This is a genomic window from Nocardia aegles, from assembly GCF_052545135.1.
This window is the reverse complement of sequence record NZ_JBQWRI010000017.1, coordinates 1-55,446: the sequence shown is the minus strand read 5'-3', so window position 1 is coordinate 55,446 and position 55,446 is coordinate 1. Positions and strand designations below refer to the sequence as shown.

The following is a 55,446-nucleotide window of genomic DNA, read 5'->3' as shown; positions in this document are numbered from 1 at the left end:
AGCTGCCGATAGGACGGCTCGGCGTACTGGTTGGTGATCTGCTGGCTGCCGTCGTTGAGGGCGGTGTGCCGTCGGACTTCTTGTTCTCGGCCGATCTGAGCCGGACTAAGAGTACGCCGTCGCTGCTGTTCGGCGCGGGCCTGGTCGAGTTGTCGGATGATGTCGGCGGTCTGCGTCGGGACCTCGTCGTGAGACTCGGCGCGCGTGCCTGTGTGTCGATGGTTGGGGACGGGGACGGGGTCGGGGTCGGGGTCGGTGCATAGTAGGTGGTCCCAATTATTCGCGGTCCCAGCGAGCAGGACGGCCTCTCGGTTGGCCTCACGAGCGGCGGCGCGTGCGGTGCTGTGGTCGCGGCTGCGTGCGGCTTGTTCGCCGACGAGGGTGTCGATGCGGGTTTGGAGTGTACGTCGTTGGCTGCGGCGGTAGCCGGGTGTGGCTTCGAGGGCGGCGCGTGCGTCGGCGAGTTCGGTCGCGACGGCGTGGAAGGCTTTCGCGGCGGTGTGGAGTTGTCGGTCGGCGGTGCGGGCGCTGTGGATGGCGTGTCGGGCTGCGGCGTGGCGGCGGATGCGTTCGTCGGTGTCGTGGTCGTGGTGGGGCTTGTGCTGGGCTGGGTTGTAGAGGAAGTCGTCGGTGTCGGCGAGTGCGAGACTCTGGTGGAGCTGGTCGATGCGCTCATGAAGTTGGGCGTCGGTGAGTCCGAACAGCGGATTGTCGGCGGCTGGGTCAGCAGTGCCGGCGCCTTCGGGGCGTGGTTGCTGGGCGTAGTGGAGTAGTGGGTGGTCGTGGATCCAGGCTTCGATCGCGGCGCGATGGGCTGGGTTGGGGGTGGCGCGCCAGTCGCGGCGCAGCATTGCGAGGGCGGCCGGCGCCGGGTAGGTGGCGCTGATGTGGTTGCAGCGGGCGGTGATGGGGTCGGTGGGGTCGTGGTCGGGAATGCCGGGCACGTGGTTGTCGCGGCATTCCCCGCAGAGCCCATCGTCGGCGCGGCGCGGTGGTACAGGGGTGGCGTCGGTGCGGGTGCGTTCCAGACCGCAGGCCACGCAGCCGAGCCCGCGGGTGTTCGCGACGGCGGCGAGGTCGTAATCCAGCGTGTCGTACTTCGAGCGGTCGTCGGGTAGCGCCTCACGGTAGTAGTGATGCACGACGCCGTCGGGAATGATGTGGTCGTAGGGCTGGTCGTCGACCTCGGCACGGGTATCGACATAGTCCTGCTCGGCGCGGCGGGCAACGATCTGTGCGTCGGGGAGCGGTGCGCGGCGCTCAGCAGGGTTGATGTGTTCGTGGCGATCGCGGGCTACTTCGTGGCGTCGCTCGCGCTGATAGGCCGGTGTGGTGCGGGTGGTGCCGGGGTGGTGAACGTGTGGGTCGGTGTCTGGTGTGCAGGCTTCGATGAGTGCGCGATGCTGGGGGTAGCGTTCGCCGGCCCAGCGCAGCCGTGCGCGGGCGACGGGGAAACTGTTGCGGTAGAGCGTCTCTACGATATCGGCGAGGATGGCGCGCTGTTCGTCGGTGGCGATATCGGTGAGGTCAGCGAGCATTTCGGCCGCGGCGGTGATCTGGCCGGTGTGCACCAATTGCGCTACCGCGCGCACGCGTTCGGGAAGCTCGGTCCCAGGTGTGTTGCCGGGTGTCGGCTCGGGGATGGGAGGTGGTGCAGTTTCGGACGTGGAGCGTGTGCTGTCGTTTCGTGCGTGTCCGAGGTCAGGATGGGGTTGAGGGAAGGGCCGATTTGTGGGTTCGCGCATGGGCGTGGGGTGGGGTTCGTGGCTGCTGGCGGTGTCGTTGGTTGGGGCCGGGGTGTGGTGGAGGAGGGCGTCGATGCGCCAGGCCAGGGCGTTGGCGAGCTGGTCCGGGCGCAATCCGATGGCGTTGTCGGGTTGGGCGCTGAGCAGTAGTTCGTAGGCGGTGGAGAGGATTTGGTGTGGTGTCCAGCCGGTGGCGGTGGCGCGGTCGATCGCGGCGACCACGCGCGGCCACGCGGGGTCGGTGATGACGCGCTCGCCGGTGTCATCGCCGAGGACGGCGTGCAGATCGGTAGTCCAGTCCGGGCGCATGTTGCGGTGGCCGGTGGTGGTGTCGAGGGCGGAGGGTTCCAGTTCCAGGCGTGACCACAATGCGGCGGCGGGCATCTCGTCGGGGAGCGGCCGTTGTGCGGCGGCGTCGGTGAGAAGGGTTCCGATGTCGAGTCCGGCGCGGGCGGCGACGTCGATTTTGTCGGCGAGGACCGGCCAATACGGGTCCGCCACGACCCGGGCGTCGAGGCGTTCGAGGGTCTGAGCCCATCGATTGGCCGGTCGGTGGATGTCACCGATCGCGTCGGTGACCCGCGCGTTGAGCAGTTGCTGGTGTTCGCATTCGAGTGTGGTGTAGCGGCGTGGTCCGGTGGGGCGGATGTCTCGGTCGTCGACGTGCAGTGCCGCGCGCCAGACTGCGAGCTCGCCGAGCAGGTCGGGGTTGGCGCCGATGAGGGGCCGCGCCCAGTGTGGTGCGGTGCTCGGGGTCCAGGCCTGGGCGTCGGTGCGGATCTGTGCGGCGAGGTCGCCCACGATGCGGGCGCGGGCGGTGAGTTGGGTGGAGTCCAGGTCGTCGCGCAGGCCGCGGGGGATACCGTGCGCCCACGGCAGAGGTCCGGTGCCGGCGGAGTGGGCGCCAGTCGGATCCAGGCGCCAGTCCAAGACGGCGGCAACGTCGTCGGCGGTGTCGAGCTCCCGCGCGCCTGCGGCGGTGTGTAGGGCGGCGACCGGGTCGCGCCCGGACAGGGCGATGGTGGCCAGGTGTTGGCGTAGCACGGGGTAGGCGGGGCTGTCGGTGAGGTGCGTGCGCACCGCTTCAGCCGCTTGATCGATGCGTCCGAGCCCGTCCGGGCCGAGAGCTGCTTCGGCGGCAACACCGATGGCGTCGAGGTAGATGTCGACTGCGCGCCCGATGCGGGTGTGGGGATCGAGTGCGTCGCGCAGTTGTGTGTGCGCGGACTTCTGCGCGCCGTCCCGGCCGAGAATGCGCACCAACCCTTCCACCGCGGTCCGCGGAAACACCGCCGGTTCGCTCCAAAACGAGCCTTCGGAACCGTCCAACGCGGTGGGAATGTAGGCGTGGTTGGCGTGCACACCACGGGTCATCGCGACATACAACTGTTGCCGTGACTCACCTCCCGTGAGCGCGACATGACATGCACCGGCGGTGATTCCTTGCGCGGAATCGATCGTCGCCGCATACCCCAACCGCACATAGGTGGACACATACTCGGCGGGCAACCGCACACTTGCCGCCGCTTTCTCGCCGCCGGAGCGCAGGCGTTTTGCGGTGATACTGCCGTCGTCGTGGACGGCGGTGACCGTCCAGGTGTCGCCGTTGCGGACCCAATCGTGGGCACCGACGCGCAGGCGCCGGTTGTTGCGGCGGGTGCGAATCGTGTCACCCACCGATGCGGCGAGCCCGTCGGCAAGTGCGCATTCCGCCTCCATGGTGCTGCCCGCGCGGGCGAGCCGGTCGGCGCGGGCGCGGGCGTTCAACGCGGTGACGACCTCATGGTTGGCGGCCAGCATGATCGCCACGCGCCCGGCAAGGTGGTCGTTCCTCCACGCGGTGAAGGCGTCGTCTTGAGTCGAGCCGTGATGGCCGCCGTGTATCCGTTCGTTGTCCAGATACCAGCCCAGCGCCGCCGGATCGCCCTCACGCAACTGCAAACTCGCAGTCGCTTCCGCCGAGGAGGCGAACCGCACCACGTGGGTCAGGGTCAAGGTTTGGTCGGGGGCGGCGGCATGTATGTCGGCGTCGGCGCCACCGGCTTCGATCGCGGGCAGTTGGTGATCGTCACCGATGCACCGCACCGTCGCGCCTCGTGCGGTCACGAACTGGAGTAGTCGAAGGCGTTTGTTGTTGCCGATTTTAATGTGCTCGTCGACGATCACCAGCGTGCCGGCGTCGATCTGCAACACCCATTCCGGCAACGCGGGCGGCGCATCCCGATCCAAATCGGGGCTATCCGGGTGCGGAGTGTGGCGGGACAGAACGTCGAGCAGTTTGTCGACTGTCTCCACGCGCGCGCCGATGGAGGTGCCGAGTTCCGCGGCCGCCGCGGCAGTGGGCGCCAAACCGAGGACCTGTCCGCCGCTGGTGTGCCAGGCGTCGGTGAGCACCCGCATGGCGGTGGTTTTCCCGGTTCCGGCGGGGGCGTTGGCAGTGTGGACTTGCAGACTGGAGGTGGCGAACCCTTCGACCACGCTGATCTGCCCGGCATTCAACGGCCGATCCGGGTGCGCGGCGTTGTAGGCGCGCACAGCATCCGCGACGATTTCCGGCGAGAGCTGTCGGGCGCCTGACTGCACCGACAGCTCGACCAACGCGTGTTCGACCGACAGAACGCGTTTCGAGCTGTGCAGCTGTGAATTCGCCGCGATGTACACGCTGGTTCCGTCACCGCGGCGCCACAGTTGCGGCGCCTCACCCAGTTCGGGCGCATCCGCCACGTCGGGATCGCCACGCGCGATCGAGTGCGTCGGCGAAAGTGCCTCAGCGACCACCGCATCGGTGACGTCCTCCCACTCCTGCTCGCGGATGTGTCCGCGAATCTGCCGTTCGACTTCGGCACGCACATTGTTGGGCCGCCACGTCGAGCGGTGCTCGCCGACCACGTCAATAACCCGTTCGGCGGTGCGGGCGATCCACTCGCTCGACACCGCAACCCGCGGTGTCTGCTGCGGATTCAGCACCGCTGCAACCATCTGGACCACTGATTCGCGGCCGAGCAGGGTTAACGATTGGGTCCGCCAGTTGGCGCGTTGTTCGGCCAGCGACCGCAGCTGGTGTTTGGCCGGGCGGGTTTCCAAGGTGGCGCGTTGCGCCAACCCGTACATCTCCACCGGGATCGGTTCGCGCCCGAACCGTTGCTGGAAGTCCGCCGCAAGCTCACCCACCCGCGCCTTGATCGCTGTTTCCCGCCGCGACCACGCTTCGATCAAGCGTGCCGGGACGCCGACGATCTCGCGGATCGGGCGTTTGGCGGGATCGCCCGCCGGGCGTTCGGCGAATTCCACGCCCACCAGATCTTCCATGTGGTGCTCGAGCCGGGTGTTGTAGATCTCCGACACCGTGACCACGGCCTGGTAGATCGCGGCCCCGTCCAGGGTGCGCCACTTCCCATCCAGGGTGCGCACCCGGTTGGCGATCAGCACGTGCGTGTGCAGGTCAGGATCCCCGGCACGGGAGTCGCGGTGGGTGAAACACGCCGCGACGATGCCGTCGACGTCGACCTGGCGCACACCGTTGCGGCCCACCCGGGTGAAGATTGCGTGCTGTTCGAGCCACCTCAAAGCGTCGCGCACCGCACGTTGATGTGCGAGTTCGATCTTGTCCGCGGCCGCCCGCGGCGCGACCGCCCACAACGCCGACACCGATTTGACGGGTGAGAACGTGATGTCGAAACCCGCGACCGCGGTCGTGTTCGGCCGCGATTTCTTGGCCACCCACCCCGACAACTCCCGCGCATCACAGGGCGCGCGCCCATAGTCTTCGCTGAACATATCGAACGCGATATGGGTGCGAATTCGCGCTCGTTCTGCATCCGGAATGGCGTCGTGAGAGTCTGCTCCGTGCACGATGTTGTATTGATCGAACTCTTTCGCGCATCGTTTTCGGAACTCGGAAATCTCAGCGTAAACCCGATACGGATTGCCTAAACGCGACGCCTTATCGGCCGCGCGTGCCGCATCTTTGTGCTTGGCGCCGAGGCTGATCTGCTCGTCGTAGACCTCGGCTTCGACCTGCTCCGCGTTCGGGTGGCGCCCCAGCCCGAACAGGGATTTCATCTGCTCTTCGTTGACTTCCGCGCCGTCGACGACGCCGAGCGCAGCCAAACCGGCGCCGTGCCAGACACCGGGTGCTTCCCCGTGTGCGGAGTAGTAGTCGGCCAAGCTGTCACGGCCCCGTGAGCTGGCATCGTGGGCGGCGACGTTACGCAGATAATACTGATAGCCATTGCCTGCCACGACTTTATGAATGGTCGCGGTCATACATCTATCAAGCGCCGGCAACACAATTATCGCCAGGGTTGAATTTGACCTATTTTTAGTCGAATCCAGCGTTCGCCCTGGTCGTTATCAAATTGTTATCCTAGATGCAAGAGGTGTGCTTGAGAAAATGGATGTGGATGAAGGAGGTGAAGGGTGTGGATGGTGGGAGGTGGATGGTCGAGTTGGGGTTGGGGATGGCAGGGGACGGATGAGAAGTGGGGTGGGGGCGGAGTGGAGGTGAATGGGGCTGGAGGAGGTAGGGACTGGAGCGGTTGATCCGGCCCCTGCTGGGGTCGGAGTTGTCGGCTGCCTGCGGGCGGGTCACGCTGGTCGGGGCGGTCGGGTCCGAAGTGCCGCGAGGGGGTCGAGGTCGTGTTCGAGGGTGAGAGCGGCGAGGGTGTGGCCGTGGCACGATGTGGGTGCGTACCAGCCGAGGACCCGGTGGGCGAGTTCGCGGCGGCGGAGGCGGGCGAGGAGGTCGGCGAGGTGCCGGGCGTGAGCGGCGAGTACGTCGTCGCGGTTGCCGTCGCGTCCGATGACGTAGGGGTTGCCCCAGCCGCTGGTGCGGTCGATGGGTACGAACAGGCAGTGGCGGCGTACCCACTCGATCAGGTGCCCGTGTCCGCTGGCAGCGCGCATCGACACCACGACCGGCCGCCAGGATCTGGTGCAGCTCGGTGAGGGCGAGGTGCGCGGGCTCGGTGGGCGGTGGGTGGTCGGTCGTGGCTGAGCGGTTCCTTTCGGTTGTGGGTCGGCTCGGGGCGCTGCTGGGTGAAGGGTCCGAGCACCGCCGACGGGGCAGCAGCGGCGGTGTGGAGGTGGGCTCAGCCCGGCGGGGCGGGAATCGGCGTCCAGCCGAGGGACTGGCACGTGTAGTAGCGGTCGTCGAGTCCGACGAGGTCGCCGACCGACAGGGACCGGAGTCGCTTGGCGTACCAGGCGTCGGTGTGGGCGTAGTCGTCGTGTTCGGGGTGGTCGTTGAATGCGGCGAAGACACGCTCGAGCAGAACCTCGTCGGTGTCGAGGGCCGGGTCGACGCGCAGCACGAAGGCGTAGGCCAGCGCGACGGGTGCGCCGGGCCGGTATCCGGTGAGTAGGGCGGCGGGGTCGGTGTTGAGGTAGACCCGCACCCGGACCAGGGTCGGGCGGGGTGCGAACACGGCGTCGCGTAGGGCACGCAGGGCGCGGCGGGTTCGGTTCGGGCGTCGATGCACGCTCGTGCTCCTGTCGGCTCGGGCGGTTGGTGACCGGTCCGCCGCAGGCGTGTGGACACTGCGGCGGACCGGCGAACAAGGGGATCAGGCCGCCCGGGGGTGGGTCAGGCCACCGCCGCGGTGCGGGTGGGGACGAGTCCGAGGTCGATGCGGCAGTCGGTGCAGTAGTTGTCGGCGTGCAGGATGCCGTTGAGTGCGCAGGCGTCGCAGCGTCCGATGCGCTGCCCGGCCCCGAGCGCGGGCCCGCCCCGGCGCGGCCGTCGCGCGGCGGCGGGGCGGGGTGCGCGTTCGGGCTGGTCGAGGTTGCTCGCCATCCACCGGGTGATCAACCGCCAGGTCGGTCCGGTGTTCGCGGCGGCGGCCCGCACCCGATTCAGCAACGCCCGCACCTGGACAGGATGAGCGGCGGCGATCCAGGCGCACCGTGATGCGACGAAGGTTTGCATCCCGAATCCGGCGGGCAGCGCGGGGATGCCGGGGTGGCCGTCGGCGCGGCAGACGTCGCAGAGCCCGTCGTCGCTGACCACCATCCCGTGGCGGGTGTGGAGGGGGCGGCGGTCGCGGGCGGGTCGGTCGATCCAGCAGCCGACGCATGGCCACCCGAGATACGGGGTCATCGCCGCGAGGTCGTAATCCAATCCTGAGCCTTGCCAGGTGGATTCCCGGAGGTCGAGTTCGCTGTAGGGCAGGTATTCGTCGCGGTCGCTGGGGACCGGGATCCCGGTGCGGCGGGCGGCGAAGCGGGACTGGTCGGCCGGAGTGATCCGCGGCGGCAGCTGCGGGCGGGTGCGGCGGGCACGCGCGCTGCGCGCCCGCGCCGAGGGCTCGGACTCGGTGTTGTGCTCGCGCAGGAACTCCCGTGCCGCGTCCTCGAGACCGGTGTGACGGCGCTCGTGGGCGATGTGGCGTTCGGGCAGCTCGGGGGCGAGGAGATGGCGGTCGGCTTCGGTGTAGCACTCCGCGATGTGCAGGAAGTAGGAGCGGTCCCACAACTCGGCTTGCACGTGCGCCCACAGCTGCGCGGCCTTCTTCCTGGGTTCGGGCACCGGCGGGGTGCGGTCGTCGTCGACGGCGGTGTCGATCGCGTACAACCGGTGCGCAGCGTAGCCCGCGTATTCCCGGTGGCGGCGTTCGGCCACCGCCAGGTCACGCTCGCGATGACGCAGGCTCACCACGCCGAGGGTGGGGGCGGGGATACGGGCGCGGCGGGCGGCGATCTTGTCGGGCTGGTAGCGGGCGGCGTCGGTCGCCGCGGTGGGGGTGGCGGTGTCGCGGTCGCGGTAGCGGCGGTCGCGGATGGAGCGACGCACCCATTCGGCCGCCTCGATAGAGGTCTCGGAGGGCTGGGGGAGCTCGGGCCGGTACAGTCCGGGATCACCGTCCGCGGTGTGGTCGATGATCAGCGACCGCAGTTCGGGGCGGGACTTGGCCATCCATCCGAGCTGACGCGCCGCGGTCTTCCATGGGGAGCGGGTCAGCATCTCGGCGGCGCGATCGAGGAAGGCGCGCTCGGCCGGGGAGGCGAGAGCAAGCACGGCGGTGAAGCGTTCGCGCGCGGCGTTGGGATCGGTGTCGAGGAGGTATTCGATCTCTGCGAGCGCGGCAGTGAACGGGGACACGGTCTCAACGGGTTCGGTGACAGAGTCGGTGGTTTCGGGTGCGTTGAGCGTTGCGGTCATCACGGTTCCTGTTCTGTCGTCTGGAAACAGCTCGGCCCCGTGCCGGACGCACGCACGCGTACGTATCCCCGGCACGGGGCTGGGCGGCTGGTCGTCTGACCCGCCTGAGTGCGGCCGACCAGGGTGGGAGCCCGACACGGTGGAGGGAACGCGCCGATGCGGGCGGCGCCGAATTCGCTGCGCACAACCACCCGGCCGACGGGTGCCGGACATGCGGGGCGCCGGGCGAATTCGGTGACGGTCGGGCGTGGGCCCGCAGCCGTGGCGGGATCACGCCCTGGTAGCACTCAGAAAGGCGGGGCAGACGGCCAGACGCCCAGCTCTCACCGACCGCAACCCCCGTCCGCTCACGCACTCAGCACTCTGCGCGAGGCCACACCGCCTCGGCCGAGCGGGTGGGATGCGGTGTCACCGTGCGGGTGTGACACATCCTTGGGGGATTACCCGACTTCAGGTCGAGGTTGTCGAGGCCGGAGGTCGGCTCTCAGTCGCCCTGGTCGCGGGTGTCGGTCGGGTTCTCGGGATTGTTCACGCGGTGGTGGACCTGTCCGATATCCACTCACACCCCGCCGCTTGCGATGAGGCCACTGGCGCGGGCGCGCGGAGGTTGGAGTCGCGCGGGACGGGTGTCTAGAACGAGGGCTCCTCGCCGGCGAACCCTCCGCCGAATCCGCTGCCGGTGGTGGCCCAGGGATCGTCGTCGCTGGTCTGGTTGCCGGTGGCGGCGCCGACGAGCTCACCGGAGCGGTCACTGCTGTCGTTGTTCGTGGTGGTGTGGTTGGCGTTTCGTTTGGTGACCTTGGCGGTGGCGTAGCGCAGCGAGGCACCGAGTTCGTCGACCTCGAGCTCTACGACGGTGCGTTTCTCGCCCTCGCGGGTCTGGTAGCTGCGCTGCTTGAGACGCCCGGACACGAGGACACGCGCTCCGCGGGTGAGCGATTCGGCGGCGTTCTCGGCGGCCTCGCGCCAGAGGCTGCACCGCAGGAACAGTGCTTCGCTGTCCTTCCATTGGTTGGTGGTGCGGTCGAGATGTCGCGGGGTGGAGGCGACGGTGAAGTTCGCGACCGCGATACCTGCGGGTGTGTAGCGGATTTCGACGTCGGCGGTCAGGTTCCCTATCACGGTGATGACGGTGTCTCCGGCCATAACAGTTCTCCTCGAAGTTCGATGATCAACAGGGACAGACGAACGCGTGGACCGATGACTGCGCGTGAACCAGTCGTCCCCGGCCTTGTGCGGGGTCAGCGGGCGGGTGCGCCACCGAGCCGGTGGTGGGTGTCGGTGCGTGGCTGGGCGCCGCGCTGGTGGCGGGGTTGGGGTTCGGCGGTTTCCTCGAGCGCGGTGAGGACGTCGGTGACGGAGTCGATGGGGCGGGCGTGGCCGTCGCCGATGAGTTGATGGCAGCCCCGCGAGGTCGCGGTAGGGCCGGGGACGGCGAGCACGGGGCGGTGCAGGCGGCGTGCCCAGCGTGCGGTGGACAGGGTGCCCGAGCGCAGTCCGGCCTCGGGGATCACCAGTTGCCGCGACATCGCCGCGATGAGGCGATTGCGAGCCAGCAGCCGCGCACGGTCGATCCCCTCACCTGGGGGGTATTCCGACATGATCGCCCCGGTCTCGGCGACCTCGGTGAAGAGGTGTGCGTGTGGGGTGGGATACACCCGGTCGATCCCGGCCGCGGACACGATCGTGGTCGGTGCGGCGTGGTCGAGTGCGGCCTGGTGGGCGAGGACGTCAACACCGTAGGCGCCGCCGCTGACCATGTGCACACCACGTTCGGCCAACGCGCCCGCGATCTGGGTGGTGATGCGGGTACCGCGCGGTGAGATCGCCCGCGTGCCGATGACACCGACCCGGGTCCCGCCCGGGACGGGGTCGAGGGTGCCGCGCACCCAGACCGCCACCGGCGCGTCCAGGTTCCGGCCGTCGGGGGAGTCGAGATCGTCGAATCTCAGCCCGGTCCACGAGGGGTCGTCGCGGGTGAGTAGCCACGCCCCGACCTGTGCGGCGCGGTCGAGGTCGCGGGCGGCGAGTTCGGCGACCGAGGTCCGTGATCCGGGTCCGGCCGCAAGTGGCGCGATCTGCTCGACGGCTTCCTCGATCGTCGGGGCTGACCGGGTGGCCGCGTGCGCGCGGGCAGCGGTGGCAGCGGTGTGACTGAGTGCGGCGCGGGCCAGGATCGCCCACGCCCGCAGCCGCGTATCGGAGACCGTGGCGACGGTGTTCATGACAGTGCTCCTCGATAGTGGTGGGTGACCGGGTGCCGGGTCGGCTGGTCGGAGACATGCCCGTGCACCGGACCCGGTGTGGCGGGTTGTTCATTCGGGTGGGATCGGGGAGCGCGCCGGATGCCGAGGATCCGGTGTGGCTGGGGTCCGATCCGGTCCTCATCGAGTGCGGGCCGGTTCGGTCGGGTTCAGGCCGCGAAGTCGGCGGCGTTATCGCTCGCCACGCGGTGCGCGGTGTTGTGCAGGGATCTCCCGGTTCATCCGATGGCCGGACCGAGGTCGATGCCGAGGTCGGCGGCGATCCGCAGGCCGCTACGGGCGAGTCGGCGCAGGGTTTCGGGGCGCATTCCGGTGCGCAGCGCTGTGTCCAGCAGGTTCGCCATGGCGTGTGCGGGGTCGGCGTCGAGGGCGGCGTCCAGGGCGATGCCTGCCAGCGGTCCGTCACCGCGCAGGTAGGCACTGTAGGCGAGAAGAACTGCGGCCTCAGCACGGTCGCTGCCCGGTAATGCCCGCGTGAGTGCGGCCCACAGGTTTTCCGCGGCGGCGGCGTATTCACCGACGGCGAGAGCGAACAGGGCATCGCGGATGGTCCGGTCACGCAGCGCGGCAGCCAGTTGCGCGCATACCCCGGCGGTGAGCGCGGCACCGGAGTCGGTGTCGGCGATCCTCCACAACACGAGTTCGAGTGCCCGCCGGTGATATCCGTCGCGATCACCGCACCGGGCCGCGGTCTCGTAGCGTTGTCGTGCGAGCGCGTGGGCGCGGTCGAGAAGTGCCGTCACCTGCGCGGTCACCTCGTGATCGGGGGCGACCAGATCGGTCAGCTCCGAGCGCGCGCCGCGGATCGGGCGCCCGTCGAGCACATGCGCCACCGTCACCATCGACGCCGCCGGATCCGGCAGCACCCCACGACGATCCGCGCCCAGCAGGCTGCACCAGCGCTGCTGCGCTGCGATCGCGGGCACGGCCCACGCGCGGGTGAGGAACACCTCCCGCTGTGCGAGCCCGTGGGCGAACGCCGCGATGAGCGCCTCCCACGGCCCGGGGCTCACTGCGGCGGGTCCGCGGGTGGGTCGCGGTTGGCGGACCCGGTCATCGACGATCACCGCGAGCACTTGCGAGGCCCTGGCCGTGGCGCAGATCCGTGTCACGCGCTGCGCGTACATCGCGCCCAGACCACGCTGACGCGTGCTGTCGGGGTCCAGATCGAAGCGCAGCACCGCCTCGATGACCGGACCGCGCGCCGGTGGCGGCACATCCCGCAGCACAGCGACCACGAGGGACCGCTGCGGTGTGAACCCGAGCATCGCGGGCACCGCGACAATCAATTGCCCGGGATCATCGACACGCACCACCGCCGGGTGGTTCTGCCCGGTCAGGCCAGGGGCCGAGGGTGTCTCGCGGCCGGCGGGATCGGGGGAGGGCTCGGTGGTGTCGGGCATAGGTTTTCATCTCCTTCGGGGACGCGGATGGCGGGTGCGGTTCGCCGGGGTCTGTCGTGGCGGGTCGGGTCTCGGCTCGAATAGGCCGCCTGGTTGTGCTGCCGCCGCGGCAGACAGCAGTGGCCTGCGGCGGGGGATCGGGCGCGCACGCACCCGGAGGGTGTTTCGCTCGCCCCAGGATGCGGACGGGTGCGAGGTGCGGCGGAACTCGGGATGATTGATCACTCGTACTGCTGGAAGACGGTGGACACCTTGGCGCACCAGGCCGCAGCCCGCCGCCGCACCGTCGCGGGCAGTGCCCGGGTCGGACACCCCGCGCCCGGTCGCGGGCGCGCGGGTCTGCTGATCGGGTGTGGGGTGATCACCTCATCGTCGAGGTCGACGCGGTAGCTGTCACCGGCGGGGTCGGTGACGTCGAACATGGTGGCTGTCGAGTCGGGCGCGCGGAACAGATCGAACGCCGCGAACGCGGCCGAGACGGGATCCTCGGCGGTCACGTCGATCTCCCAGCGGAGGTGATATTCGGGCACAGTGAAGGGGCTCCTGATCCGAGAGCGGGGTCTAGTGGCGTAGCCGTCGGGGGCGAGCGCGGCTGTAGCGGAATCCGTTGCTGACGGTGCGCTCGGCTTCGGCGGCGGTGAATCCCTCGACACCGATGTGGCCCGCGGCAGCGTCGGTGAGGATGGCGCGGGCGTGGTGTTCGCTGAGTTCGTCGGCGGCCACCAACCGTCCCAGCACCAGCGCCGCACGGAACAGGGTGTGGTTGCGCAGATGGACTCGTGCGCTGGCAACGCGGTGGGCTTCCCCGGCCAGGATGGCCGCGAGGTAGGCGTCGGGATGCGTCGCACCCGCGCAGAACCGAATCGCGGGCGCGGGTGGTGGCGGGGTGAGCAGAACGACGAGCTCGGTCGGTAGGTCGGCGACGGGGTGATCAGCGGCGACGATGTAGGCGCCGTGGCGGGTCCGTGATCCGGGCGCGATGACGTAGCCGCCGTGCCCGCGGGTGTCGATCCCGTCTCCGAGACGGCCGATGCTGCACGGTAACCGCGGCGTCTGCGGGGCCCGGTAGTAGAGATGCCAGCCGTGCGGGGTCGCCACCGTCCACGTCACCGGCGCCGGTGCGGTCAGGCGTGCGGCGAGCCGGGTCAGGGCCTCGGCGAATCCGGTGGCGGGCGGGCTCATATGGCGGGGGTCGAGGTCGATCACGCACAACCCCGCCGGGCCGGTCGCGATCGCCACGTTGCGGGCCGGGTCCTGATCCCACCACCGCTGAATTCGGACGGGGTCGGTGCTGGCATGGTCGGGCCAGCGTTTGAACACCGGCGGCTTCTTCGTGCCGGGCCGGATCGGGAACACCGGCCACCCGCGTGCCGCGATGTCGAGAGCGAATGCCCGCAGGTCCACGACATCGGTCTGCGCCGACGTGGCGGTCACCACCGCGGTCCCACGTGGCGGGCGGTGCGGGCGATCCACACCGCGGTGGCGTGGAGCTCGCGCACGCGTGCACAGACCGCCTCGAGGGTGGCAGGCGGGTCGGGGTCGGCGGGCAGGCGCGGGTAGTCGAGATGGTCGGCGCGCAGCAGTAGATGCCAGGACAAGCTCATCTGGTCGAACACGCGCACGGTGGCGCGGAAGCCGCCGTCGGCCTCGACGGTGACGGTGATGTCGGCGGGCTGGGCGTCGACCAGGCACAGGCTGCGGGCGCGATAGCCGTTGTCGTCGGTGCGGGCCAGGGCTTCGATGGCGGGTTCGTCGGGGGTGCGCACAACTGACTCCTTCGGAGAAGGACGGAGAAGGCCGGGACCGCGGGGATGCCGAGACGGTCAGGCCGCGTCGGGCAGGTCCTGCTCGTCGGCCTCGGTCTCCTCGTCCGCGTCGAGATCGACGACGCCATCGGCCCCGGTGTCGCCGGGTTCGCCGGTGGCGGTGGGGTTGTCGATGTCGATGTCGACGGCCTTGATCTCGCCGAGGGCGGCGAGTTCGACCGGGACCAGCGGGTAGCCGAGTTCGCGCAGGAAGCTCAGGTAGCGGCGTACGGCGGATTCGGTGTAGCGCCACAGGTCCTTGTCGGCGCGGTGCTCGTAGCCACCCAGCACCAGCGCGAGCGCGATGACCTGGGCGCGGGCGGGTTTGGTGGTGTCGAGGGTGGCGAGAATGTCGAGGCGGGACCGGTAGCCCTCGATGCCCAGCAGCTTGAGCGCGGAGTCGAATGCGTGGTACTCGCCGGTCAGTCCGGGATCGGCCAGCAGGGACCGGGTCATGAACAACGCGGCTTGGGTGGGCGGGGTCTTGCGGGCCAGCAGCCGGGTGACGAACTCGATACGGGTCGCCTTGGCGGCCAGACCGAGCTTGTTGAGCTCGCGGACCCGCCGCCGCGCTGCCCGCTCGATCTCGGCCGCCTGCGCCGCGGCTTCGGCTGCTGCTTCGGCGGCGGCGCGCCGATCCGCGGCGACCTGCTCCTGATCGACCTGACCGAAACGGGTACCGCGCTCGCCGAGGTGCTCGCCCTCATCGGCGTCACCGACCTCACCGGCAGCGGTGTCGGCGTCGTCTGCGTTGTCGGGCTCGGTGTCGACGCGTTCGCGCAATCCTGTCGCATCCAACAGGTCGCGGGGTAGGAAGTACTCGCACAGCAGCTGGTCGCGCTGCTCGACTTCGCGCGCGTGGCGCAACCCCTCGGCGGGGTCGGCGTCGGGCTGATCGCGGGTATCCCAGTCCACGGTGTCGGGGTCGACGATATGGCCGGACTCGATTTCGACCCACACCTGTTCCTCGGCGATCTCGAACCACGCCAGCCACGCTGCGGGGTGGGCTCGGATGTGCTCGAATTCGACGGCGTTGCCGTCCGCGTCGACGAGTTCGCCCGCGCACAACAGTCCCATCTCGGCGTCATCGAGGTCGGGGTAGTCGGTGAGGATCCCGAGCCCGGCCTGGGCATACGGGAGGGCGTCGGCGAGGTAGGCGCGGCGTTCGGCGCGATCGGCGGCGATCCGGTTGGCCTCGTAGTCGAACACCCCGCTGCGGACGTTGAGCAGCCGCCGTACGGCGTCGAGGTCGCCGACGTTCTCGTATTCGGCGATGACCGCGGCGTGGGTCAGGTCGTACTGGTCGTCGTCGATCAGAGTGCGCGCGGTGGGCGAGGTACCGACCTTGCCGACGAGTTTGACCTCGTCGCGTTTGGTCTGCAACGCCTTCGCGACGCGGGTGACCGAGGCGCCGAGGTCGAGCATCGCCGCGATCCCGGCGGCGCGGTCGCTGTTGGTGAGCGGGATGCGGCGGTCGTTGAGGGTGATCTGTTCGGTGATGCGCTCGATCTCGGCCTCGTTGGTGTCCACGCTCGGGTCGAAATCGCGGATGTAGACCGGCACCTCGGGCAGTTCGTAGGCCAGCGCGGTCAGGGTTCGGACCTGCCCGTCGCGCACCACCAGACGGCCGTCGGGCATCCGGATCACCAGGATCGGGTCCCGGACACCGTGTTCGCGGATCGACTCGGTGACTTCCGGGTGGTCCTCGAGCTGGAAGGTCTCGCGCACGTTCTTGTCGATCTCGAGCAGGGCGGGATTCACGGTCGGGCCGGTGCACAACCGGTCGAGGGACCCGGGTGCCTCGTCGGTGTCGGCTTCGCCGGGGTCCGAGCCGCGGTGTTCGGTGTCGGTGGGGGCGGGACCGGGTGCCGGGTCGACGGCGGGGGCATGCTCGGCGATGTCGGTGTCGGTGGTGGGCGTGTCGGTGTCGGTGGGCATCGAGATGGGCTCCTATCGTGAAAGAGGCAGGGACCGGCCAGCTTTGGACTGGCTGGTCCCTGCCTCGTGGGACGGGACTTCGATGGATGGGGCGAAAGCGGGGGCTACGCGCCCGCGGGCCTGGTGAGGTTCGGGGGGTCGCCGTCGATGACGATGTCGAGGTCGTCGCGGGCGATGGCGATCTCGGCATCGATGCCGCCGTGTTTGTGGTGCACGTCGCGGTAGCAGGCGCGGCACACGACCCCGGAGATCGAATCGGCGCTGCCCTTGCCGCTGGCGTGACAGCACGGTGTCAGCACCGCCGTGTGGTGAGTGGCGAATCTGATGATGACACAGCCTTCGGCGTCGAGGCCGAGGATGTCCTCGACAGCGTCGAAACCCGCGGGCAGTCGCAGTTCTCGCTTCTTCTTCGTCATGGGCAGATGTCCTTCCAGGGTTCGGAGGGGTTCTGTCGGCGCGAAGCAACACGAGATCGCGGTCGCCGCGCGATGTCGGTGACCGCGTGGCCGGTGGCGAGATCGGGGGACACCGGAACGGCCAGCGGTCCCGCGCCTGCCGATGTTGCTTCCGACCGCGTGCGGGCGGTCGGGACAGGGGTGCTACTTCTTGGGGCGGGGGGCGACGTTGATCGGGCGCAGGTACCGGGCGCCGTGCGGGGATTCGGGGTCGGTGTAGCCCCAGTGCTTGGCTTTCCAGTCCGGGTACTGCTCGCGCCAGCGGTCCACGGTGTCGGGGCCCAGCGCGGTCACCGCGCCGGCGGCGCCGAAGTGCTCGGCGGTGTCGAATTCGGTACGGGTCAGAACAACGGTTTCGGCCATGGGCGTAACTCCTTCGGAAAAGCAGGGGCAGGGATATCGAGCGGGAGAGTGGTCCTCGGGTGCGGTCAGACGAGGGTCATCGCGGTGAGGGCGAGGTCGTCGAGGTCGTCGGCGCGGTCGGGGTCACCGATGGTCTGGGAGTAGCTGGTGACCGCGTTGGCGATCCCGGCGGCGGTGAGCTGTCCCCCGGCGATGAAGTGCGACAGAATCCCCGAGCGCTCGTCCTCGGTGAACCCGAGCTTCTTCGACACGACCTCGAGGGTGCGGTCGGGCTGGGTCACCGGGGTCCCGGCGTGGCGCTCGAGTTCTTCGACCCGGGCGGTCAGGAACTGCGGCGACATCCACTCCGAGACCTTGTCGCGGGTCTCGGCGGTGATAACCGCGAGCCGTTTACGCTGGGTGTCGGTCGACCAGGAGCGGGTGCCGCCGATTTCGAGGCGGTCCCCGACGTGGCGTTTGGTGAACGCGAACAACGGCAGCGTGAGCCCGTTGCCGCAGATCTGCACCACCAGTTCCGGTTTCAACGTGACCGCGTGGTGGCCGATCTCGGAGTTGGAGAACCGCAACCCGGCGAACACCACCGGCTCCGAACCGGGCCGGTAGCCGCGGCCTTCCCGCGCGGCCAGGCGGCGGCCGGTCTCGATCTGCCCGGCCACACGACGGCGCTCGGCCTCGAGGTCGGGGTTGGCGAACGGGGTCCGATAGTTCTCCAGGAACGTCGGCGCGAGGGTGCGGATCTTCGGCGAATACACCTTGCAGTGCATCGAGGACTCCGACAGATCACACGAGCGCACCGTGACGTCGGTGTCGGCCAGGCGGATACCGTCGAGGACGGCGGTGAGCACGTCGAGGTTGTCGATGATGCCGTAGCGGTCCGACAGCACCGCCCGCAACACCCCCGGCTCACCGGGCGTGGAGGAGGTGAACAGGCGCAGCAGGAACGAGCGCTCGTCCGGCCCGCCGGGCAGGCGCGGATCGGTCGTGCCGTGCAGCAGGCCGTTGACGTTGGCGTCGTAGAGATCGGTGCGCTGGATCTCCCGCAGCGACTTGAGGTACCCGGCGGGGATCTTCAGCTTCGACCCCAGATGCGAATCCGCGGCACCGGTCGGCCGATACAGGCCATCGACAGGGGTGACGCCGCGGTCGTCGAGGACCGGCTCCACCCCCGACAGCTGCAACAGCCCGTCGCAGGCGCGCAGCGCCGACGCGGGGGCCAGGACGTCGAGTTTGGCGGCCTGCTGATCGTTGAGCAGACCCACGAGGTCTCCCAACTCGGCGTGACGCACACACGAGGCGATCGACATGACGGTGTATTCCTCTCTGGGACAGGCGGATACGACGCGACACCCACCGGGTGCGGCGGATGTCATGTGCAGGAAGGGGCGCAAGGGCAGTTGCAGGGATCACAGACAGCACGGGCCGACTCGACCGCCTCACCTATTGACCGGACTAAGGCTGTGACACACCGGCGTGGTTCTGGCTGACGTGCGTCGGCGGTCTGTACACATCACCCGGATGAGCACGCATCAGATGCCCGAGCCTGCGCGTTGACCTGCGTGCTCGCGATCGGCTCGCCGAGATAGCGGCCAACCTGCGTGACCGCATCGGCGAAGCCCGCGCGAACGGCTGGACCGGCGAGGTCGAGGGACTGCAAGTCAGCCTCAACGCCGCTGCCGGGAAATCGCGACTCTCGACCGGATGCGCGCTCGCGAGAGCGGAACGAGCACAGCAACCGATCTCGGGATCCCGATCCTGGTCCAGCGATTCCAGTAGTTTGGCTTGCAAACCCCGCCGCCCGGCTATCCACGCAACGCTTCGCGGACTCGTCCCCGCTCAGATCGGAAGGTGTCATGAGCAGCGTCACCGGCACAGTGATCATGTCCCGGCTGGTCACCGACGACGGTCAGCAAGTCGTGATCGAGGTGGGCGCACCGACCCCGGCCGAGACCGGCGCGGACTGTGTCTTCCGCATCGACGACCACGTCTTCCACAGCCGGGGCGCCGACGAGCTGGCCGCCCTGCACACCGCGATCGTCGAGATCGGACAGACGCCCGCGCAAGCGAACCGCGACGCCGAACGCGCCCGATTCGCCCTTCCCGCTGAACTCGGCTTCCCCGACCCCACCCCGACCGACACCACCATCCCTGCGGGACCGGATACGACGATGAGCGACATCGTCGCCCAGCGCACGATCGACCACGACGGTCGAGCTCACACCGTCATCCTCGGCCGGCCTTTCCGATCACCGGACCACCAGCTCGCATTGTGTCCGTTCCGGGTCGACGACCGGCCCCGGGCCGTCGCCGCGGGATGGGACGGCATGCAAGCCTTCCTGAACGCGGTCGGCATGATCGGCTCCTGGCTGAACCTGCCCCTGGACTGGCCCTCCACCACCGCCCCCTGACCTCCACCCATGGGTGCAATGTCTGCGAGAACTCCTCAGCGTGACTTTCGCGGATCAGTAGAGCGCCTTAGTCCGGAGAACGCCATAGGCGAAGGCGTCGGGCGCGTGAGGTTGCTCGATCGCGGTGACCTGCGCGCGCCTCGGGCTGGTGAGTGCGGTTCAGGTGTCAGGGGTGAGCGGGTCGGCCTCGGCCGCTACGTCGAAGACGAGGTTGTCGATCTGTTGGATGAGTTCGTCGACGGCGTCGAGCTGTTCGCAGGTGAGGCCGGGAATCCGCACCATCGCGGTGGTGCCGAAGGAATCCTTGTCCGGCCGGCCCGCCTCGGCGTCGGCCTCGGTGTCGAAGGCATGCAGGTAGAACCCTCTGCTCGCGCCGCCCTGCTGGATGTAGACGAAGGATGTCTTCGCAGCCGCAGCACCCGCGAGCCATGCCGACAGGCGCCGGATCGGGTGCAGAATGTGATACGCCCGGTCCTGCGGGTCGCACTCGTCGTAGTCGCGTTCCTCCCCGATCTCCGCATAGGCCAGAACCACACGCAGGCCCGCCAGCACCGCAGGCGTGAGGGTCAGGTCGGTGTCGAGCATCATTGAAACTCCTCGGGTGGCTGCGATCAGCAGTACGGATCGGCGCGGGTCAGTTCCGCTGGCGCAGGGTCTGCACGAGCGCCCAGGCCGCATCGGCCTCGGCGCGGGCGGCGGCCAGACGCCGATAGCCGCGCTGCTGGAGCACGTCGATGGTCCCGAGAGCGGTGGCCGCGTCTTGGCGGCGCGCATCGGCGCAGAAGTGGCGATGGCGGGCGGCACGGTCGTCGGTGAGGAACTCGGCGGTGATCGCGATGACGGTGTCGGACACCAGTTCCCGCAGGTCCGCATCGGCGGTTGTGAGAGGATGGCCCAGTTCGAGGTGCAGGCGCGCCCGGGCTCGCCCAGGCACACCGCGGCCGCGGCCCCGCGGCCGGGCTCGCCGGGGACGAACCGGGCCAGTACCCGCGGGTTGCCCAGGGGCTCGCCGTGGGCGCGCAGGCCGAAGAACCGCACGATCACCATCGACCGGCGTTCGGGGATGCCGTCGACCAGGACGGTGTGTTCGCCCATGTCGGTGAACACCGTCCCGGTCAGGGGTGCCTCGTCGGTGCGGAACAGCGTGCAGGAGGCCCCGTAATCGGTGGAGTTCGTGTCGGTGCTGAGGCTGAAACCTGATGTGGGCATAACGAATCCGGGCTCCTGTCCAATCGGCGGGTACGAGGGCTGGCGGTTTTCAGCTGGCGCGGGTGGCCCGGTCCCACGGCGCCACCACGGCACCGGCGCGTGCTCGGCGGCGGGCGCGTCGGTGGCGCGCGAGGGCGGTGTCACCGAACTCGGTGGTGACGATCTCGGTGCGCGGTGCGGGCTGGTGCCAGTACGGGTCGTGGAAGGCGGTGTCGACACTGCATCCGGACTCCAGCGCGATGCCGGTGCCGGAGGAGAAACGCTTGTATTCGGCGTCGCCTTGCCCTTCGAGCATCTCCTGGCCTCCGCTGTAGTGGAAAGGCGCCGAGGTTCGGGGTTTACCGACTTGAAGTGATGCAGAATGCCCTCTGAGCTGGCCTCTTTCGAGGCACACAGGTGTACACGCGCGGTAACTCCGAGGGTGAATTGGTGTCGTAGATCACATTTTTTGATCGTTGGCGTGTTGGTGACTGCGATCTCGTTCGACCGAGACTGGTGTTCACCTGATGACGATGTCGGAGGAGCCGGGATCGTGTGGCTCAGTTCTGGTGGTGCGTCCGAGCGTCGGTGACTGAGGTGGGCGGGCCGCCGGCCTCGTTTACCCGTGTATCTGTGACACGACTACCGTGTGCCTCCGCAGCGAATCATGCACGAATATCTCCGATACCGTCCTCGTGTCGGCTGCCAGGAGGAAGGGACCACTTCGGAGCCGTTTTTGCCATGAGTATGGGACCACCCGTTTGCCACTGATGGGACCACCTGACTAGCGGTTTTGCCAGTTATGGGACCACCCGGCGTGGCTTTGGGGCTTCCGGTCGCTCGGCCGATGTATTGGCCAGATGAGCTACCGGGAGGTTTCGGTGATCGAGATCAGGGAGATGCTGCGGCTATGGCTGCAGGGTCGCGGGTTGCGGGAGGTGGCGCGGCTGTCGGGCACTGACCGCAAGACGGTGCGCCGGTATGTCGACAGGGCGCAGTCGTGTGGGGTGGACCGCGACGATGGTGTGGAGCAGTTGACCGATGAGCTGCTGGCGGCGGTGATCGCCGGGGTTCGGAAGTCTCGTCCGAACGGTAAGAGCGATGTGTGGGAGACGCTGGCCGGTCAGTCCGAGCAGGTCAAGGAGTGGCTGGATCAGGGCCTGACCTTGACCAAGATTCATATTCTGCTCGCTCGCCGTGGTGTGGTGGTGTCGTATCGGACGTTGAACCGTTATGCGCAGGCGGAATTGGGTTTCGGGAAGCGGCGCGCGACGGTGCGGGTGGCCGACTGCGAACCCGGCGCGGAAGTGCAGGTCGATTTCGGGCGGCTGGGGCTGCTGACCGATGTCGAGGGCCGTCGGCGGGTGGTGAAGGGGTTGATCTTCACCGCGGTGTATTCGCGGCACATGTTCGTCTTGCCCACCTACCGGGAAACACTGGGCGACGTCATCGCCGGGTTCGAAGCGGCGTGGGTGTTCTTCGATGGCGTGTTCGCGGTCGCGATTCCGGACAACATGAAGGCCATCGTCGATAAGGCCGACGCGACCGATCGTCGGTTGAACGATTCGTTTCGCGAGTATGCCGAGTCTCGTGGGTTCGTTGTTGATCCGGCGCGGATCCGCAGCCCGCAGGACAAGCCGCGCGTCGAACGTTGTGTTCCTTATGCACGGTCGAATTTCTTTGCTGGAGAACAATTCCGGGACCTGGAGGGACTGTCGGGAACGTGCGCAGCGGTGGTGCCGTGAGACCGCGGGGATGAGAATACATGGCACCACGCGCCTGCGTCCGGCCGAAGTGTTCGCCATCGACGAGGCTCCGCAACTGAAACCGTTGCCCGACACTGCGTTCGATATCCCGACCTGGGTGAATCCGAAAGTTGCGCCGGACCGGCACGCTCAGATCTCCCAGGCTCTCTACAGCATTCCCGGTGATCTGGTCGGGCAGCGCCTGTCCGCCCGGGTCGACTCGCAGACGGTGAAGCTCTACTTCCGTGGTGAGTTGATCAAAGTCCACCCCAAGGTCGGGCCCGGTCGCCGCCAGACCGATCCGGCGGACCTGCCCAGCGAGCTCACCGCCTATGCGATGCGGGACCTGCATACATTGCAACGCAAAGCATTCGATCACGGCGTTCATGTCGGTTCCTACGCTGCGGCGGTGCTCGAGCATCCCTTGCCGTGGACGAAGATGCGGCAGGTCTACCGGTTGCTCGGGCTGGTGCGCCGCCACGGCGCCGACGCCGTCGACGATGCCTGCCACCGGGCGCTGGACGCCGAGGTCGTCGACGTCGGGGTCATCGATCGCATGCTCACCCGCGGCACCACGGGTCAGCAGTTGACGCTGCTGCCACCACCAGCTCCGTCCCGGTTCGTCCGTTCCGCCACCGATTTCGCGGTCAGGAGGCCCTCATGAGCACTACGCGCCGTCCCGCCGCCGCCCCGGCGGTCAAACCCATCGAGATCACCCCGGAGCTGAAGTCGCTGATGCGCCGCCTCAAGCTCGGCCAGCTCCTGGACACCCTCCCTGAGCGGTTGGCGTTGGCGCGGTCGAACCGGCTACCGCATCACGATTTCCTGGAGATGCTGTTCGCCGACGAGGTCGCCCGCCGGGACCGGCAATCCGAGCAACGCCGCGCCAAGACCGCCCATCTGGATCCGCAGATGCAGTTGCAGGCCTGGGACGATTCGACCGCGGTCACCTTCGACCGCGAACTCTGGGCCGAGCTGACCTCACTACGATTCCTCGCCGACGCCTACAACGTATTGATTATGGGGCCGGTCGGTGTCGGAAAGACGTTCCTGGCCAATGCATTAGGACACATCGCAGTTCGCCGGCACCGCACTGTTCACACCGAACGCGCCGACAAACTGTTCAAACGGCTGCGCGGCGCACGCCTCGATAGCAGCTACGAAGACGAGATGCGCAAACTACACCGCGTCGATTTACTGATCATCGATGACCTGGCTCTGCACCGGCTCGAAGCGGTCGAGACCAACGACTTCTACGAGCTGATCGTCGAGCGCCACCGCAAGGCATCGACCGTGATCACCAGCAACCGGGAACCTCCGGAGATCCTGACCATGATGGCCGACCCACTGCTGGCGCAGTCGGCGATGGACCGGCTGCAATCGGCAGCCTACGAACTCGTCGTCGAGGGCGAGTCCTACCGGCAACGACAGAAACCGCGACTCGGCAAACCCGGTGATCGGACTGACTCGGACTGACCGGCACAACCACCGGTCATGGCCAACCATCAACTCTGCGAGGAGGCGCTGATCCCTGTGAGCACCGTCCGGAACGTCACCGACACTCGCCGCGCCCGCGGCACCCGCCCGGACGGTGAGGGATCGGTTTTGCGCGCAGCGATGGTATGCCGCCACCGACACCGCGCGTCCCGCGTCATCTCACACAAACTGCCGGGCGCCAACCTGACCGGCACACAGACCCCGCCCTCAGGGGCGAGGAAGTCCATCGTGCAGGCCGAGCCGAGACTCAACGTTGCCACAACCGGCCCGAAACAGGGCACACAGTCGACATGCGGGCTGATGCCTTGCCCGGGCAGGTACTCGTTGACGATGACCTGATCCGGCGCAACATCCCACTCCAGTCGCTCGACCAGCTCACGCGCCCATCCGGGCAGCGGTGGTGCAGGCTCAGACGCGGCCACCGAGCGGCGGCCGTAATCGTAACGATGGCCGAAATGCTGGACCCGGCGGCGCAATTCGCTCGACCACGGTGCCGCATCGATCGCGGCCAGCAGCGCTACCTGCTCCGATGCACCGATCCAGTCCGACGCATACCGCAGACCCTCAACACCCGCGATGCCTGCGAATTCGGTCGTCACACGATCAACTGTGCCACCCCGGATTGAGGCACACCTGCAGGTCGTCCTCAGCCCCGAGAAGAACCCGAAGCAGGCAACCTGCCGACCTGAGGACCGAACCCGGTCATCTCGAATTGACCAGCAGCCAATCTTCGGCCACCATCAGCACACGGTCCGCGACCGGAGATAGCCCGGTCCCATGCTCATGGCAAGAGGGCGGTCCCTTCCCCCTGGCAGACGACAGTCCTCGGTCGATCCGCTACGGTCGCTAAACCCGGTCGATCCCTATTGCTTTGATGTACGCTGAGCGCAGCCGGAAGTGGTTCAGCCGCAACCCGATTCCTCTACTGGTTAGGAGATCCGATGCTGTCTCAGCGCCCTCCTTTGGCGGGGTATCTGCGATCAGAATTTAGCAAGCTGGCGCCGCTGGAGATATTGCAGGCACCGATTTCCGCGCTACTCGGACTACCGCTGGCAGCAGCCGCGATTCTCACGTCTGAGGGGCTCGAAACCATTTTTGACCTCGCATGCTCGCGTGTGTTCGGCGATGCCACGCTCCTGTCGGAGGCGGCCGAAAATCCCCGATCCGCGCTGGCGCGCTACGGTATGGCCCCTGCGGAGATCGTGGAAAATCTGCCGCCTGGCTCAAGTATCGAGGATCTGGCGGGTTTGCCGATATCCGCTCTGGAGGGAATCGATCCAGCGCGGGCGCCCGAGATCGAGAATGCGCTGAACGTCGAGACCGTCAGAGACCTCGCGCTATGGCCTTCCTATCTGGCCGCGCGTGACATATACATGAGAGTTCTGACTCCCGAAGACGCGCCGGACGCTGACCCCGACGCGCCTGCGGATCTGTTGCCGACCTCGGGAGATTTTCCCACGGAGCGGGTGTTCTACAGCACCCTGGTATTCGACGGCAACGATACCGATAGAGAGATCGAACCATTGGAGGAGGCAGGCCCGATTGATCTTTCGGCCATCGTCGGCGAGAATTTCGGCTTCAAGACACCTGGTATCGGCGCCCTGCTCATGTTTTCGCAGTCGTGGTTCGCTCAAGGTGTGACGCTCGGTCAGTTGCTCCATTCGGTCGCGTTGGCGCCCGGCGAGAGTACGCGAGTGGCCATGATTGACTGGTCTCGTCGGGTACAGGGCAGACAATCTGAAACTGAGAACGAGACAGAGGATTTGAGTAATCTGACCGAGCACAGCCGCGCGACACGCGAGGTCACGTCCGCTGTGGCGCGCGAGGCTCAGGAGGGATTCTCCAAGACTCATGTGCAGTCGTCTTCCGACCAGGAAGGCACGGGTTGGGGAGTCAGTGTCGGTCCTGTTACTTTCGGAGACTCCTCCGGCGAGGCTAATACTCAAAGTAACGCGATGAGTTTCTCTTCATCCGCTGGACAACGAGATCTTTCCGCGTCGATGGCGCAGAATGTGCTGGACCGGACGCAACAACACGCCAGTGCCGCCCGCAATCGGCGCGCTACCGTCGTCAAAGAGGTTTCGCAAGCAGAACACGAGAAGATCAGTACGCGTGTCGTCACCAACTACAACCATATGCATGCACTCTCCGTGCAGTACTACGAAATTGTTCAGATATATCGCGTGGTAGTTCGGCTGGCTCGTGTGGAGCAGTGTCTCTTCGTGCCGATGAAGCCGATCGACTTCGGTAACGACGCATTAGTCCGAAAGTTCCGCAAGATACTGGCCCGGTCGCCGATTGACAGTGAGGGCCGCGATCTGCTTACGAACGACTTCAGTGTTGTTGGACTGAAAACGCGCAGTTCCAACTTCTTGGAGATCAAGGGCGCGGCACTCGTGCCTTTCACCGTGAAAGATGCGGGAAAGACCATCGAATTGCCGAATGACGCCAAAGTGACGAAGGTGTACTTCATTCAGGATGCTGCGGGCCTGTCGCTGTCGCTGGGACGCAGGGATGGAACCGACGTCACCTTGAACAAGACGACCACGAAGGATTTCTTGGTGCAGGACAGTGCAAGCCTGCATGAACTTGCCGACATCTACGTGGACAACGGCGGCGCGGAAGTGAGTCTCATCATGACCGTCGGATTGAATTATAAGGGAGTTTCCTTCTGGGTGGAGGTGTCATTCGTCGCGGCGGCAGGGCGAACGCGGGTCATCTGGTTTTCGGGCGGCGGCGTGCGCTCGAAATTGACAGAGCATCTGCATGAGAATTCGATCTACTACAGTGATCTCATCTATCGGTCGCTCGATCCCGCAACAGTCACTCTTCTGCTCGCTGGCTACAGTTTCCGCGGCAGACCGGTGGCTCAACAGGTTGATCCGCAGCCGATAGCGACTGCGGGAAACTATCTGGTACTGCGAACCCACCTGACGGCGGATGCCGAGAGTGATGACCAGCAAGCCCGAGAATGGGCTGATTGGCTGGCCGACCACGGAGTCGATGCGGAAAAGGTCACCGAAGATCTGGTGCCCATGCCCAGCGGCGGAGTGTTCGCGGAAGCCGTGCTCGGTCGCTACAACTCGGCAGAGAAGCTGGAATTCGGCCGGTTCTGGAACTGGCAAGATTCTCCTATACCGTTGACGGCGCCGGAAATCGCACCCCTACAAGCGGGTTCGCGTTCAGAGGGAGATATCGATCTCACTGCGAAGGGATTCAGCCAGCCGCTCGTCAACATTGTGAGTCCGACGGCTCTGCCCGATCCTGCTGGCCTGACACCTGCCCTACAGGCAATCGCCAACGGCAATATGTTCCGCGATATGAGCGGATTGGCTGCCACGATCGGGCTCGCGCAATCCGGAATACAGGCCACCTCGGATGCGGCGACCTCGGCGAGCGTACAAGCCGGTTCGAATCTGGCGACTGCCGCGAAGAAGGATGTCGAAAAATTCAAGGCCGCACTGGCATTTGTCGCAGCCATGTACGGTCGCGGATCGACGGATACTTCGCCTTCAACGATCTCGAATGAAGGCGCGAAGGTGAACTACGGGCGCAGTCTCGATGCTCGAAAATCGGCGTTAGGCAGCGACACCGCAGCCCCTCTGGCCGGTCAAACGACCGTGACGGGCACGCCTGGTACCATCCAGCAGGGAGCGGTCTCAAATACGTCGGCACCGGCCGAGCCTGGACATTCCAACGAGCAAGCGGCATTCGACCGTGCCCTCTACGGGCCAGCGGGAGCGTCTCACAGCGAACTTCTTCAACAAGTATCCGACACCACCTCCGACTCAACCCCTAACACCAAACTGCCTCCGATCCTTCCATCTATATTTGACTTTGTGGTGAAGAAGATGGATGACGACAAATCGGGAACTGCTGGCGGTTGGATGGAGACATCCTGTTTGGAATTCGGATATCGACACTCCCGTCTGGGAGTTAATGTGAGAATTCCGCTGCGGGTGGGGTGTCCAGTCCGCACGCAGGCACAAGGGAAGATTTCTATTCCGTATGCCCAGCGAATAGCTGCTGAGGCGGCAACTACGGCAGCCGAAGCTATGCTCATGTGGCTGGACAGTGGCATGCCCCCCACCAGTGTTCCGGTTAGGTTTCGCTCCGTCATGCAGGAAGATATGAAGCTGATCATCCATGAGTCGAAGGTCCAAAACTGTGATGGTGGGTTCCAACCGCACACGCATGCTGTGGTATTTGTACAGAATCCGGATGACTCGATAAGTCTGACGATCGAACCACACGGGAACATCGTGTAGCGCCATCCGGATCCGCCTACACTAGAGCGCGGTCCTCATGGAGCTGTCTGCGGTTGATTATCCGCGCTTTGCGCGGATTGTGTCCGTAAGGTCGGAGACCAGTTGTGCTTCGAGATCGGCGATTCGCTTGTCGAGAAACCTGTTGTTTTCTCGTGCACTGTGGAGTTGTTCGCGCAGGCGTTGGCGTTCCTGCGTGAGCTGGTGCAGGCCCTGCTTGAGCGTGGTGTTCTCGGTGACAAGGTGTTGGGCGGCTTCCTTGGGGAGTGCGTTTTCCAGATCCCGGATCTGTCCGAGCAACTCGGCGATGGTGGCCCGCTGGTTGGTGATCTCCTGGCGGGCGCGGGTGAGTGCGTTTTCGGCGTTGAGCGCCCGTTCTCGCCAGGAGGCTTCGAGATGTGCGCGGTGAGCTGCTTGGTCGCGTAGCTGTTGGTCGCTCGCTGCGGTGGATGCTGTTGTGACGAGTGAGTGGGCGATGGGGTTCTGGTAGAGGAATGTTCGGGATACGTGGGCGCAGCGAGCGACCGCAGCGATGGTGATCGGGGCGCGCTCGCGGTGCATCTGGTCGAGGGCGCTGCGGACGCGGTTGATCATCGCCTGGGTCCTCGCGCGGCGTGCGTTGGTCGCGGCGGCGGTGCGGTCTGCGGGTGTCGATGTAGTCACGCGGATTGTTCCTGATCGGAGCCGGACAGATCGGCGAGGTCGGTGGCGCGGAAGGTGGTGCTCCAGAGCCTGTGGAAGTAGTCCTGTGGTCGGCGTAGGTCGATGGCGAGGGCTTGGTCGAGCAGTCCGAGCCCTGCCAGGGCTTTTTCCAGTCCGGTGATCGCGCGTGCGGTTGGTTCGAAGACGCGGTGGAGGTAGTCGGCGGTGGCGTCGTCGGGGGCGCGTTCGGCGATCGAGCGCCATTGGTCCTGCTTGCGGCGCCAGTAGAGCAGGTCCGCGCCGGAGAGTACGAAGTGGTCGCAGTTCTCGCAGTCGAGTTTCCAGGGGCACGCGCCGCCCTGGACCACGGGCTGGAAGGTGCAGAATCCGCCGTCGGCGGGGGTGCTGCGCCGGGACAGGTCGACGGCGAGTGCGAGAGCCTGCTCGCGGGTCAGCGGTTCGGTTGTGCCGGAGAGCATTTCGCCGAGGTTCGCCGACCCCGGGCCGGTAACCCAGACCGCGTGTAGCACGTCTTCGAGGTCGGAGTGTGCGATCTGGGTGTAGTGCTCGGCCATCCGGTCGCTGACGTGGCCGAGGTAGCGGCGGATGTGTGCCAGGCTGGCACCGGCGCGCAGCAGGTTGGTGGCCAAGGTGTGGCGGGCTTGGTGTGCTACCGCAGCACCGAGATCCAACGCAGCGACCCAGCCTCGGAAGTGGATGCCGAAGTATTGGTAGGACACGGATCGGGTTTCGTCGCGGTTTCGGATGTCGCTGGGGAACAACGCCATAGCGGCGCGCTCCCGGCCAGTAGGTAGGCGGCCGTGACGGTGCTCGAAGCGGGTGAGGGTCTTGGCACGTCGGGCGTCCAGGCGCTGGTAGAGCGTTTCGGGGATGCGGATCGCCTGGTCGTAGTTGCCGACTTTCGTCTGATCGTGCCAGAGCATCGGCAGGCTTCGGTAGCGGCCGGCGCAGTCCACGCGTAGTTGTAGAATTTCGCTGCAACGCCTTCCGGTGAAGACGATGGATTCCCAGATATCGCGCAAGCCCCGGTCGTTGGGGTCGTGTGTCTGCGCGAACCAGCGCAGATTGGTGTCGTCGGCCAACGCGCGGGCGACGGTGTCGGAGAACGGAGTTCGTGACCGGGTGGCGACGGGGTCGCCGAAGGGCAGCGCGGCGACGAAGGCCGTGTCCAACCCGATGGCGGCGGTGGCACCGGACTTCAGCGCGTCCTCGAACAGCCTGTGAACGCCGTTCAACACCAGACGGCAGGTGGCATCGGAGATCGTGGAGGGCTGGCCGTCGCTGCGGGACAGACCCAACGACCGCAGCCCGTGCCGTGCCCGGTGCCGCAGGTCCGCGACGAATCGGTGAGCGTGTTGCTCATCCAATAGGGCAGGATCGTGACCGCGTCGAGGTGCCTCGGCGGCCAGGAACGCGCCCAGTTCGATCGCGGCTCGGCGGACACCGTCGAACGGCCTGCGTGACCGCGGACATTTCGGGGACCGCAGAATGGCGGCGAGATGCTCCCAGAGCAGATCCCGCAGCCACCGTTGTTCTACCGCTGCGAGATCGTAGTGGCTGTGCGTGTCAGGAAATCGGCGACCGAAATGATCGGTCTTGAGGAAACCCGCGTCTTTGGTGTCGTCGGGACCGTAGTAGACGCATCGCAATCCGTTGACCAGCTCGCGGCTGATCATCGTGACGACCGAATTCACGCCCGGTCCGAGCTCGAGGCTCACGCGGCCGTGGGAAGTGTCATCGAACAGCGAGGTGAGTCGTTGTGCTCGGCAGTAGTTCGCGAGCCGCTGGATAGAGGAAAGGTCCCAGCTGGTGGGGGCGCGAAGCTGGGCGTGGGCGTGCATGCCCCACTGGATCTCGGCTTTGACCAGCGGCTCGAGCCCGTTCAGGTTGACCACGCCGTCGCGCGCGACCGGTACCACCGTCTCGCACCACCGCTGGAACGCCGACTCGTCGCGGTGGTGCGTGGCATTCGGCGAACCGCTCGGCCCGCGTGCGTGGCTTCTTCCCGAAGGCGTGTACGCATACCCGGGTCGGCCGTCGAGCTTGTAGCGGTTGTGATGCGGTTGACACAATCCCAGCGGTGAGGCCGCCAGACGCGGGCACACGCCGACAACGCAGGTCCCGAAGCCGGGAAACGTCGGTTGAGTAGCCACCCACCGCTCGTAGTCCTCGATCCCGCCGCCGCCTCGGGTGTGACTGACCCACCGGCTGCGGTGACGTTCGCACAACTCGCTGTTGAGGGAATAGACGGGCCGTTGCGGGCAGATCCGGCACGAGGGAATCGCTCCGCCGCCACCGCGCCCGCGCAGTGGTTGGGCGCTGCGCTCGAAATCGGCGCGACTGACACCGTTTCGACGAGCTTGTGCCCACTGCCGATCATGTGTCTGACACATCCGATAGCCATTGTTGGACCGGACCCGGACGCACCTGTTCAGAGCGCAGTGCCATCCATGGACGGGATGCGAACCGGGAAAACGGATCACGTCAGACTTATAGAGTTCCTCGACACCCGGTGCCGACAACAGCGTGGTCAGCAATTCCAGCCGATCGCGGCTGATCCGACTCCCGCTGTCACGAGAGAGCACGGTCAACGCGATCATGCGTCCTCGCCCCAGACCGTTCGCAACGCCGCCGAGAACACCGGATCGTGGACATCGACATGGCCGTAGGTCTGCTCGACCGTCACCGCCGAGGCCCACCCGCCGGCGTCACGCGCGAGGACGATGTTTCCTCCGGACGCGTCGAGCACATTGGTCGCGAACTCGTGCCGGAACTGGTGCGGCCGGACCCGCCCCAGCTCCAGACGCGCAGCGGCCCGGCTCAGAACTCCTCGGACACCCGCGGTGCGCCAGGGCTGTCCGGCATTGCGGCCGTGGAGTTGGACCAGCAGCATTCCGTGCTCGGCTCCACGTGGGTATTCCGTGGTGATGTAGTCGAAATAGGTGTGGATCATCGCCGAACTCACCCGGCGGATCGTGCCACCGCAGACGGTGTTGTCCTGGATACTCCACGCGCGCTTGGTCTTCACGCGGGCTCGGTTGGGATTGGTGTCCCGGTGACAGATATGAACGTGTGGGGGGCCGCACTCGCCGCAGGCGGCGTTCTCACGTAGATGCAAGTCGACCAGGTGCAGCCCGCACAGTTCCCCGACACGGAATCCGCCGTCGGCCAGCCAGGTCACCGTCAGCCGGTCGCGTGCCGAGGGCCGGTCGGCAACGATACGTTCGCGGGCGCCGGTTGGCGGCATCTTCGGATGGCGTCGACGAACCACTGCGGTCGGGGTGAGCGGGTTGGCCGGCATGACCTTCTTGACATGCCCCAGAAACGACCGACGACGATCAGCTCTGGTCGGCAGTCTGGTTCGCTCGAATTCCTCCGCCAGATCCTGGCGGGTACCCAACGTCGCCTGATAGAGGTAGAAGCCCTTCAAGCACGCCGCAGCGGACTTCAGACTGCTCTCACTGTATGGGGGTTTGCCCTCACGCCACGGCCGTCCGAATGGACCGGGGAACTCCGCGCCCACCGCGACCATGTACCGCTGCAAGTCCCGCAGCGTCACAGTTTCCGGGCTCAGCCCCTCCGCTACCAGCCACCGCAAGTGGTCCACCAGCAGATAGGCGTAGGTCCTGTCCGTTCCACCGTTGCGTGCCCGCAGAAAACCGTCCGCCAGCCGATACACCGCCCCGCTCGGCACGAGAACCGTGTAACCGCGGCGCCCGTCGCGGTGCGCCACTTCCTGAACCCGGATATCGCCGATGACCAATCGCCCTGCCACGTACTGTCCACCTCACACGCTGACGTCCGGGACATCTCGTCCAAGATCGGTTATGCGGCACCATAATTGGCGAAGAACAAGATCGACAAACGTCCCTTGCACCGGTCGAGGAGGTCGGTTAACTGCGGCACCAGAAAAACGCCGTGGCGGGCCAGGTGCGAGGCAAGTGCGATGACGTGGTATTCGAAGCGGGGTCCGCGGTAGCCGGGGGCGTTGCCGGTGCGGGGGCGGGGGCCGAAGGGCGGGTTGGCTCTCGCGGTGTCGAACAATCGCCACCGCTGCCGCCCCACCTCGAACACATCGGCGCAGACCCAGGTGGCCTCCGGAACCAGCTTCATCCCGACCGCCACGAACTCGGGATCCGATTCCACGCATACGATTTCGCGCGCGGGCAGCCCACGAGCCTGCTCGAGGGGGTTGCGGCAGGCGAAGGCGAGCGCGCCGATCCCGGCGCACAGGTCGATCACCCGGGTCCCGACCACATCCAGGGACATGCAGTCCGCCAGATCCGTCGGGGTGAAGAACGTGCCCTCGCCGGGGCGGGCCTGGCTGGCCGACTCCTGATAGTGGGCCAGGACGAAGCGTTTTTCCTCCTCGTCCAGGTCGCGGCGTAGACCGGCCAACCCGAGCGCTTCGCGATGCGCGGCGGCCTCGGCACGAGTGAGTCTGCCCATGACAGCATCAACCTCCGAACACAGGAAAGACGCCGCACCCGAGCCGGGTCCGGCGAAAAAGGGGATGGGCGAGGAAACGGAGCCGGCCCTGGCCGGAAGGCGCTCGGGCGGCGGGCCGGGGGTTCAGGTCCGCGCGGTGGGTGGCGCGGATTCGCCGGGTGCGTGCAGGATCTCGAATTCACGCAGGGCCCACCCGGGGGCCGCACGCAGTTCGCGGCCCTCGATCTCCACGCCGGTGTCGGTGATCCGGGCGCGCCGCCAGAGTGTCGGGGAGCACACCAGGACCTGCTGCACGGCGCCGATGCCGTGGCCGTAGGTGTAGGCGCGGTCCAGGCGTATGACCGCGCCGACCGTCCGGCGGGCGGTGGCGAGGGCGCGGTGGTGGCGGAGCGCGTCGGCCCGCCACTGGCAGGCGTCGGGATGGTCGGTGGGGGTGAGCGCGTCGAGCACGCGGCGGGTGACGCCGTGGTGATCGCCGGGGCCTTCGGTCTCGTGCAGGTGCTTGACGACGATCTCGGAGACACCGCCGCGGTGGTGGCGCTGGTAGAGCAGCACGTGCGCCGACACCGTCACCGGTGTGGTGGTGTCGGCGATCGCGGCGTAGAGGGCATAGGACCAGCCGCCGTGGCGGCGGCCGGTGCCCAGCGCGGCGCGGCAGTGCGCGACCAGCAGGTGCCCGGTGGGCAGGTTCTGGCGCAGGTTGTCCAGGACGAAGCGGTGGGTGTCGGTATCCACCGGCACCCGGAACCCGGTCGAACCCATGCGATCTCCTCGCAAGTGGGCGCCCGCGGGCGCGGGGTGGTCAGGAGGTGTCTGGGATGACGTCGCTCAGCCGTTGTTCGGCGGCGTCGACGAGGTCTGCGAGCAACGGGTCGATGCCGTCGCTCGTGCGCGATGCCACCGGGGTCAGCGGTTGTCGTCGCCGAGGTACAGGGCGTGCTCCTCCTCGACCTCGCCGTGGTCGAGGACTGCCCGGAGTTGCCGGACCCGGGCGGGACCGAGGTTGTGGGCGATGCGCATTCCTGGCGACGCCGGGCAGGCCGCAGCGGATCCGGGCTGCTCGCCCGAGAGGGATTCGAGCCAGGTCAGGACTGCCCGCAGATCGGTGAGGGTGACGACGGTGATGCCCTCGACCTGGTCGAGATCGTCGGTGTTCTCCGGTGTCGCGGTCACGACGTAGCGGAATTCGGTGCGCGCCGCCGCCGCGACAACGGTGGCGATGGTGTCCGGCGGGCCAGCGGGGCGCAGGCTGCCGTCGAGGCCGAGTTCGGCGAGAAACAGGACGTGGTCGAGCAGCCCGCGCCAGGGCGGGTCGGCGGCGAGCTGGTGGACGGTGACCGCGACCGCCAGATCGTGGTGGGGCCGGTGGCCGGTGCCGCCGACGCGGTAGAGGCGAAACGCCTCACTCGGATATCCGGCGTCGCTGTTGACCAGCCCGGCACGAACCCGATCCCGTGTCTCGGGCGGGACCGGGTGCGCGGCCACGGAGGCCGCGACCGTGTCCACTGCGGTCGTGGGGGTGGCGGCGAGCAGGGCCAGTTCGGTGCCGCCGTGGCGGGTGAGATTCGCGGTCCAGGCGAAGGTGTCGATCACGCGGGTTCTCCGTTCGGTCGGTCCGGGGCATCGTCGCCGGGAAACGGATCGGCAGGCAGATCACCGGCGAGCAGGTAGATGTCGCGGGGTGAGGCGACCGGGGTGACGTCGTGGTCGGCGATGAGGCAGTTGCCGGGGCTGAAGGTTAGGGAGGTGATCGGCCCAGGCACGGCGTAGGTGTTGCGGCCCAGCCGCTGCGCCCACGTGATCGACACCTCGCTCCAGCACCGCCAATCGGCCTCAACCAGGACGGTGGCGCGGGTGAGCGCGGCCAGCAACCGGTGGGCTGCCCCGACACGCTGCGGTCGCGGCTGGGTCCCCGGCGGGTATTCGTGACCAGCACACCGGTGCCAGGTCGCGCAGAGCGCAGGTGGTGGTTGTGGTGGCGGTAGGCCAGGTCGGTGCCGCACGAGAGCACCGTCAGCGTCGGCGCCGGGATGTGGTGGGCGGTGGACAGGGCGTGGGCGGGGATACCGGGACCGCCTGTGGCGGCGACGGCCATGCCGCGGGCGGTGACCTCGGCGACGATGGCGGTGGTGGCCTCGATCCCATAGCCGGTCGGGCGTGGTGTCCCGGCGACCGCGACAGCGTCCTTGGCGATCTCGGACAGCCGGGCGGTGCCGGACACCCACAACGCGAGGGGACCGACGAAGTGTTCGGGTCCCCACCCGGGTGCGTGCAGCGCGGCCAGATGCGCGGACGGCCATTCATCGTCGTCGGGGGTGATCAGTCGGCCCCCGCCCGCGTAGTGCACCACCAGCTCGGCGGTCGCGCGGTCGGGATCGGCGCGGGCCAGCACTGCCGGATCCACCTCGGCCCCGGCGGTGCCGGGGGCCAGCGCGGTCGCCGCGTCCTCGACACCGAGCCTGTCGATCAACTGCCACACCGTTTTCGAGGGTCCGCGCGCGGCGCGCGAGATCAGCGCCCACGCCAGCCGCCGGGGCTCACGCACTGCTCCGAACGGGCAGTGATCAGTGCTGTTCATGAGCGAATTCCGTTCTGCTGGTAGGTGAATCGGCCTGGTCGATCGGGGCGGTACTGCCGTGGCGCCTCGGCGCGGCCGGGTGGCGGGTGTTATTCGCCGAAGGCGTTGAGGGGGCGGCCCGAGCGCCAGTTGGTCCAGGCGTCGGCGATGTTGGGGCGAGACCCGCCCGCGGCCACGAGCACGGCGTAGGCGTGGGCGAAATCGACCGCGTCACCGGACCCGATCCCGGCGGCGTCACACCCGCCGCGCACATACCCGAGGGCCTCGGCGCACAGCCACCACGCTGTCCGGTTCCGTAACGCGGCGTCGCATTCTTCGAATCCCGGCACCCGCTCGACCGGGGACGGGGCGGGGGTGAGGTTGGCGGTGAGGTCGCCGGTGAGCCGCCACGCGACCCACGCTTCCGCCAGGCCGGGGACGAAAACGTTGTCTTTGGTGAGGGATTCGGTGACGCGGTCGGCGTAGGCGGACGCGAACGCCTGGGCGGTGGCGGCTTCGGGGGTGGAGGGGTGTTGGATGTGCAGTGCACCCCAGACGAAGCCTTCGGCACGCGCGCGATCGTTGTCGATTCGGGCGCGGATGTCGGTGTCGGTGGCGGGCGAGTCGGGCCAGGCGGGTGTGGACATGGGGTGGCTCCTTCGAACGAACGACAACGCCGCTTCCGTCGGGAGAGGGTGGCGGCGGGTTGACTGGGGCGAGGGTGGACCTCGACGCACCCGGCAGGTCAGTTCGGTGACCACGCACCCACCGACCGGCACCGGGAAGTCGCCAGTGGGTGTGGGTGCGTGGTGGGCTGGAACTATGGTCTGCCGAATCCGTGCAGGTGCAGGGCTTCGACGATGTCGTGGGTGCCGGGATGGTCGGCGCCGCGCAGGTCGGCGATGGTCGCCGCGACCGCGAGGGTCCGGTCGGCGCCGCGGCGGGTGATCCGGCCCTCCCGCAGTGCTGCCTCAAGGGGAGCGGCCTCGGTCCGTGACAACGGAAAGTGTTGGCGCAGAAGCGATGCGGGGACGCGGGCGTTGGTGGTGTAGCCGTGCTCGCGCCACCGGGCCGCTGCCGCCGTACGGGCCGCGGTGACCCGGCGGCGGACCTCGGCGCTGGTTTCGCGCGAGTCGGCCCCGAAACCGCCACGGTCGTCGGGGTCCTCGCGGAGGGTGATGTCGACGCGTTCGGCCAGGACCCGGTGCAGCCGCTCCGGGTGGCGCCGCTTGGCCGCTGGCGGGCAGGCACACGCGGCATCGCGCGCCGCGTGGCACAGGCATTCGGCCGAGGTCAGTACCGCGAGGGTGTCGCAGGGCAGCCGCAGCAGGTTGTCGCGGTTGGCGACGACGACCTCACCGTCGTCCAGCGGTGCCCGTAACGCGTCGAGCGTGCGCTGGTGCAGGTCCGGATAGGACTCCAGGTGTAGCACGCCGAGGTGGGCGCGAGCCAGCGCACCGGGACGTGACGAGGCGGCGCTGCCCAGCAGTGCACGGGCGCTCGAGGAATGGTGGACTTCGACGTAGGGGCGGGCGGTGATCGAGGCGAGCGGCCCCTCGGGCAGGGTGCCGGCCAGCGACGCGATCGCCCGGACCTCCAGCGACTCGGATTCGGTCAGCCGCGGCAGTAGTCCGGGCAGGCGGCGGGCGAGCGCGCCGAGCCCGGCGGCCGGTGGCCCGATCAGGCGCAGGTGGTGGCCCCCGGCGGCGGCGACCTCGAGCGCCCACCGCGCCCGGTAGTGACCACGCACATCGCTGAGGTCCACGCCGGTGAATTCCGGTGGTGCCGGGACGGCGGCGGGGACGTCCAGGGGGCGATCCGCGCCGCCGAGCCAGGCCAGCACAGCGCCCAGGTGCTCGGCGCCGAGAACGGTCATCCCCGGCACGAGGGCGGCCTCGCCCAGGCTCTCGCGCGGCACAATCACAACGGTGCGCCCGCAGTCACGGGCGGCCAGGACCGCGGACAGGATCCCGCGCACGGGGCGCAGACGGCCGTCGGGCGCGAGTTCGCCGAGCAGCACGACCCCATCGAGGCGCGGTGCGGTGGCGGCGAGTACCGCGACCGCCAGTGCGAGGTCGTGCATACCCTCGATACCCGAGCCGACCGGCGGCGAGATCGTGAGTGTCACCCGGGCCTGCGGCCACCCCCCGCCACAGCTGACGACGGCGGCGCGGACCCGGTCGATGCACGCATGCAGCAGGTCCTCGGACGGACCGGTCACGGTGAGCGAGGGCAGTCCCGGCGTGATCTCGGCCGCGACCTCGCGCAGATGTCCGGTGAGTCCGCGCACGATCACCGAACAGGCCACTGCGCCCATCACCGGCCTCCCCGGAGGAAGCGGTCGACGGACAGGGGCAGACGGGCAGAAACCGCGGCGTGATGGACAGGACTGGAGGGCATGATGGTCTCCGATCTCGGTGCGGGACATGGACGGGAAGCCGCAGCAGGGCAGGTCGACAGGGAATCGGTCGAATGACAGTCGAACGGGTCGGCGGCGCTGCCGCTATCGCCAAATGCTGTTGTGTGACAGCGGAATTGCGCGAGCCACAACGGGATCGTGGGGCGGTCGTTGGCCTGGTGTGTGGCCCGGCAGGGGTGCCGGCGGGTCAGGCGGCGGGCAGGTAGGTGCGGGCCTCAACCAGGACACGGACCTGGTTGTGGACCTCCTCGGGCCAGCACACCGGCCCGGTCACCGCGAACTCGGTCACCGGGAGTTCGACCGGGTCACCGTGCACGCGCCCGGCCGGGCGGCGACGCGCGCGCAGACGCACCACACCCGGCTCGGTGATGGGCTCGGGCGGGCTGGCGAACCAGTGCGAAGGGTGCGCCCACACCGCGTCGTATTCGATGCCCTCGATGCTCCAGGACCAGTGCTCGGCCTGGAGGCCACGGTGGTAGTCGAGTTTCGTCTTCCCACCCTTGCGTTTCGGGCGCGGTGGCAGGCTGTTGGCGTCGAGGTCGGCGAAGATGTCGGGGAACCGTTCGTGAGCCTGGGCATCGGTCATGACGGCGGTGATCTCGTGGAAGCGCACCGTGTCATCGGTGGTGATCCACCGATGCCCGGTCATCTTCGCCGCGATGGTATGCACTGCCAACGAGGACAGGGAAAAGTTCACCACCGACACCGATTTCGCGTTCACCCGCGTGATCTGACGCCACGTCGCCCCGCGGGCGCGCACGAAGTCCCCGACCGTGAAATCGTCACGGCCCCAGCCCGGAGTCAAGCCTTGGTCGATCTGGGTTCGGCGGACCTGTTTCCAGTAGGCGATGTCCCGCTCGCGCTGGGTCATCCTGGCCAGCACCCGCTCCCGGTATTCGCCGGTCGCCGGGCCGGTGGTTTCGGTCCGGTAGACGTTGCAGTGGCTGTCGAGGAACCGGCGGGTGTGTCCGTCGAGGGCGCGTTGATCGCCGCGCTGCTCGGCCTCGAGGGTATCGATCCGGTTGGCCACCGTCCGCGGGGAATTCCGGTGCTCGGTGGTGTGGGCGGCGGCCTCGGCGCGATGGTGGGCGCGGGTGGCGTCGCGGTCGGCTTCGACCGAGCGGCCCCACGCCTTCCACGACTTGTCGATCGCGTTGCGGTGGCGGCGTTCGGAATGGTGCCCGATCTTGACCGGCTCTCCGAACGGGGGCAAGGCGTCGTGGGCGCGCTGATGCGCGGCTTCCGCGGCGGCGGCTTTCGCGTCTTTGCGGGCCGCTCTGTCCCGCAACGCATCAACCCGATCCGCTTGGCGGTGCGCGCGGTCGGTCTCGGCGTCTTCGGTGGCGCGCACGCCGCGGTCGATATCCACCTCGACGGTGTATCCGGCCTCGCGCAGCTTCTTCGCGGCGTAGTCGATGTGATACTGCTTGGGCTGGCGGTCTCGGGAGGACACCACGATCCAGCAGCCCAGACTCCGCGCCCACCGCCAATGCCCGATCGCCTTGCGCACCGCGCACATCACCTCGTAGGTGTCATCACCGCGGACGGTCCCTTCCAACAGGGTGCCCTCTTCGGCGGTATGGGAAATCGTCAACGCCGACACGAGCGCCACCTCCTTCCAAGAGTTCAAGACATGCGCATCTATGCATGTGTATGGGTGTGTGTGCTCAGACCCGGATTGGCAGCCGCAGGGGGTCAGTTTTTGGGATCAGGCACAATTTTCGTGATACTGGCGGTCGGGTTTGCCCAGTCGCTCAACAGGATTCGCTTCCGGAGTAGATCCGGTTTTGCTCGGCCGAACATCTGGCGTTTGATCATCTTGATCCGTTGACGTGTCCCTCGACCGGTCCGCTGCTCCAGGGCAGCGTCAAACCCGCAGTGACAGCGTCGAAGCCGCGGCGCAGGCCGCGGCCATCAGCCGCTACCGAGACCAACTCCTGCCCACCTCCCGCGCACCCGACGTCGTCTGAGTCCGCGAATCCCTCCGTGCTCGCCTGCGCGCCGCCGTCCTCAAATCTCGAGACCCGGCCATCCTCGGCTGGTGGATAGCCTCCGTAGACGGCCGCGACGTTGGCGGCCTATCTTGCTTCGCTGGAACGAGATTCGTCGCTGCAGGCACAGGTGCGAGCCCAACTGGCCGTACTGGACCGGGATCTGACCGGTCGATGAGGAAGGGGCCGCGGTCGATGATCGTCGAGTCGCCCCCTGGAATCGGCGGGTGTTGCCATGCTGCGTGCGCTGATAGAACGGTGTGAGATCCCGCAACGGAAGGAACCCAATGGGGCGAACAATTCCCGCGACTCCCGCACCGGTACGCCGCACCCTAGTTGTAGCGCTGATTGCCGCGGCGATCGGGGCGCCTAGCGCGGTGACGGCGACTGCCGAGGCGCCGCCGACTCGGGATGACGGCTTTTGCATCGATGAGAAGACGCGCGTGCGCAACGGGTTGCGCGTCAGTGACCCCAGTTGCATTCATGACCACGGCCGCTTCCACAATCACGAGCGCTTCCATATTCCGCCGACTCATTCTTGAACCCGGCTACCTCCCGAAGGTTGGGGCTTCATGAGAGGAGACGACGAAGCCCCCGGCGCCGAAGTCTTGGAGCACGGGGGCTTCTGCTGAGTCACGTTATTGGCGAGCCGATGCCTGTCGATGGTGCATTGTGGGCTTATTCACGCCCATCCTGACGCCTGACCAAGGCTTTGATTCGCTTCGGTATGTTCGTCGCCGCCACGTGCATCCGGTGCAGGACACAAGCGGTGCGTTCGCCGGTGGCCAGAAACAGTACCTGAGCTGCGATGTTGATGGCGATGGACCAGTCATCGACGCCGATCAGCGCGAGTCCCAGCGCTACCCGCTCCAGAGCCTCGGCTGCGCTGTAAATCGCGCCGCGGCCGAGCCCTCCATGCCTGGCGATGAACGCCCGAACCTCACCTGCCGGATTCCGAATCCATTCGCACACTTCTGCCTCCGTGCTCCAACCTCGGCGGCGTCTGTCGCCGCTGTGGTTCGCACGGTCCGTGACTGGTCGACTGTCCGACAGTGACCTGCCACGACACATGAATTCCCCCTGGTGAGGCCCCCGGTCGAGGGTTGTCCGCCAGACAGCCGGACAGCTAGGGCACAATCGATACCTACGACTACGTACCGCCCCTCCGAGAGGGATGGCATGGACATGGGTGAACAGGGAGGCGGGGGTTGGCGCTCGATGCAGGCGGCCCGGTAACCCGTGACGAACTCGCGGACTTTCAGACCCCCGAACAACTCGGCGCCGCGCTACGCCGCACGCGCGAACACGCGAGAATCGGCCTACGCGAGATGGTGAGGATGGCCGAACAGCACCGCCCCAAAGTCCTACCTCCCGGCTCGCTGATCGCCTCCGACCTGACCCGGGACAAGATCTCGGCGATGGAGAGCGGTAGCCGGATCGTCGTCGACGTGGGAAATGGACCACAAGACGATCGGCTCGAGTTCTACCTGTACTTGTGCGGCATCGGCCACCCCCAACGCGTCCCGTGGCTCGACGCCGCCTGGCGAGTACACAACCCCGACAGGGGTTCCCGGCCCGCATCCGCCCGTGCCCTGGAGCAACCCATGTCCGAGCGGGCGCGACCTGATGGCGCGGATGCGATCATCGGGGCGGCCAGGGCAGTCGGTTTGCTGATCGACAACGCACGACAGCTGCGCTGCGGCCCCGCCGAGATTTCCGCCGAATGGAATAGGTACAGGGACAGGTTGACTGTGTCGATGGCGGTGTTCGACGCAGACGGAAATCGAGTTCCCGTGGAACCGGCGGCGCGTGACACCCAGCGGTTCGTCGAGGCTGTTGTTACTGAACTCGAGGCGACCCGAGTGCGGTTGGAGCCGTTGGCCAGCGCCGTGCGAGGCGAGTTGCACGCGATGGGCGCGTCCAACGCGACGCTGTCGCCCTGGATTCGGTGGATCGACGAAGCTGTCTCCGAAGTCGTTGCCGCTTCGTCGGTTTGGCCAGCTCCTGGGTATGAGGGCGACGACGAAAGACTCGATACCGCACTGAACCAACTGCGCAGAGCCAGTGGCGCGTTGGCCGCGGCGTGGCGCGGGGAGCCCGCAGAGGAACCACCTGCACCAGCGCCGTCCGCGACCGAGCCGGTCGAGACACCGACCGAGCGCGCACTGCGTGAACACACCGAGGTACTGGAGTCCGCGCGCCCGTGGGCGCGCGTCGATCATCGCGCCTTCGACCCCGCCCTCTACCAGGCGCTGGTCGAAACCGCCGCAGTCGCTCTACACATTCCGCGCGTGCCCACCACATTGGACATCGATCTAGCGGCCACCGCCAGGTTGGCCGCGAAAGTCGCACGCAACGCCGACGAAGCCACCTTCTGCGCCCTCATCAAACAGGCAGCGATCAGCCGCCCGCTCGCGGTCGCGGTGGAGCTACTGTCGGCCCTGGGAGCGACCGCTCGAAACTCCGGGCGGGAGGCAGCGGCAGCGGATGCGGTCACGCGGATTACACAACTGCTCACCGACGGCGACTGGGCCGACCCAGCCGTATGGGACGACAACGCCCACCACATGCAACGGCTACTCGGACTCACCGCCGCGAACATCACCGACGACAACACGGTCTCGGCCACGATAGCCGCAGCCCTCGACAACGACCGGCAGCTGCTGTTCCCGATCCTTCGCGCGATCGTCCAATCAACGGTGCAACTGTCCCGCACCGGTGGGCCGAGCGTAATCAAGTACGGACTCGACGAAGTGCCCTCCTGGCTTCCGGTCGAACGAGTCGCCGCCGAGATTGCCGAACAACTCCCCGACCTCCGGCCAGCTCACGATGAAGATCACGACCCATATCCGGATATAGAACACAACCTCGCCGCACATCTGCTGAGGATCGCCGACCATCGACCGGAAAGTGCTGACCTCTGACTGCGGCAGATCTGCAAGTCACCAGGCGGTGAATCGCTATAGCTTCACTATGGCAGCTCCGACGGCAGCCACGCCGGGGACAGCCGTACGGTCAGGTGTCAGTACTTCGCTGGCCAATTACCGATAAGACTAGCCAGCTAGCTATCGCTGCAAGGCACAGTGTTCGAGTGCCAGCAATCGCTCGTCGGCGTGTCCGCCCCACCGGGTTTCGAAACCTGAACGTTTCTTCGGGGTGATCGTGTTCGGGGCCGCGACGAAGAACTCCTCCAAGCGTGAATAGTTCTCGGTCTCGACGGTCAGCCAGAGCCGGGTGTGCTCACCATCGGCACGGACAGCGATCCCAAGGCTATCGGCGAGGTCGAGGACGAACCGCTCGGCCGCGGCGCGGTCGGCGCAATGGGTGATCTCGACCGCGCGCCACGCTGTCGCGCGGGCGCTGTAGCAGCGCCGCACTCGATACACCGCCCACTCGCACGAGTCCATTGCGGCGTCGGCCAGGGCGTGGACCTCGTACGCACCGTCCGCCCTAAGCCTGTCCCGCAATGATTTCCCCGGCCCGAACAGACCGCTGCGGTGGTTCAATGCCAGCGCGCAGTACTCGTCGACGAGATGTTTGAAGGCTTCCTCGGGAGAGGCCCGGTAGCGGGCGAGTTGGTCGGGCCAACTGGGCACGCTGACGTAACCACACTGGCGGCAGCAACTTATGGGCCACCATACGCCGAACAGTCCGTACAGATAGCCCTGGCTCATCGCCCGGCTCATCCCGGCAGCGTGCAGCGGGTAGATCGGGTGGCGGCGCCCGCCCATCGTGACCGAGGTGTCACGGGCGATCCTTCCGGTCTCCTCGGCGGTGAACCCCACGGCGTGGATGTAGGGTCGCGGACCCAAATGTGTTGCACGCCACGTATCTAAAGGCTGGCCCTTTGCCTTGGCTGAACAGGCGCGCCCGTTGAGGGTGGGCATGACACCGTTCCCGCGGTGTTCGGCCGAGAGTGGGTAGAAGCCGTGCTCGTCGGGATCGGGATGCAGACGTGTCGGGGTCCGGGTATCTTGCAGGACAACGATCCCGTCGGCGACGCTGGGACCGGCACGGGCGACTTCAACGAAGCGCACTCGCCGGGCGGCGAGCAACGGCAGGATATGTTGCGCGACAAGGTCACAGGTCGATCGCCACTCGTCTCCTGTCTGGGCGACCATGACAAGCAGATTCGACAGATCATCGAGCAACTGCGGTGGCCGGAAACCCGGGTCGAGCAGAGTACGGGTGACCCCCGCAGCGCTGTCTACGCCTAGCCCGAACGACCAGCAGATTGGCATCGCCTCGTCGTCGAAAAGGGTTGCCAGAGAAAATAATCCCTCCGCATCTTCGACCACAGCAGGACTCCTTTCGGCAGGTGAGACGAATCGCATGCGGGTGGGCAGGATCGGAGCCGGTGCGCCGCGGGCGGCCCGGACGGGCAGGCGCCCGGCGCACTCCCGGCCTTGGGGGGTGGCCGAGCGGTAATTCGGTGGGGAGCACACACCATTTCGGGTGGGGGCCTGGAGCGGGCTATCGGGGGTCGAGGGGGCGGCGGGCGTGCAGCAGTACGGTGTCGACGTCTGTGCCGGAGGTGGTGAACGCGCGGGAGTCGATGTCGGTGAAACCGCCGTGTTCGGTGATGAATTCACGCATGGCTCGGTGGCTGCGGTCGCTTCGGTAGCCGATGTTCGCGGGTGCGAGGCCCAGCAGTTGACCGCCGTCGAGCAGCAGCTCCCAGGCGGTGTAGAGGTGATCCATCCACACCGTCGCCCGTCCCGGCAGCGCGAAGGGCGGGTTCATCACCACTCCCGCGAACTGCTGCGGTGTCGGTGTCGTGGCGAATTCCTCGAAACTGGACACCACGACGGTGACCCGCGGGTCGTAGGCGATGCGGGCGGCGCGCTCACGATCGGGCTCCACTGCGGTGACGTGCACGGTCGGGTTGGCTGCCAGGATCGCGCGCACGAAGACGCCGTCGCCGGCCGAGGGCTCGAGGACGTGGGCGCCGGGCGGGAGAGCGGCGAGATCGGAGTGCGCGCCTGCGACGACGTGGCGCGCCAGCGGCTCGGGTGTGGCGAAGTACGCCTCCAGTACCTTCCTGGTGGTGTTGGGGGTCGTGCCGCGAGCCACGGCAGCTTCGATGATCTCGGTGGGGTCGCTGGGGAAGACGTGGGCCTGTGCTCGGCGGTTCCATTTCCCGCCCATGGTCTCGATGACCCGATCGACTTTGCGATAGTCGGCTTGGCTGAGCCGCTTCGGGAGATACAGGTTGTTGCCCTCGATGCGCGACTCGGCCAGAATTTCGCGCGCGAAATCGGGCACGGGCACAGAAGTTCTTACAGCCATTGATATCGCCTTTCACACCGAAACGGCAGGACAGGAGAAGGGGCGGTAGCGTGCGCACACGCTGTGCGTGAAGCGGAATCGGCAGGTGTCGTACCAGGGTCGAGGTTCGCCACGTTCACCGGTTCACGGCCGGGCACTCGCCTGCCGGACGTGTCGCCGGACTCGACCGCGAGGCGGTCGTGCAACGAAGTGTCCTCGGCCATGGTGGTGGTGATGCGCAGCCGGTAGGTGTCGGTCCAGGTGCGCAGTTCGTCCCCGGCGACGGTGAGCCGGTGCTGAGCCTCGGGATCCAGGGACTCGAAGTGGGCGGCGTAGTCGGCGAGGCTGCCGGTGTACAGGGTTCGCGCGTACTGCCACAGCTAGCGGCGCGGTTCCCCGTGCACGCAGCACTCGCGGTGCGGACGTGGACACCACCGACCACCGATCCGGCACTCTCGCGACACCTACACGGGAGCGCGTACGGCGCGACGTGGACCGTCGACGGCTCGACGTTGTCGTTCACGCGTCGGCTTTTCGGGTGATGCGCGCGAGTAGGGTCCGCACGGCGCGCAGGCGCCCGCGGCGGATTTCCAGGTTGAGATAGGTCGACAGTTCGACTGTGGCCACGAAGGCGTCGACCAGGGTCTCCCCGAGTTGATCGACCTCACTTTTCTTGTCCAGGAGTTGCTGGACCTGCTCGGCGAGCCGGGTGATCTGTCTCTGCGGTGCCGCCATCCCGGCCGGGACGAGATCGAAACCGAACTCGGCCGCCAGCATGTCGAGCAGCTGTCGGCCACTGGGCCGCGCGGCCCGGTCCGCGGCCTCGACCACGGCAAGGCCCTGCGGGGTCGAGCAGATCACGCAGTCCTCGCGCGATCGTTCGTAGCTGCACTGCGTGCCGAGCACCTCATCGAGCGGCTCGCTCTGCTGGATCAACCCGTCCAGGCACCATCGGCCGTCCTCGAACACCATATACACCTTCACCGCGTCCTCGATCCGATGCTCATCGGGCATATACGGGTCGAAATCGGGGTAGTAGGCGTCGATCTCGTTGTCACTCACGATGTTTTCCTCTCTGCGAGTTCGGATGCGGGCATGCGCAGGCCAGATCGCGTCCAGTCCTGCCGAGGCACGAACAGGTGGCCAGGGAGTCGCCGCGGCCCGGAATGGCAGGTCAGTCGATCCAGTCGGCGACCGGTCCGGTCCCGCTGTCCGTGGCGGCTTGGGCGATGACCTCGGCCATGGACACGTCCAGGCGGAAGCGGTGCCCGATGCGGGCTTCGACCGCCGCGTACTGCGCGGCCAACTCCGGGTGCAGGCGCGCGGCCCGCACCAGACTCGACCTCGAGGAATAGATGCAGAACACACACGACGCGCGCGGGAATCCTGCACTGTAGGAATAATGTGGTCGGGTGCCCGCCGCGGCGATCCGCGCCCACACCGTCTCGAGGTCCCAGCCGTGGATCGGCAGCCAGGTATCGACGATCCGCCGCGAATTCGAGACACTGCCGGTGGGCGGACTCCCGGCGATGCGGGCGGTACTGCACCGCGGGCACAGCCACGTCCTGCCGGGCTCGTGCACGAAGGCCGGTCTGTTCGCTCTCTCCGCGGATTCTTGACTGCGGTGGCCCATGATGTTCAACACCCTGATCGGGCGGTCCACGATCCCGGCGGCGCGGGATTCCGCGACGAGCATCGTGATCACCCGCCGGGCCGGGCCTCGCTTGAAATCACTTGTGCTTCTCTGGACTATCCGACAGGCGCGCCGCAGACGCAGTTTGTCTACTTGTGCGTTGGCCTCTCATGGCTCCATCCACGAACTCAGCATCGCCGAGGCGCAGATTCCAATACTTAAGGCTGTGGCGCTGTGCGCGAACTTCGACACCACCGCGCAATCATGTGCGCGCTCCGACCGTACCCGATCGACTTCCTACAGTTGATCGAGTCTCAAGAGATACCCGCGCGGAGGTCTGGCAGTGGTGCTCTCGGATTTGTGAAGGTTGCCCGCCCTCCGATGTGTCGAGGTTGGCGCTCAGAACTACTGTCACGAGGTCACGCGCCCGATCGCCACGATATGGTCCTGCTGGACGACCTTCTGCGATGTTCGCTAAGTTGGCGCTGCTGGTCGATCCATCTTTGCCGCCATAGCTCAAGGTCGTGGTGTTCATCGGCCAGCGAGAGGTCTCGTTGTTGGGCGATCGTGGTACAAGCACCTATGAACCAGACAACGAAGTCCAACGTTGGAGCAGTTTTTCCGTTCAGCACGTTCGCGACTGTTGCTCTTTTGAGTCGAGAATCGAGGCGCTCCAACTTCCTGAGCGGCGGCTCACCGGCGTGGAGCCGCACTTCTCGCAATTGGGATGCAAATTGTTCTAGGAGTTGTGAACGATCCTGATAGCGGTGAAGAGTCTCGCTCGCGAATTGCGAATTAATATTGGTTGCGAGAGGCTGGTTGTATTCCACCGAAGGACCTTCTTTGAGGCTTTCGCGGGTCTGTTCCCATGCTCGGCGCCAATCGGACAGATCTCCACCGCAGGCTTTTACAAACGCTTCAGTCGTCTCCCAAGACGGGAAGTGTTCCCCTCCAGCAGCTTCTGAGAGGGCGGTCCGCGACCGGCCTGTCATCCGGGCCATCTGTAGGTACTTCGGATTGCCTGCCTGCTGGCGAAGCTCTCTCAAGCTCTGCGCGAAGGAAGCGACTGGCCCACTGTTTGGATCCAAAGATGGTACGAACAATGGTTCCAGGATCCGTACATTCTTGTGTGCGGTAGGCGTTTTGCTGGCAAGAGCCGGCTTGCCGTCCACTGCGAGAGATTGGTTGTATTCCGTCGACAGACCGTTCGTGAGGCTGTCGCGAGCATGTTCCCAGGCCCGACGCCTCGCAGAAAGTTCGTAGTCGCTGCCATCGCAGGCTTTTACAAACGCTTCAGTCGTCTCCCAGGACGGCAAGCGTTCCCCTCCAGCAGCTTCTGAGAGGGCGGTCCGCGACCGGCCTGTCATCCGGGCCATCTGTAGGTACTTCGGATTGCCTGCCTGCTGGCGAAGCTCTCTCAAGCTCTGCGCGAAGGAGGCGACCGGCCCACCGTTTGGATCCAGAGGTCGTTCGGGTCTGCCCACTGTTGTCCTTAATTGTCCATATCTGTCTATCTCAGTCTAAGACTGTCCTACCTAGTCTGCAATGCTAACTCCCTGCTCAGCGAGGCGTGTACACAGTTGATTATCCAATCTGTTGTCCGAAGACCCAGACATAGCCACGGAGGACCGGCATGGCCAGAAGGCAGGCCCGGAGCAACACGAACCCAGTCGATCACGAACGACTGGCCGCCGTACCAGATCGAGGAGCTACTACTCCACAAGTTCGCACGCCTAGGCGACAAACAGACGGGGACGCGCACTCTCCCATTGCTGGGTGGATACGGCTCGCCCCTGCCGTCATCGACTTGACCGGATTGGTTGCAATCCTCGCTACTGTGATCGTGCTGGTGGTGTTTGCGCCAGCTGCTGCGCCCATGCTGGCCGCTGCTGGTGGTTTCGTAGCTGTGGTACTACGGCTGTGGCTGCGCCGACGGTAGATGGTTGGCGACCGGGTACACCACGCCGTACTTGGCCCGAACCAGCGTTGACCAAAGGGAATCCGATAGCTGCCGCGAGATGCTGGGCCAGTTCGGACTAGCTGCTGCTCTGGTTTCCGGGATCCTTTGCGGCTCAGTCGATTCAGCGGCGACGGGCAGTGAACCGGTGTCGGCTTCGGCCCGCGGTTGGTGAGTCGATCTAGCGAACGCGACGGGGTCAGAGTCGCTCGCTGACCTACTGGGCTGCTCGTCGGATCCTTCAGCGCGCCGCCGAGGCTTTGGGCGCGAATTGGACTTTTCACGATTTGGTAGGTCCGGGCCGGGCGCCAGAGCGAGACCGGCGGCGGTGTGCCCAAGCAGCAGTCCCGGAGCCCGGGATATGTGTTGATCTCGCTGACGAGCGGTTGCTGTCATTGAGGGCCTCATCGGTCGCGGGTGGGAGGATTTCGTTGCCGACGGTGGGGCACGGAGGAAGGTGGGCGCGACATGAGTAGGTGTGTGAGCAGTTGGCGGCGGCGTTGCGTAAGGGGCAGCGCACCGACTTGCGTCCGCGCGTTCGGTGGGTGGAGTGATCCGTTACCGGGCGCCGTTGATGCCCGTGATCGAGGGGTCAGGACATGGGTTCGCCCATGTCGATGCGGAGGTTCGCGGCGACCCGGGTGCCATAGTCGGCTAGCTTCCGGAGCTTGTGCGGTGCCAAGCCGGCGGTGAGGGCGGCGTGCAGGAGCAGGGCGGTGCTGTCGCGAGGGTTGGCTGCCAGCGCCGTGTCCAGCGCGATCGCGGCGAGTGGGCCGTCGCCGCGTAGATAGGCGCTGTAGGCCAGCAGCGTCGCCGCTTGTGCTTGAACGGTGCCGGTGAGGCAGCGCACGAGCAGTGTCCACAGGTGTTCGGCGGCCGTCGCGGCGTCGCTGACCGCAGTGGTATGCAGGCAGTCGATGACCGCCCGTTCATCCATCAGCACCGCGAGCGACGCCAGCTGCGCGGGTGTGGGAGTGTCCCCGGCCGCGATGTCGGCGATCCGCCATAGGACCGTCTCCAGGCCACGCCGCTGGTATCCAGTCAAGTCGTGGTGCAGCACGGCACGATGTCGCTGGTGGTGTGCGCGTGAAACGGCTGCCGGTAGTAGGGGTTCGACCAACTTGGTGAGCGTCGGATCGGGGGCGAGGGTGTCGCGCAGCGCCTGCCTGGACTGGTGCACCGACTGGCCTTCGACCACTCGCTCAAGTGCGACTGCTGAGAGCGCGGGATCGGTGAGCACACCGCGCTCGGGTCGACCGTTGAGAGTCCACCACGGTGAGCCCGCGGCGATTTCGCGGGTAGCCCACGCCCCGATCACGGGCGCTGGGCTTGTCGCGAGTTCGTTGCCGAGTTCTGTGAGCAGGCGAGCCCCGGCCGGGGGTGGGGTCGGACCGAGGTCCGGGTCGGTGAGCCGGTCATCGACGACCACGGCCAGTGTGGCGCTGGCATCGATACTCGCGGCAGCGCCCCGCACCTGCGCCGACACCTCCTTCGCGCAGTGCGTGAGATCGCACGCTGTGACCACCGAGCGCACCACCAGTCTGGCCGGGTGGGTGTCGGGTTCGGCTGTGACGTTGACCATGGTCAGCACCAACGCGCGCCGGGGGACATACCGCAGGGAGGCGGGAATCGACGCGATCACCCGAGTCGGATCACGGAACAGATCGGACAGAAAGCGCACGGGAAACTCCTTTGCAACAATCGGATTGACAGCCGAGAGCCGGTGAAGCGCGCGGCCGACGTTGTGGGAAGGCCATGTGGACGGGTGCGGCCTGGATATGGCAGGACTGGGGCGCGCGTAGGATCGAGGGCGGGAAGAATCTGCAGGCGGGCCCAAATTCAGGAGGCTGGCCATGCCCTCGCGTCGCCCCACGCGGTCCCCGCGGAAAGATCGTTCTCCGGAGGTCGCCGAACGCTTGGAACGCTCTCGCGTTCGTATCCGGGAACGCCGAGCGCTGGCACGTCAGCGAGAGCGAGCGATCACCGAGGCGGTGAAGCGGTATCTCGCCGACTGGCAGGCGATCACCGTGTGTGAAACCGAGCGCGACAACGAGATCGAGGCATTGCGGCAGCAGATCAGCGAGGTCGAATCACGCGCCGCGCAGGAGATCGCCGGCTACCGCGCCGACCAAGCCGAGGCCGCTGCGGTGATCCGTGATCACGGGCAAACCGATGACGATGTCGCTGAACTACTCGAGATCAGCACCAAACAAGCCCGCCAGCTCATCACCACCGCACGCGCACACCGCGGCACACCCTCGCCGGGCGCACCATCGTCGCCCACTTCTGCACCGGCCGAGCAACCCGAGCATGCTGGCCACGTCGCTGCCGATCTCCGTCGGCAGCAGCGGCGAGAACAGGTCACCGACCCAGTCGAGACCGTCGAGACCCGTGTGCCAGCACGCCCCACGCAGACAGACGACGACCAAACCTGAATGATGTGGCTAGCAGACGGAGATCGCTAGGATTGTCCGGCGGGACCGTGGGTCTGTGTGTGGAGATGGACACTCTCGACGTACGGCTGCAGACCTAGCACCGCGTGCCACTCGGCACGCCGATTTGTGGTGTCCGGATTCTGTCAGCTTCCCGATATGGGAGTTCAGGCGTTGGCGTAGCCACCGGCGTTCCACACGAACCAGCGGAACTGCTGCGGCGCGAATGCCTGCCGGGAGGGAATACCCGGCGCTGGAGAGTAGGGCCAGAACGCGACGCCGCACCGATGGCAATAGAAACCAGCCTGCCATACCTCGTGTGCGTTGCGACGACCGCGAACAACTCTGCCGTTACGCCGAATGCGGCAAACAGCAACGGTGAGCAGGACAGCCCCGGGAGCCGACAGCATCCCCAAGAAGACGACCAGGGATAGTGCAGCGGCCCAATGTGACACTCCAGGAGCCGGATCGGCGATCGAGACGATTGCCGGACCGATCCAGCACGTTGCTGGTAGGAGCAGCACCAGCGCGAAGAAGGTCAGGCGCCCTGCCGGGGTACGGGCTGGCTCCCGGGACAGGCTCCGTGCGAGTGCCGTGGTGTGAGTGCGCTCTACGGTGGCGGTGCCGAATACCGGAACCAGACCAGTCGAAGCCACCCCCATCCCGGAATAGACGTTCGTCCCAGAGTTGGTCGACACACCGTCGGCATGCAGGGCCGGCACACTCTGCACCAAGTCGAGTTGGTTGCAGTGCGGACACGTCAGGTCGATGTCCATGCGGGGAACCCCCTCCAAAGCCGTTGCGCTGTAGCGGCGCATCTGTGGTGTTGGTACCTGCAACGAAAGCTCTGGCTGGTATCCAACACCTTCCGTGACCTGCTGTCGAGAGATATCCGTGAGCTTCTGCATCAATAGGCCCTTCCATAGCTTGCTGAGGAGTCGGATCGGGCGATCCGGCTGCAACTGACCTCAGTCCGCGACGAGGCAGCGCGCCCGTGTTCTGCTCGTATAGGAGTCGAAGCTGACTGGATCTCAGTCGGGCAGGTTGTCCGGACACCAGTTGCAAGCACCGCTCCGAACGGTCTCTGGGAGGACGTATCGCACAGCCGGTGCTGCGGCCGAAAGCCTGTGCAAGGAAAGCGCCGTATGGCGTGCGAGAAGTCGTATTGCTGTGACCGCCACACGCACGCTCTGCCTTTAGAGTTACATGTAGTGCGCGTATCGGCCGGAGGTCGGGGCGTCGGTGTCGTGGTGGCGCAGGATGGTTCCGACGGTTCGGGCTGTGCGGAGGGTGATGGGAATGCTGCCGTCGAGGCGGGTGTTGTTCCAGTTCATCTTTGTCAGGGCGAGGATCTCGGTTGCGAGAGCGTCGGGGCTGGAGTCGGCGGAGATGATTCGGATGCCGAGTGGTTGAGGGATGTGGTGGCCGGGGTAGGTCTTGTAGAAGGGGATAGCGCCGGTGGTGTAGAGCAGGTGTCGGTCCTCATCGACGGTGAGGAATGTGCCGCGCAGGGGTGGTTGCTGGCCATTGCGGTATAGCCGGATTGTTTCGGAGTTGGTCAGCCACAGCATCTCTAGCAGTGCGAGGCGTTCGTTGTTCGCGGCTTGTGTGAACCCGGCGCGCTCGGCCGCGGTGTAGTTGCTTGCCTTGTGCAGGACGATGCGGGCGGGTGCGTGGAGGTGCTCGGCGCGGTATCGCTGGAGTGCGGCCTCGAGGAGGTCTTGGGCGTCTTCTTCGGCCAGGTGTGGTTGACGGTCCTCTTTGGAGATGGTGGCTGGGCCGCCGCGTACGATGATGCCGTCTCCGCGTTGGTTGTAGATCTGGGCGACGCTGGTGTGCAGGGTCGACGCTGCGGATTTGTAGAACGCGATGCCGATGTAGCACGACGAGAGATCCGAGGGGTCTCGGGGCAGACGCCAGGGCACTCCGCCGTTCTTGTAGTACAGGCCCGTGTACAGGTTCCATGCGCGCGTTGCCTCGTCCTGGTTCGCGCCTACACGACCGGTGTGTGGATTTTTGAATGTGGGGTCCCAGGTGTTGCGGCGCACGATCTGGATGGGTTGCTTGTACCGCAGAGACCGAGCTTTCAGCAGCGCATGGAAGTCGGCGGTAACCGGATTCCGCCCGTTCAGGTACGACCCATCGACCTCGATCTCAGTGTTCTTCGGCGCCTTCGATAATGCCGCGTCGTTCAGGTTGTCCGGTCGGCAGACGATCACTACGTCGCAGGATGGCTCGTCGTGTAGCGCCTGGAGTTCAGTGTCGTAGATCTGGACCGCTTTGGTCACGGCTTGTATCGGGTGCAGTCCGTCGAGTTCATCGAGTCGGCGTTTGGGGATGATGCGGGTCAGGCGTGGTGTGAAGTTGACGGTCGATCTGAACCCGTGTGTGACGTCGAAGCCGGGGAACGGGATATAGAGATGCTTCAGGGGGGTGTTGGGCTTGGCGGCGATTCCGAGACTGCACTTGTCCAGCCAGGCCAACATGCCGTCGATCGATGCCTGTGTGCCGACGATGGCGGCCTTCACCACACGTGGACTCGGCTGGGAGACGTCAGCGGGCCCGAAATGCCACACACCGTGCTTGGGGTCGATGTGCCTTCCTCCGCCAGCGAACTCCAACAACGGCTCCTCGATGAACGACGCCTTCACAGGTCCTCCTCGAAGTCATCTGCTGCGAACAAAATTGGATCATCCGTGTCGCCGGGGTCGATGAGGTCCGCGCGGTCATCGGCTTCCCCGTCGCTGTCGCTTGCGGGTGCGGTCCAGTGCTTGTCGGTGATGCCGCGATCCAGCGCGAACGATATAGGCTCACCGAAGTCCAGGATGCGTTCGGGCGGCTCGTGAAACAGGTCCGGTGTGGTCTCCCCCATCAAGAAGCTCGCCCACATACGTGTTTCGCTCAACCGGGCCTGGTTCTTTTCGATTCGCTTCATCTTCGCCAGGTTCTTGTCCGCGAACTTGAACTCCCGATACCCGTCGTCGCTGAAGTAGTAGTCCGGACGCACCTCGCAATACCACCGGCCATCGATCAGCGAGAAGTACGCGCGCAGCGCCGCGTGCCGATAGAACTGAGGCCGTGACGGGTCGTCTTTTCGTTGGTAGTAGCCCTTGAACACCAACCGCCGACGACCCGAGGAGGAGACGATACGGCGCTCCGATAAGTCCGCTGTGGGTCGGAAATGCAGGAACCTCCGCGAGTTGTTCCATCGGCAGTCGTCCCGAAGGTCATGTTTCAGCGCTGCGTTGAGCAGCCAAACCGCCAATCGCCGCGCGTCTGCATCACCATCGGCAAGTTCGCCGAATGGCATGGTCTTCACTTCGTCCGACGGCACAGTCTCTAGCGCGGTCGATTCGGGATGCGCCCACATGTAAATACGACCGCCCTTGAGAACGAAGTCGGATCGGAACCGCAATCCCGACTCCTTCTGCACGGCATAGACCGCCCCCGGCTTGGTGTGCTTCGTCTTCGCGACGTAGAGAACATCAGGCACGTCGACCGGAAGAAGGTTCGATACAAGGCTCTCGTTCTTCCTCTCCGCGGCCGGAGTATGCGCCACACCATGCGGATCGACGATCGCGAACAACCTTCCGGTGAAGTCGCCCGCGAATACCTGAGTCGCCTTGTTGAAGTCGATCCGCCGCGACGCGCGATTTGCTGGCACCTCGAACCAGGGCTGAACATGGACCCACCACGCCTGCCGCTTCTTTGGATGAGAGCAGATGAGGATGACCGGTTGATCGTGGCCGGTCCCCGATGAGGCGACCACCCGGTATCGGAGTCCGGGGTCGATTCGATCCAGATTCAGTTGATGCTGCAGGCCGCCGGGTGGTGGCTGTGCGTGC

General features: G+C 66.7%; 44 protein-coding genes and 2 pseudogenes. 7 read left to right on the top strand and 39 right to left on the bottom strand.

Annotation, left to right across the window (positions count from 1 at the left end):
- From mobF to ACT89H_RS28380, 14 genes are all read right to left on the bottom strand, one after another.
- On the bottom strand, positions 1-6,011 hold a 6,011-nt coding region (mobF, locus tag ACT89H_RS28445), incomplete at its 3' end, for a MobF family relaxase (protein WP_445111748.1).
- 321 nt (positions 6,012-6,332) lie between these two features.
- Complete coding sequence (locus ACT89H_RS28440) at positions 6,333-6,650, bottom strand: DUF4326 domain-containing protein (RefSeq protein ID WP_445111747.1); 318 nt, start codon at positions 6,648-6,650, stop codon at positions 6,333-6,335.
- 185 nt (positions 6,651-6,835) lie between these two features.
- On the bottom strand, positions 6,836-7,225 hold the full coding sequence (locus ACT89H_RS28435; protein WP_445111746.1) for a hypothetical protein: 390 nt from the start codon (positions 7,223-7,225) through the stop codon (positions 6,836-6,838).
- 104 nt (positions 7,226-7,329) lie between these two features.
- The gene (locus tag ACT89H_RS28430) at positions 7,330-8,904 is read right to left on the bottom strand and encodes a hypothetical protein (protein WP_445111745.1); all 1,575 of its coding nucleotides are present in this window, start codon (positions 8,902-8,904) and stop codon (positions 7,330-7,332) included.
- 630 nt (positions 8,905-9,534) lie between these two features.
- Positions 9,535-10,050 (bottom strand): single-stranded DNA-binding protein, encoded by a 516-nt coding sequence (locus ACT89H_RS28425; RefSeq protein WP_445111744.1) that lies wholly within the window; start codon positions 10,048-10,050, stop codon positions 9,535-9,537.
- 95 nt (positions 10,051-10,145) lie between these two features.
- Entirely contained in the window at positions 10,146-11,129 is a 984-nt protein-coding gene (locus ACT89H_RS28420; RefSeq protein WP_445111743.1) for a DNA-processing protein DprA, read from the bottom strand.
- 257 nt (positions 11,130-11,386) lie between these two features.
- Positions 11,387-12,571, bottom strand: a complete 1,185-nt coding sequence (locus ACT89H_RS28415) for a DUF4192 domain-containing protein (RefSeq protein ID WP_445111742.1) — start codon at positions 12,569-12,571, stop codon at positions 11,387-11,389.
- 221 nt (positions 12,572-12,792) lie between these two features.
- Positions 12,793-13,101 carry a hypothetical protein gene (locus tag ACT89H_RS28410; RefSeq protein WP_445111741.1) on the bottom strand — a complete coding sequence of 103 codons (309 nt, stop codon included), beginning with the start codon at positions 13,099-13,101 and terminating at the stop codon, positions 12,793-12,795.
- Between the two features lie 31 nt (positions 13,102-13,132).
- Positions 13,133-14,005, bottom strand: a complete 873-nt coding sequence (locus tag ACT89H_RS28405) for a bifunctional DNA primase/polymerase (RefSeq protein ID WP_445111740.1) — start codon at positions 14,003-14,005, stop codon at positions 13,133-13,135.
- Entirely contained in the window at positions 14,002-14,337 is a 336-nt protein-coding gene (locus ACT89H_RS28400; RefSeq protein ID WP_356967972.1) for a hypothetical protein, read from the bottom strand. Before ACT89H_RS28400 ends, ACT89H_RS28405 begins: the two co-directional genes overlap by 4 nt.
- A 57-nt stretch (positions 14,338-14,394) precedes the next feature.
- On the bottom strand, positions 14,395-16,314 hold the full coding sequence (locus ACT89H_RS28395; RefSeq protein WP_445111739.1) for a ParB/RepB/Spo0J family partition protein: 1,920 nt from the start codon (positions 16,312-16,314) through the stop codon (positions 14,395-14,397).
- Between the two features lie 104 nt (positions 16,315-16,418).
- Entirely contained in the window at positions 16,419-16,730 is a 312-nt protein-coding gene (locus ACT89H_RS28390; RefSeq protein ID WP_445111738.1) for a hypothetical protein, read from the bottom strand.
- A gap of 183 nt (positions 16,731-16,913) precedes the next feature.
- Positions 16,914-17,132, bottom strand: coding sequence for a hypothetical protein (locus ACT89H_RS28385; RefSeq protein ID WP_043735712.1), 219 nt, complete (start codon positions 17,130-17,132; stop codon positions 16,914-16,916).
- Between the two features lie 65 nt (positions 17,133-17,197).
- Positions 17,198-18,436: a hypothetical protein gene (locus tag ACT89H_RS28380; RefSeq protein WP_445111737.1), complete on the bottom strand. Its 1,239-nt coding sequence runs from the start codon at positions 18,434-18,436 to the stop codon at positions 17,198-17,200.
- Positions 18,437-18,982: 546 nt separating this feature from the next.
- Between ACT89H_RS28380 and ACT89H_RS28375 the strand changes: the two genes are divergently transcribed.
- On the top strand, positions 18,983-19,537 hold the full coding sequence (locus ACT89H_RS28375) for a DUF6968 family protein (protein WP_445111736.1): 555 nt from the start codon (positions 18,983-18,985) through the stop codon (positions 19,535-19,537).
- 159 nt (positions 19,538-19,696) lie between these two features.
- Here the strand turns inward: ACT89H_RS28375 and ACT89H_RS28370 are convergent, their stop codons facing one another.
- The 3 genes from ACT89H_RS28370 to ACT89H_RS28360 all read right to left on the bottom strand — a co-directional run bounded on the left by ACT89H_RS28370 (position 19,697) and on the right by ACT89H_RS28360 (position 21,041).
- Entirely contained in the window at positions 19,697-20,125 is a 429-nt protein-coding gene (locus ACT89H_RS28370; RefSeq protein WP_445111735.1) for a hypothetical protein, read from the bottom strand.
- Between the two features lie 46 nt (positions 20,126-20,171).
- A complete protein-coding gene (locus ACT89H_RS28365) occupies positions 20,172-20,390 on the bottom strand; it encodes a hypothetical protein (protein WP_445111734.1) in 219 nt (72 codons plus the stop codon).
- 405 nt (positions 20,391-20,795) lie between these two features.
- A complete protein-coding gene (locus tag ACT89H_RS28360) occupies positions 20,796-21,041 on the bottom strand; it encodes a hypothetical protein (RefSeq protein WP_445111733.1) in 246 nt (81 codons plus the stop codon).
- A 544-nt stretch (positions 21,042-21,585) separates the two neighbouring features.
- Here ACT89H_RS28360 and ACT89H_RS28355 point away from each other — a divergent pair.
- Genes ACT89H_RS28355 through ACT89H_RS28345 form a run of 3 tightly spaced genes read left to right on the top strand, consistent with a single transcriptional unit; the run spans position 21,586 to position 23,946 of the window.
- Entirely contained in the window at positions 21,586-22,470 is an 885-nt protein-coding gene (locus ACT89H_RS28355) for a hypothetical protein (protein ID WP_445111732.1), read from the top strand.
- A gap of 10 nt (positions 22,471-22,480) precedes the next feature.
- The gene (locus tag ACT89H_RS28350) at positions 22,481-23,134 is read left to right on the top strand and encodes a Mu transposase domain-containing protein (RefSeq protein WP_445111731.1); all 654 of its coding nucleotides are present in this window, start codon (positions 22,481-22,483) and stop codon (positions 23,132-23,134) included.
- Positions 23,131-23,946: an ATP-binding protein gene (locus ACT89H_RS28345; protein WP_445111730.1), complete on the top strand. Its 816-nt coding sequence runs from the start codon at positions 23,131-23,133 to the stop codon at positions 23,944-23,946. The genes ACT89H_RS28350 and ACT89H_RS28345 overlap by 4 nt, the downstream gene beginning before the upstream one ends.
- A 29-nt stretch (positions 23,947-23,975) precedes the next feature.
- Here the strand turns inward: ACT89H_RS28345 and ACT89H_RS28340 are convergent, their stop codons facing one another.
- The gene (locus tag ACT89H_RS28340) at positions 23,976-24,566 is read right to left on the bottom strand and encodes an alpha-ketoglutarate-dependent dioxygenase AlkB (RefSeq protein WP_445111729.1); all 591 of its coding nucleotides are present in this window, start codon (positions 24,564-24,566) and stop codon (positions 23,976-23,978) included.
- A 342-nt stretch (positions 24,567-24,908) separates the two neighbouring features.
- Between ACT89H_RS28340 and ACT89H_RS28335 the strand changes: the two genes are divergently transcribed.
- Complete coding sequence (locus ACT89H_RS28335) at positions 24,909-28,235, top strand: hypothetical protein (protein WP_445111728.1); 3,327 nt, start codon at positions 24,909-24,911, stop codon at positions 28,233-28,235.
- 57 nt (positions 28,236-28,292) lie between these two features.
- Here the strand turns inward: ACT89H_RS28335 and ACT89H_RS28330 are convergent, their stop codons facing one another.
- The 12 genes and pseudogenes from ACT89H_RS28330 to ACT89H_RS28275 all read right to left on the bottom strand — a co-directional run bounded on the left by ACT89H_RS28330 (position 28,293) and on the right by ACT89H_RS28275 (position 41,283).
- Complete coding sequence (locus tag ACT89H_RS28330) at positions 28,293-28,895, bottom strand: DUF6262 family protein (RefSeq protein ID WP_445111727.1); 603 nt, start codon at positions 28,893-28,895, stop codon at positions 28,293-28,295.
- Entirely contained in the window at positions 28,892-30,814 is a 1,923-nt protein-coding gene (locus ACT89H_RS28325) for a tyrosine-type recombinase/integrase (RefSeq protein WP_445111726.1), read from the bottom strand. The genes ACT89H_RS28330 and ACT89H_RS28325 overlap by 4 nt, the downstream gene beginning before the upstream one ends.
- 677 nt (positions 30,815-31,491) lie before the next feature.
- Positions 31,492-32,670 (bottom strand): tyrosine-type recombinase/integrase, encoded by a 1,179-nt coding sequence (locus ACT89H_RS28320; RefSeq protein WP_445111725.1) that lies wholly within the window; start codon positions 32,668-32,670, stop codon positions 31,492-31,494.
- Between the two features lie 50 nt (positions 32,671-32,720).
- Positions 32,721-33,344, bottom strand: coding sequence for a class I SAM-dependent methyltransferase (locus ACT89H_RS28315; protein WP_445111724.1), 624 nt, complete (start codon positions 33,342-33,344; stop codon positions 32,721-32,723).
- Positions 33,345-33,467: 123 nt separating this feature from the next.
- The gene (locus tag ACT89H_RS28310) at positions 33,468-34,106 is read right to left on the bottom strand and encodes a hypothetical protein (protein WP_445111723.1); all 639 of its coding nucleotides are present in this window, start codon (positions 34,104-34,106) and stop codon (positions 33,468-33,470) included.
- Positions 34,107-34,250: 144 nt separating this feature from the next.
- A complete protein-coding gene (locus ACT89H_RS28305; protein ID WP_445111722.1) occupies positions 34,251-34,937 on the bottom strand; it encodes a hypothetical protein in 687 nt (228 codons plus the stop codon).
- Positions 34,934-35,922: pseudogene (locus tag ACT89H_RS28300) on the bottom strand (DNA-processing protein DprA). The gene ACT89H_RS28305 and the pseudogene ACT89H_RS28300 overlap by 4 nt, the downstream one beginning before the upstream one ends.
- 89 nt (positions 35,923-36,011) lie before the next feature.
- Positions 36,012-36,548 carry a hypothetical protein gene (locus ACT89H_RS28295; protein ID WP_445111721.1) on the bottom strand — a complete coding sequence of 179 codons (537 nt, stop codon included), beginning with the start codon at positions 36,546-36,548 and terminating at the stop codon, positions 36,012-36,014.
- A 173-nt stretch (positions 36,549-36,721) separates the two neighbouring features.
- Positions 36,722-38,218 carry an ATP-binding protein gene (locus ACT89H_RS28290; protein WP_445111720.1) on the bottom strand — a complete coding sequence of 499 codons (1,497 nt, stop codon included), beginning with the start codon at positions 38,216-38,218 and terminating at the stop codon, positions 36,722-36,724.
- Positions 38,219-38,507: 289 nt separating this feature from the next.
- Complete coding sequence (locus tag ACT89H_RS28285) at positions 38,508-39,923, bottom strand: DUF3560 domain-containing protein (protein WP_445111719.1); 1,416 nt, start codon at positions 39,921-39,923, stop codon at positions 38,508-38,510.
- 92 nt (positions 39,924-40,015) lie between these two features.
- A pseudogene (locus tag ACT89H_RS28280) lies at positions 40,016-40,227 on the bottom strand (hypothetical protein); the annotation flags it as partial.
- A 762-nt stretch (positions 40,228-40,989) separates the two neighbouring features.
- The gene (locus tag ACT89H_RS28275; RefSeq protein WP_445111718.1) at positions 40,990-41,283 is read right to left on the bottom strand and encodes a hypothetical protein; all 294 of its coding nucleotides are present in this window, start codon (positions 41,281-41,283) and stop codon (positions 40,990-40,992) included.
- Between the two features lie 236 nt (positions 41,284-41,519).
- Between ACT89H_RS28275 and ACT89H_RS28270 the strand changes: the two genes are divergently transcribed.
- Complete coding sequence (locus ACT89H_RS28270; RefSeq protein ID WP_445111717.1) at positions 41,520-43,235, top strand: hypothetical protein; 1,716 nt, start codon at positions 41,520-41,522, stop codon at positions 43,233-43,235.
- 141 nt (positions 43,236-43,376) lie between these two features.
- Here ACT89H_RS28270 and ACT89H_RS28265 read toward each other — a convergent pair whose 3' ends face one another.
- The 6 genes from ACT89H_RS28265 to ACT89H_RS28240 all read right to left on the bottom strand — a co-directional run bounded on the left by ACT89H_RS28265 (position 43,377) and on the right by ACT89H_RS28240 (position 50,850).
- A complete protein-coding gene (locus ACT89H_RS28265; RefSeq protein WP_445111716.1) occupies positions 43,377-44,609 on the bottom strand; it encodes a hypothetical protein in 1,233 nt (410 codons plus the stop codon).
- Positions 44,610-44,784: 175 nt separating this feature from the next.
- A complete protein-coding gene (locus ACT89H_RS28260) occupies positions 44,785-45,600 on the bottom strand; it encodes a methyltransferase (RefSeq protein ID WP_445111715.1) in 816 nt (271 codons plus the stop codon).
- Positions 45,601-46,098: 498 nt separating this feature from the next.
- Positions 46,099-46,641, bottom strand: coding sequence for a hypothetical protein (locus tag ACT89H_RS28255; protein ID WP_445111714.1), 543 nt, complete (start codon positions 46,639-46,641; stop codon positions 46,099-46,101).
- Between the two features lie 112 nt (positions 46,642-46,753).
- The gene (locus ACT89H_RS28250) at positions 46,754-47,275 is read right to left on the bottom strand and encodes an adenine nucleotide alpha hydrolase family protein (RefSeq protein ID WP_445111713.1); all 522 of its coding nucleotides are present in this window, start codon (positions 47,273-47,275) and stop codon (positions 46,754-46,756) included.
- A gap of 356 nt (positions 47,276-47,631) precedes the next feature.
- Positions 47,632-48,696 (bottom strand): helix-turn-helix domain-containing protein, encoded by a 1,065-nt coding sequence (locus tag ACT89H_RS28245; RefSeq protein WP_445111712.1) that lies wholly within the window; start codon positions 48,694-48,696, stop codon positions 47,632-47,634.
- A gap of 1,065 nt (positions 48,697-49,761) precedes the next feature.
- On the bottom strand, positions 49,762-50,850 hold the full coding sequence (locus tag ACT89H_RS28240; RefSeq protein WP_445111711.1) for a DUF4192 domain-containing protein: 1,089 nt from the start codon (positions 50,848-50,850) through the stop codon (positions 49,762-49,764).
- 235 nt (positions 50,851-51,085) lie between these two features.
- On the opposite strand from ACT89H_RS28240, the gene ACT89H_RS28235 reads away from it, so the two are divergent.
- Positions 51,086-51,604 carry a hypothetical protein gene (locus tag ACT89H_RS28235; protein WP_445111710.1) on the top strand — a complete coding sequence of 173 codons (519 nt, stop codon included), beginning with the start codon at positions 51,086-51,088 and terminating at the stop codon, positions 51,602-51,604.
- 164 nt (positions 51,605-51,768) lie between these two features.
- Here ACT89H_RS28235 and ACT89H_RS28230 read toward each other — a convergent pair whose 3' ends face one another.
- The 3 genes from ACT89H_RS28230 to ACT89H_RS28220 form a co-directional block, all read right to left on the bottom strand.
- Positions 51,769-52,509, bottom strand: a complete 741-nt coding sequence (locus ACT89H_RS28230; protein WP_445111709.1) for a hypothetical protein — start codon at positions 52,507-52,509, stop codon at positions 51,769-51,771.
- A 294-nt stretch (positions 52,510-52,803) separates the two neighbouring features.
- The gene (locus tag ACT89H_RS28225) at positions 52,804-54,252 is read right to left on the bottom strand and encodes an argonaute/piwi family protein (protein ID WP_445111708.1); all 1,449 of its coding nucleotides are present in this window, start codon (positions 54,250-54,252) and stop codon (positions 52,804-52,806) included.
- The coding region (locus tag ACT89H_RS28220; protein WP_445111707.1) for a hypothetical protein at positions 54,249-55,446 on the bottom strand (1,198 nt) is incomplete at its 5' end. The genes ACT89H_RS28220 and ACT89H_RS28225, both read right to left, overlap by 4 nt.

Excerpts from the sequence above, each read along its gene's own strand:
- ACT89H_RS28310 (WP_445111723.1), bottom strand. The coding sequence starts at position 34,106 with ATGGGTTCGACCGGGTTCCGGGTGCCGGTGGATACCGACACCCACCGC.
- ACT89H_RS28380 (WP_445111737.1), bottom strand. The coding sequence starts at position 18,436 with ATGTCGATCGCCTCGTGTGTGCGTCACGCCGAGTTGGGAGACCTCGTG.
- ACT89H_RS28370 (WP_445111735.1), bottom strand. The coding sequence starts at position 20,125 with ATGATGCTCGACACCGACCTGACCCTCACGCCTGCGGTGCTGGCGGGC.
- ACT89H_RS28420 (WP_445111743.1), bottom strand. The coding sequence starts at position 11,129 with ATGAACACCGTCGCCACGGTCTCCGATACGCGGCTGCGGGCGTGGGCG.
- ACT89H_RS28295 (WP_445111721.1), bottom strand. The coding sequence starts at position 36,548 with ATGTCCACACCCGCCTGGCCCGACTCGCCCGCCACCGACACCGACATC.
- ACT89H_RS28230 (WP_445111709.1), bottom strand. The coding sequence starts at position 52,509 with ATGCAGAAGCTCACGGATATCTCTCGACAGCAGGTCACGGAAGGTGTT.
- ACT89H_RS28415 (WP_445111742.1), bottom strand. The coding sequence starts at position 12,571 with ATGCCCGACACCACCGAGCCCTCCCCCGATCCCGCCGGCCGCGAGACA.
- ACT89H_RS28290 (WP_445111720.1), bottom strand. The coding sequence starts at position 38,218 with ATGGGCGCAGTGGCCTGTTCGGTGATCGTGCGCGGACTCACCGGACAT.
- ACT89H_RS28390 (WP_445111738.1), bottom strand. The coding sequence starts at position 16,730 with ATGACGAAGAAGAAGCGAGAACTGCGACTGCCCGCGGGTTTCGACGCT.
- ACT89H_RS28425 (WP_445111744.1), bottom strand. The coding sequence starts at position 10,050 with ATGGCCGGAGACACCGTCATCACCGTGATAGGGAACCTGACCGCCGAC.
- ACT89H_RS28315 (WP_445111724.1), bottom strand. The coding sequence starts at position 33,344 with ATGGGCAGACTCACTCGTGCCGAGGCCGCCGCGCATCGCGAAGCGCTC.
- ACT89H_RS28440 (WP_445111747.1), bottom strand. The coding sequence starts at position 6,650 with ATGCGCGCTGCCAGCGGACACGGGCACCTGATCGAGTGGGTACGCCGC.
- ACT89H_RS28360 (WP_445111733.1), bottom strand. The coding sequence starts at position 21,041 with ATGCTCGAAGGGCAAGGCGACGCCGAATACAAGCGTTTCTCCTCCGGC.
- ACT89H_RS28355 (WP_445111732.1), top strand. The coding sequence starts at position 21,586 with ATGAGCTACCGGGAGGTTTCGGTGATCGAGATCAGGGAGATGCTGCGG.
- ACT89H_RS28375 (WP_445111736.1), top strand. The coding sequence starts at position 18,983 with ATGAGCAGCGTCACCGGCACAGTGATCATGTCCCGGCTGGTCACCGAC.
- ACT89H_RS28335 (WP_445111728.1), top strand. The coding sequence starts at position 24,909 with ATGCTGTCTCAGCGCCCTCCTTTGGCGGGGTATCTGCGATCAGAATTT.
- ACT89H_RS28350 (WP_445111731.1), top strand. The coding sequence starts at position 22,481 with ATGAGAATACATGGCACCACGCGCCTGCGTCCGGCCGAAGTGTTCGCC.
- ACT89H_RS28395 (WP_445111739.1), bottom strand. The coding sequence starts at position 16,314 with ATGCCCACCGACACCGACACGCCCACCACCGACACCGACATCGCCGAG.
- ACT89H_RS28430 (WP_445111745.1), bottom strand. The coding sequence starts at position 8,904 with ATGACCGCAACGCTCAACGCACCCGAAACCACCGACTCTGTCACCGAA.
- ACT89H_RS28250 (WP_445111713.1), bottom strand. The coding sequence starts at position 47,275 with ATGCTCGTCGCGGAATCCCGCGCCGCCGGGATCGTGGACCGCCCGATC.
- ACT89H_RS28385 (WP_043735712.1), bottom strand. The coding sequence starts at position 17,132 with ATGGCCGAAACCGTTGTTCTGACCCGTACCGAATTCGACACCGCCGAG.
- ACT89H_RS28345 (WP_445111730.1), top strand. The coding sequence starts at position 23,131 with ATGAGCACTACGCGCCGTCCCGCCGCCGCCCCGGCGGTCAAACCCATC.
- ACT89H_RS28260 (WP_445111715.1), bottom strand. The coding sequence starts at position 45,600 with ATGGCTGTAAGAACTTCTGTGCCCGTGCCCGATTTCGCGCGCGAAATT.